Source organism: Microbacterium sp. ER1, assembly GCF_023383675.1.
Taxonomy (GTDB): domain Bacteria; phylum Actinomycetota; class Actinomycetes; order Actinomycetales; family Microbacteriaceae; genus Microbacterium.
The window spans coordinates 1-56,671 of sequence record NZ_QCXO01000136.1 but is presented as its reverse complement, the minus strand read 5'-3'; the positions used below and the strand labels follow the sequence as shown (position 1 = coordinate 56,671).

At 70.4% G+C, this 56,671-nt stretch carries 54 protein-coding genes and 1 tRNA gene (1 of these 55 cut by a window edge); 44 read left to right on the top strand and 11 right to left on the bottom strand.

Annotated elements, in window-relative coordinates:
• From BV453_RS10680 to BV453_RS10605, 16 genes are all read left to right on the top strand, one after another.
• Positions 1-814 carry the 3' portion of a tripartite tricarboxylate transporter permease gene (locus tag BV453_RS10680; RefSeq protein ID WP_085606370.1) on the top strand. The gene continues 734 nt to the left of window position 1, outside the view, so the window shows 814 of its 1,548 coding nt (coding positions 735-1,548); its start codon lies off the left edge, out of view; its stop codon occupies positions 812-814.
• A 46-nt stretch (positions 815-860) separates the two neighbouring features.
• Entirely contained in the window at positions 861-1,658 is a 798-nt protein-coding gene (locus tag BV453_RS10675; RefSeq protein ID WP_249521566.1) for a sulfite exporter TauE/SafE family protein, read from the top strand.
• Positions 1,659-1,849: 191 nt separating this feature from the next.
• The gene (locus BV453_RS10670) at positions 1,850-2,854 is read left to right on the top strand and encodes an SIS domain-containing protein (RefSeq protein ID WP_249521565.1); all 1,005 of its coding nucleotides are present in this window, start codon (positions 1,850-1,852) and stop codon (positions 2,852-2,854) included.
• 19 nt (positions 2,855-2,873) lie between these two features.
• On the top strand, positions 2,874-4,157 hold the full coding sequence (locus BV453_RS10665; RefSeq protein WP_249521564.1) for an extracellular solute-binding protein: 1,284 nt from the start codon (positions 2,874-2,876) through the stop codon (positions 4,155-4,157).
• Positions 4,158-4,222: 65 nt separating this feature from the next.
• Complete coding sequence (locus tag BV453_RS10660; protein ID WP_062765186.1) at positions 4,223-5,104, top strand: carbohydrate ABC transporter permease; 882 nt, start codon at positions 4,223-4,225, stop codon at positions 5,102-5,104.
• Between the two features lies 1 nt (position 5,105).
• Positions 5,106-5,948, top strand: coding sequence for a carbohydrate ABC transporter permease (locus BV453_RS10655; RefSeq protein ID WP_062765183.1), 843 nt, complete (start codon positions 5,106-5,108; stop codon positions 5,946-5,948).
• Positions 5,945-6,859: a PfkB family carbohydrate kinase gene (locus BV453_RS10650; protein ID WP_082758402.1), complete on the top strand. Its 915-nt coding sequence runs from the start codon at positions 5,945-5,947 to the stop codon at positions 6,857-6,859. The genes BV453_RS10655 and BV453_RS10650 overlap by 4 nt, the downstream gene beginning before the upstream one ends.
• Before the next feature lie 14 nt (positions 6,860-6,873).
• Complete coding sequence (locus tag BV453_RS10645) at positions 6,874-7,611, top strand: GntR family transcriptional regulator (protein WP_025102374.1); 738 nt, start codon at positions 6,874-6,876, stop codon at positions 7,609-7,611.
• A gap of 93 nt (positions 7,612-7,704) precedes the next feature.
• Positions 7,705-8,160, top strand: a complete 456-nt coding sequence (locus BV453_RS10640) for a MaoC family dehydratase N-terminal domain-containing protein (RefSeq protein ID WP_062765177.1) — start codon at positions 7,705-7,707, stop codon at positions 8,158-8,160.
• On the top strand, positions 8,157-8,561 hold the full coding sequence (locus BV453_RS10635) for a MaoC/PaaZ C-terminal domain-containing protein (RefSeq protein ID WP_062765173.1): 405 nt from the start codon (positions 8,157-8,159) through the stop codon (positions 8,559-8,561). The genes BV453_RS10640 and BV453_RS10635 overlap by 4 nt, the downstream gene beginning before the upstream one ends.
• A complete protein-coding gene (locus BV453_RS10630) occupies positions 8,558-9,688 on the top strand; it encodes a UDP-N-acetylmuramate dehydrogenase (RefSeq protein WP_062765170.1) in 1,131 nt (376 codons plus the stop codon). Before BV453_RS10635 ends, BV453_RS10630 begins: the two co-directional genes overlap by 4 nt.
• A complete protein-coding gene (locus BV453_RS16765; RefSeq protein WP_085606360.1) occupies positions 9,685-10,395 on the top strand; it encodes a FadR/GntR family transcriptional regulator in 711 nt (236 codons plus the stop codon). Before BV453_RS10630 ends, BV453_RS16765 begins: the two co-directional genes overlap by 4 nt.
• A gap of 135 nt (positions 10,396-10,530) precedes the next feature.
• Positions 10,531-11,958, top strand: a complete 1,428-nt coding sequence (locus BV453_RS10620; RefSeq protein WP_249521563.1) for a four-carbon acid sugar kinase family protein — start codon at positions 10,531-10,533, stop codon at positions 11,956-11,958.
• Positions 11,955-12,845, top strand: coding sequence for an NAD(P)-dependent oxidoreductase (locus tag BV453_RS10615; RefSeq protein WP_060921257.1), 891 nt, complete (start codon positions 11,955-11,957; stop codon positions 12,843-12,845). The genes BV453_RS10620 and BV453_RS10615 overlap by 4 nt, the downstream gene beginning before the upstream one ends.
• A 39-nt stretch (positions 12,846-12,884) precedes the next feature.
• Positions 12,885-14,306, top strand: a complete 1,422-nt coding sequence (locus BV453_RS10610) for a GntP family transporter (RefSeq protein ID WP_249521562.1) — start codon at positions 12,885-12,887, stop codon at positions 14,304-14,306.
• A 93-nt stretch (positions 14,307-14,399) separates the two neighbouring features.
• Positions 14,400-14,801 (top strand): VOC family protein, encoded by a 402-nt coding sequence (locus BV453_RS10605; RefSeq protein WP_249521561.1) that lies wholly within the window; start codon positions 14,400-14,402, stop codon positions 14,799-14,801.
• A 93-nt stretch (positions 14,802-14,894) separates the two neighbouring features.
• Here BV453_RS10605 and BV453_RS10600 read toward each other — a convergent pair whose 3' ends face one another.
• Both BV453_RS10600 and ald read right to left on the bottom strand, forming a co-directional pair.
• The gene (locus BV453_RS10600; RefSeq protein ID WP_249521560.1) at positions 14,895-16,097 is read right to left on the bottom strand and encodes a pyridoxal phosphate-dependent aminotransferase; all 1,203 of its coding nucleotides are present in this window, start codon (positions 16,095-16,097) and stop codon (positions 14,895-14,897) included.
• An 81-nt stretch (positions 16,098-16,178) separates the two neighbouring features.
• A complete protein-coding gene (gene ald, locus BV453_RS10595) occupies positions 16,179-17,273 on the bottom strand; it encodes an alanine dehydrogenase (protein ID WP_102208876.1) in 1,095 nt (364 codons plus the stop codon).
• Positions 17,274-17,379: 106 nt separating this feature from the next.
• On the opposite strand from ald, the gene BV453_RS10590 reads away from it, so the two are divergent.
• Entirely contained in the window at positions 17,380-17,898 is a 519-nt protein-coding gene (locus BV453_RS10590; RefSeq protein WP_029989076.1) for an Lrp/AsnC family transcriptional regulator, read from the top strand.
• A gap of 16 nt (positions 17,899-17,914) precedes the next feature.
• On the opposite strand, the gene BV453_RS10585 is transcribed toward BV453_RS10590, so the two are convergent.
• From BV453_RS10585 to aceA, 3 genes are all read right to left on the bottom strand, one after another.
• A complete protein-coding gene (locus BV453_RS10585; RefSeq protein WP_249521559.1) occupies positions 17,915-18,346 on the bottom strand; it encodes a hypothetical protein in 432 nt (143 codons plus the stop codon).
• 89 nt (positions 18,347-18,435) lie between these two features.
• Positions 18,436-20,070 (bottom strand): malate synthase A, encoded by a 1,635-nt coding sequence (gene aceB / locus BV453_RS10580; RefSeq protein ID WP_249521558.1) that lies wholly within the window; start codon positions 20,068-20,070, stop codon positions 18,436-18,438.
• A gap of 108 nt (positions 20,071-20,178) precedes the next feature.
• A complete protein-coding gene (gene aceA / locus BV453_RS10575; RefSeq protein WP_249521557.1) occupies positions 20,179-21,504 on the bottom strand; it encodes an isocitrate lyase in 1,326 nt (441 codons plus the stop codon).
• Between the two features lie 242 nt (positions 21,505-21,746).
• Between aceA and BV453_RS10570 the strand changes: the two genes are divergently transcribed.
• The 7 genes from BV453_RS10570 (at position 21,747) to BV453_RS10540 (ending at position 29,638) form a co-directional block, all read left to right on the top strand.
• Positions 21,747-23,192 carry a helix-turn-helix transcriptional regulator gene (locus tag BV453_RS10570; protein ID WP_085606343.1) on the top strand — a complete coding sequence of 482 codons (1,446 nt, stop codon included), beginning with the start codon at positions 21,747-21,749 and terminating at the stop codon, positions 23,190-23,192.
• Between the two features lie 22 nt (positions 23,193-23,214).
• Positions 23,215-24,339 carry a DUF6226 family protein gene (locus BV453_RS10565; RefSeq protein ID WP_249521556.1) on the top strand — a complete coding sequence of 375 codons (1,125 nt, stop codon included), beginning with the start codon at positions 23,215-23,217 and terminating at the stop codon, positions 24,337-24,339.
• A 190-nt stretch (positions 24,340-24,529) separates the two neighbouring features.
• Complete coding sequence (locus BV453_RS10560; RefSeq protein WP_231729496.1) at positions 24,530-25,633, top strand: ABC transporter substrate-binding protein; 1,104 nt, start codon at positions 24,530-24,532, stop codon at positions 25,631-25,633.
• Positions 25,633-26,430, top strand: coding sequence for an ABC transporter ATP-binding protein (locus BV453_RS10555; RefSeq protein ID WP_029989074.1), 798 nt, complete (start codon positions 25,633-25,635; stop codon positions 26,428-26,430). Before BV453_RS10560 ends, BV453_RS10555 begins: the two co-directional genes overlap by 1 nt.
• Positions 26,423-27,271, top strand: coding sequence for an ABC transporter permease (locus BV453_RS10550; protein ID WP_062765124.1), 849 nt, complete (start codon positions 26,423-26,425; stop codon positions 27,269-27,271). The genes BV453_RS10555 and BV453_RS10550 overlap by 8 nt, the downstream gene beginning before the upstream one ends.
• Before the next feature lie 110 nt (positions 27,272-27,381).
• Complete coding sequence (locus BV453_RS10545) at positions 27,382-28,761, top strand: NtaA/DmoA family FMN-dependent monooxygenase (RefSeq protein WP_062765121.1); 1,380 nt, start codon at positions 27,382-27,384, stop codon at positions 28,759-28,761.
• Complete coding sequence (locus tag BV453_RS10540; protein ID WP_249521555.1) at positions 28,754-29,638, top strand: ribokinase; 885 nt, start codon at positions 28,754-28,756, stop codon at positions 29,636-29,638. The genes BV453_RS10545 and BV453_RS10540 overlap by 8 nt, the downstream gene beginning before the upstream one ends.
• Positions 29,639-29,669: 31 nt before the next feature.
• On the opposite strand, the gene BV453_RS10535 is transcribed toward BV453_RS10540, so the two are convergent.
• On the bottom strand, positions 29,670-30,272 hold the full coding sequence (locus tag BV453_RS10535; RefSeq protein WP_085606337.1) for a PadR family transcriptional regulator: 603 nt from the start codon (positions 30,270-30,272) through the stop codon (positions 29,670-29,672).
• Positions 30,273-30,375: 103 nt separating this feature from the next.
• Between BV453_RS10535 and BV453_RS10530 the strand changes: the two genes are divergently transcribed.
• Both BV453_RS10530 and BV453_RS10525 read left to right on the top strand, forming a co-directional pair.
• Positions 30,376-30,885 (top strand): flavin reductase family protein, encoded by a 510-nt coding sequence (locus BV453_RS10530; protein WP_060923367.1) that lies wholly within the window; start codon positions 30,376-30,378, stop codon positions 30,883-30,885.
• Positions 30,882-31,271: a riboflavin kinase gene (locus tag BV453_RS10525; RefSeq protein ID WP_126893308.1), complete on the top strand. Its 390-nt coding sequence runs from the start codon at positions 30,882-30,884 to the stop codon at positions 31,269-31,271. The genes BV453_RS10530 and BV453_RS10525 overlap by 4 nt, the downstream gene beginning before the upstream one ends.
• 329 nt (positions 31,272-31,600) lie before the next feature.
• On the opposite strand, the gene BV453_RS10520 is transcribed toward BV453_RS10525, so the two are convergent.
• Positions 31,601-33,109 (bottom strand): PucR family transcriptional regulator, encoded by a 1,509-nt coding sequence (locus tag BV453_RS10520; protein ID WP_249521554.1) that lies wholly within the window; start codon positions 33,107-33,109, stop codon positions 31,601-31,603.
• A gap of 93 nt (positions 33,110-33,202) precedes the next feature.
• Between BV453_RS10520 and gabT the strand changes: the two genes are divergently transcribed.
• The 8 genes from gabT to poxB all read left to right on the top strand — a co-directional run bounded on the left by gabT (position 33,203) and on the right by poxB (position 43,674).
• The gene (gabT, locus tag BV453_RS10515) at positions 33,203-34,564 is read left to right on the top strand and encodes a 4-aminobutyrate--2-oxoglutarate transaminase (protein ID WP_062633027.1); all 1,362 of its coding nucleotides are present in this window, start codon (positions 33,203-33,205) and stop codon (positions 34,562-34,564) included.
• Positions 34,565-34,655: 91 nt separating this feature from the next.
• The gene (locus BV453_RS10510; RefSeq protein WP_062765104.1) at positions 34,656-36,038 is read left to right on the top strand and encodes an NAD(P)/FAD-dependent oxidoreductase; all 1,383 of its coding nucleotides are present in this window, start codon (positions 34,656-34,658) and stop codon (positions 36,036-36,038) included.
• Positions 36,038-36,922 carry a universal stress protein gene (locus tag BV453_RS10505; protein WP_062765100.1) on the top strand — a complete coding sequence of 295 codons (885 nt, stop codon included), beginning with the start codon at positions 36,038-36,040 and terminating at the stop codon, positions 36,920-36,922. Before BV453_RS10510 ends, BV453_RS10505 begins: the two co-directional genes overlap by 1 nt.
• The gene (locus tag BV453_RS10500) at positions 36,922-38,478 is read left to right on the top strand and encodes an APC family permease (RefSeq protein ID WP_062765097.1); all 1,557 of its coding nucleotides are present in this window, start codon (positions 36,922-36,924) and stop codon (positions 38,476-38,478) included. Before BV453_RS10505 ends, BV453_RS10500 begins: the two co-directional genes overlap by 1 nt.
• Before the next feature lie 14 nt (positions 38,479-38,492).
• The gene (locus BV453_RS10495; RefSeq protein ID WP_060923240.1) at positions 38,493-39,959 is read left to right on the top strand and encodes an NAD-dependent succinate-semialdehyde dehydrogenase; all 1,467 of its coding nucleotides are present in this window, start codon (positions 38,493-38,495) and stop codon (positions 39,957-39,959) included.
• A 25-nt stretch (positions 39,960-39,984) separates the two neighbouring features.
• Entirely contained in the window at positions 39,985-41,349 is a 1,365-nt protein-coding gene (locus BV453_RS10490; RefSeq protein ID WP_062765093.1) for an NAD-dependent succinate-semialdehyde dehydrogenase, read from the top strand.
• 122 nt (positions 41,350-41,471) lie between these two features.
• On the top strand, positions 41,472-41,909 hold the full coding sequence (locus BV453_RS10485) for a pyridoxamine 5'-phosphate oxidase family protein (RefSeq protein WP_062765090.1): 438 nt from the start codon (positions 41,472-41,474) through the stop codon (positions 41,907-41,909).
• 40 nt (positions 41,910-41,949) lie between these two features.
• Positions 41,950-43,674 (top strand): ubiquinone-dependent pyruvate dehydrogenase, encoded by a 1,725-nt coding sequence (poxB, locus tag BV453_RS10480; RefSeq protein ID WP_025102342.1) that lies wholly within the window; start codon positions 41,950-41,952, stop codon positions 43,672-43,674.
• Between the two features lie 63 nt (positions 43,675-43,737).
• Here the strand turns inward: poxB and BV453_RS10475 are convergent, their stop codons facing one another.
• A complete protein-coding gene (locus tag BV453_RS10475; RefSeq protein ID WP_249521553.1) occupies positions 43,738-46,530 on the bottom strand; it encodes a hypothetical protein in 2,793 nt (930 codons plus the stop codon).
• A gap of 28 nt (positions 46,531-46,558) precedes the next feature.
• Positions 46,559-48,379, bottom strand: coding sequence for an HSP90 family protein (locus BV453_RS10470; protein WP_029989071.1), 1,821 nt, complete (start codon positions 48,377-48,379; stop codon positions 46,559-46,561).
• A gap of 192 nt (positions 48,380-48,571) precedes the next feature.
• On the opposite strand from BV453_RS10470, the gene BV453_RS10465 reads away from it, so the two are divergent.
• From BV453_RS10465 to BV453_RS10425, 9 genes are all read left to right on the top strand, one after another.
• Positions 48,572-48,644, top strand: a tRNA-Trp gene (locus BV453_RS10465).
• Positions 48,645-48,683: 39 nt separating this feature from the next.
• Positions 48,684-48,956: a preprotein translocase subunit SecE gene (gene secE, locus BV453_RS10460; protein ID WP_025102339.1), complete on the top strand. Its 273-nt coding sequence runs from the start codon at positions 48,684-48,686 to the stop codon at positions 48,954-48,956.
• Between the two features lie 42 nt (positions 48,957-48,998).
• A complete protein-coding gene (gene nusG, locus BV453_RS10455; protein WP_249521552.1) occupies positions 48,999-50,033 on the top strand; it encodes a transcription termination/antitermination protein NusG in 1,035 nt (344 codons plus the stop codon).
• A gap of 262 nt (positions 50,034-50,295) precedes the next feature.
• A complete protein-coding gene (gene rplK / locus BV453_RS10450) occupies positions 50,296-50,727 on the top strand; it encodes a 50S ribosomal protein L11 (RefSeq protein ID WP_025102337.1) in 432 nt (143 codons plus the stop codon).
• Between the two features lie 11 nt (positions 50,728-50,738).
• Positions 50,739-51,428 carry a 50S ribosomal protein L1 gene (rplA, locus tag BV453_RS10445; RefSeq protein WP_025102336.1) on the top strand — a complete coding sequence of 230 codons (690 nt, stop codon included), beginning with the start codon at positions 50,739-50,741 and terminating at the stop codon, positions 51,426-51,428.
• A gap of 197 nt (positions 51,429-51,625) precedes the next feature.
• Complete coding sequence (locus BV453_RS10440) at positions 51,626-52,441, top strand: amino acid ABC transporter substrate-binding protein (protein WP_249521551.1); 816 nt, start codon at positions 51,626-51,628, stop codon at positions 52,439-52,441.
• A 3-nt stretch (positions 52,442-52,444) separates the two neighbouring features.
• Positions 52,445-53,110 (top strand): amino acid ABC transporter permease, encoded by a 666-nt coding sequence (locus BV453_RS10435; RefSeq protein ID WP_025102334.1) that lies wholly within the window; start codon positions 52,445-52,447, stop codon positions 53,108-53,110.
• Positions 53,097-53,900, top strand: a complete 804-nt coding sequence (locus BV453_RS10430) for an amino acid ABC transporter ATP-binding protein (RefSeq protein WP_308195729.1) — start codon at positions 53,097-53,099, stop codon at positions 53,898-53,900. The genes BV453_RS10435 and BV453_RS10430 overlap by 14 nt, the downstream gene beginning before the upstream one ends.
• Before the next feature lie 40 nt (positions 53,901-53,940).
• The gene (locus BV453_RS10425; protein ID WP_249521550.1) at positions 53,941-54,297 is read left to right on the top strand and encodes a DUF1801 domain-containing protein; all 357 of its coding nucleotides are present in this window, start codon (positions 53,941-53,943) and stop codon (positions 54,295-54,297) included.
• A 4-nt stretch (positions 54,298-54,301) separates the two neighbouring features.
• Here BV453_RS10425 and lysE read toward each other — a convergent pair whose 3' ends face one another.
• Positions 54,302-54,955 (bottom strand): L-lysine exporter, encoded by a 654-nt coding sequence (gene lysE, locus BV453_RS10420; RefSeq protein WP_217316485.1) that lies wholly within the window; start codon positions 54,953-54,955, stop codon positions 54,302-54,304.
• Positions 54,956-55,024: 69 nt separating this feature from the next.
• On the opposite strand from lysE, the gene BV453_RS10415 reads away from it, so the two are divergent.
• Entirely contained in the window at positions 55,025-55,909 is an 885-nt protein-coding gene (locus BV453_RS10415) for a LysR family transcriptional regulator ArgP (protein ID WP_249521679.1), read from the top strand.
• A 30-nt stretch (positions 55,910-55,939) separates the two neighbouring features.
• Here the strand turns inward: BV453_RS10415 and BV453_RS10410 are convergent, their stop codons facing one another.
• On the bottom strand, positions 55,940-56,620 hold the full coding sequence (locus BV453_RS10410) for a YqaJ viral recombinase family protein (RefSeq protein WP_249521549.1): 681 nt from the start codon (positions 56,618-56,620) through the stop codon (positions 55,940-55,942).
• Positions 56,621-56,671: the final 51 nt, after the last annotated feature.

The following is a 56,671-nucleotide window of genomic DNA, read 5'->3' as shown; positions in this document are numbered from 1 at the left end:
GAAGGACGACTGGCGCCGCTCGTGGAAGCCCTGGCTCCGCGGCACCGCCATCGGCTTCCCCATCGGCACGATCCCGGCCGGTGGCGCCGACGTGGCGACCTTCCTGTCCTACGCCACCGAGCGCAAGCTCTCGCGGCGCAAGGACGAGTTCGGCCGCGGGGCCATCGAAGGCGTCGCGGGCCCGGAGTCGGCGAACAACGCCGCGGCCGCGGGCGTGCTCGTGCCGCTGCTGACGCTGGGCCTTCCGACGACGGCGACCGCCGCGATCATCCTCACCGCGTTCCAGACGTACGGGCTGCAGCCCGGGCCGCAGTTGTTCACCGGACAGGCAGACCTCGTGTGGGCACTGGTGGCGAGCCTCTACATCGGCAACGTGATCCTGCTCGTGCTGAACCTGCCGCTGGTGGGCATGTGGGTGAAGCTCCTGCAGATCCCGCGGCCGTATCTGTACGCGGGCATCCTCCTGTTCGCCGCCTTCGGGGCGTACGCGCTGAACTTCGCGGTCGTCGACATCCTGATCCTGCTGATCATCGGCGTCCTCGGCTACTTCCTGCGGCGGTACGGGTTCCCGGTGGCGCCGCTGGTGGTGGGCATGATCCTCGGGCCGATGGGGGAGGAGCAGCTGCGGCGCGCGCTGCAGCTCAGCCAGGGCGACCTGACGACGCTCATCGCGCAGCCGTTCTCCGCGGTCGCCTACGTGATCCTCGCGCTGCTCATCGCCGGCGGACTGTGGCTGCGGCGCCGGCAGCGCCGGTACGAGCAGGCGCTCACGGAATCCATCGCGGTGCCCGTCAAAGCGGACTCGGAGGTCTGAGCCCGCACGATTCGAGGAGGGGAGAGGCCGGGAGTAGGCTGATCCGGTGAGCGATGCGACGGTCCTGAAGCGCGGACCCCGCGCCTACGGCACGTTCATCGGCATCGGCCTCCTCGCCGGCCTCCTCTCCGGTCTCTTCGGCGTCGGCGGCGGCACGGTGATCGTCCCGCTGCTGGTGCTCCTGCTCGCGTTCGACCAGCGCCTCGCGGCCGGTACCTCGCTGGCGGCGATCGTCCCGACGGCAACCGTCGGCGTCATCTCCTACGCCGCGTCGGGCTCCGTCGCCTGGATCCCGGCGCTGATCCTCGCGGCCGGAGCCGTGGTCGGCGCGCAGATCGGCACCCGCCTGCTCCCGCGGATCTCGCAGACCGCCCTCCGCTGGGGCTTCGTCGGCTTCCTCGTCGTCGTGATCGTGAGCCTCTTCCTCGTGATCCCCTCGCGCGACGCCGTCTTCGAGCTCACCTGGCTCACCGGGATCGCCCTGGTGGTCGTGGGAATCGGAACGGGCATCCTGGCCGGGCTGATCGGCGTGGGCGGCGGAGTGATCGTCGTCCCGGTGCTCATGCTCGCGTTCGGCACGAGCGACCTCGTCGCCAAGGGCACCTCGCTGCTCATGATGATCCCGACCGCTCTCTCCGGCACGGTCGGCAACCTCCGCAACCGCAACGTCGATCTCCTCGCGGCGCTGCTCATCGGCGTCTCGGCGTGCACCACGACGGCCCTCGGCGCCTGGCTGGCGACCATCGTCGACCCGACCGTCGGCAACCTCCTCTTCGCCGCGTATCTCGTCGTGATCGCGGTGCAGATGGCCCTCAAGGCCGTCCGCGGGCGCCGGCGCGGCTGACGCCGCGGCCGCCGTTCCTGCGGCGCGAGCCGACCGCTGAAGCGCGCCGGACCCGTCCCTTTCCCTGACTCCCGCGAACGATTTTCGCCGCGCCTCTTTACAGGCGGTGCTGCGCTCGCTATCGTCAGTCATCACATGACGTCATATAACGAGTCATGATGTTTGATCGAAGGTCATCAGAAGGGACCATCTTGTCTGCCACCGCTCTGTTCGTCGACTCCGCCGCTATCGAGAACCAGCTCGCTGCGGCCCGCCAGGCGATCGCGACCCGAGACACCATCTCGCGCGTCGTGCTCACCGCCTGCGGCGGCTCCTTTGCCGTCATGCAGCCCATCGAGTACCTGTTCGGCACCAAGGCGGTGTCGCTCGAGGCGACCGCACTCAATGCTGCCGAGTTCACCAGCCGCGCCTCGTCGCGCGTCGACGCCGACACCCTCGTCGTGCTCTGCTCGCACTCCGGCACCACGCCGGAGACGGTCGCCGCGGCGAAGCACGCACGCGAGCGCGGAGCGCTCACGGTCGCCTTCACGTTCGACCCGACGTCGCCGCTCGCCGAGGCATCGGAGCACGTGGTGGCGTATCAGCACGGCGAGGGGAAGAGCGAGGCCCACGTCGGCCCCGCGCTGCTGCTGCGCTTGGCGGCCGGCATCCTGGACGACCGTGAACAGGCCGGCATCGCCGGTGCGGTCGACGAGGCCGTCGCCCAGCTGCCGACCCTCGTACCGGCAGCGCGCGAAGCGCACTCCGCAGCCGCCGATGCCTGGGGATATCGCCACCGTCGCGAGCCCCTCATGTACACGATGGCGGCAGGCTCCAACTACGGCTCCGCGTACTCGTTCGCCATCTGCCTGCTGCAGGAGATGCAGTGGGTGCACTCCGCCGCCATCCACGCCGGCGAGTACTTCCACGGCCCCTTCGAGATCACCGAGGAGGATGTGCCGTTCATCGCGCTGCTCGGACTCGATGAGACTCGGTCCGTCGAGCAGCGCGCGGTGGACTTCGTCACGAAGCACTCGGATCGGGTGCTCGTCCTCGACGCCCAGGAGTTCGGCCTCGATGTCGTCGCTCCGGAGGTGCGCGGAATCTTCGCCCACCTCCTCTTCAACGTCGTGCTCCGCGCGTACGCGGATGCACTCGCCGACCACCGAGGACACCCCCTCAGCGTGCGCCGCTACATGTGGCGCATGGAGTACTAGGAACGAAAGGATCGCAACGATGCGAACATCAGCCCGGATCGGCGTGGCGGCTGCGGCCGCCGCCGCCCTCGTCCTGCCCCTGGCCTCGTGCGCCGGCGGCGAGAGCGAGGCCTCGGACGGCCAGGTGGAGATCAGCTTCTTCCACCGCTGGCCCAACGAGCCGAAGAACTCGTACTACACCGACATGGTGGCGGAGTTCGAGAAGGAGAACCCCGACATCAAGGTCTCCGTCGAGAGCGTGCTCAACGACGCCTACAAGGACAAGGTGAAGGTCGTCGCGGGCTCCACCAACGCTCCGGACGTCCTGTTCACCTGGAGTGGCTCGTTCGTGGACGAGCTCGTCTCCAACGACGCCCTGCTCGATCTCGGGCCGTGGCTCGAGGAGGACACGGACTTCCGGGACAGCTTCTACCCGAGCCAGCTGGAAGCCTTCGAGGTCGACGGCACCTCCTACGGTCTGCCGGTGGGGATGCAGTCGAAGCTGTTCTTCTACAACAAAGACGTGTTCGAGGAGCTGGGTCTCGAGCCGCCGGCGACGTGGGACGAGTTCATCGACGTCCTGGAGACGATCCAGGACGCCGGCATGACCCCGATCGAGTACGGCGCGCAGGAGCAGTGGACGATCGCGCACTACGTCGGCACGCTGAATCAGCGTGTCGTCGATCCGGAGGTGTTCGCAGCGGATCAGGATCCGGCGACCGGCGCGTTCACGGACGAGGGGTATGTGCGGGCGCTGGAGCGCTTCCAGGAACTCGCCGAGTACATGAACGACGACCTCACGGCCGTCGGGCATGAGATCGCGCGTAACGCCTGGATCGCGGGGGAGGCGCCGATCATGTACATGCAGAGCGCCGAGGTGGGGTACTTCGGCGACGCGCAGTTCGAGTACGGCACGTTCAATTTCCCTGCGGTCGAGGGGGGCAAGGGCGATCCGGCGGAGCTGACCGGAGCGCCGGAGGGCTTCGCGATCTCGAGGACCACGAAGCACCCCGAGGAGGCGCAGCGGTTCCTCGAGTTCCTGCTCAGCAAGCAGAGCGGTATCGCCTATGCGGAACGCGCGGGCGAGCTGAGCCCGGTCAAGGGGGCCGTGGAGGAGGCCGACGTGCCCGAGATCTCCCGGGAGCTCGCCCAGGGGATCGTCGACGCGTCGGCGATGACGACCTGGCTCGACAACGCCTACGATCCGCAGATCGTGCAGGCGTACCTGTCCGAGACTCAGCTGATGCTCAGCGGCCAGCAGACCCCCGAGGGGGTCATGGCCGCCGTGCAGGAAGCCGCGAAGCGCGTGCGCGACGCCTCCTGATCCGCACCGGGGCCGCCGACATCCTTGGCCGGCGGCCCCTCCCACCTTTCGGAAGAGACACCGTGATGAGAACACGCTCTCGAGCCTGGTCGAACCTGCTCTACGTGCTTCCCGCGATCATCCTGATCGGGGTGTTCGTGTACTACCCGCTGGTCGCCAATGCGGCCTTCGGCTTCTTCTCCTTCAGCGCCGGCAGCGGCGAGATGCGCTTCGTCGGCCTCGACAACTTCGCGCGGCTCTTCGGTGATCCGATCATCGCGACGGCCCTGGGCAACAACATCCTGTACGCGATCGTCTCGATCGTGTGCCAAGTGGGTGGTGCCCTCGTGATCGCCGCCTGGCTGACCCGGCTGCTGGGTCCGCGCATGGGCGCATTCCTGCGCAGCGTGTACTTCCTGCCCGCCGTGATCTCGATGACCGTGATCGCGCTGCTGTTCACGTTCGTGTACAACGCCCGCGGCGGACTCCTCAACGCTCTGCTGGAGGCGATCGGACTCGGCAGCCTGCAGACGGCGTGGCTCGCCGATGTCGACACGGCGATGGGAGCGGTCATCGGCGTCTCCCAGTGGCAGAGCATCGGCTACGTCTGCATGCTCTACGTCGTCGCACTGCAGCAGATCCCGGAGGAGTACTACGAAGCCGCGTCGCTGGACGGCGCCGGACGGGTTCGCCAGTTCTTCAGCATCACCGTCCCGCAGGCCAAGGAGATGATCTTCGTCGCGATGATCCTCACCGTCTCCGGCGCTTTCACGGTGTTCAACGAGCCTTACATCCTGACCAAAGGCGGTCCGGGAAACACCACCCAGGTCCTCGCGACCTATATGTATAACCAGGGTTTCTTCCAGAACGAGATGGGCTACGCCTCGGCCATCGCGAGCCTGATCTTCGTGATCACGCTCGTGCTGTCCGTCGTGCAGATGGTCTCGTTCCGAAGCGGGAGGCAATGACATGAGCAGTACCCGGCTTCGTCCGGCGGAGCGTATCCGCCGTGCTCCGGTCCAGGTGATCCTGGCCGTCTACGCCGTCGTGATCGCCTACCCCCTGCTCTGGATGGTGATCTCTTCGTTCAAGTCCTCGTCCGAGATCTTCGCCGATCCGTGGGGGCTGCCGTCGGTCTGGCTCGTCCAGAACTATGCCGCCGCCTGGGATCGCGGGATCTCCGACTACTTCCTCAACTCCGTCATCGTCACGGTCATCTCCACCGCCGCGACCGTCGCACTCGCGGCACTGTGCGCCTACGGCATGGTGAGGCTGTCGAGCCGCGTGGCGAACGTCGTGCTGATCGTGGCGATGGGCGGGCTGGTGGTGGCACCGCAGGTGAGCCTCATCCCGCTCTACCGCCTTCTCGACACGATGGGACTGCTGAACACGTACTGGGCGATGATCCTCCCTTATGTGGCGTTCCGTCTGCCGATGGCGATCCTGCTCATCCGTTCGGTCTTCCTCGGCATCCCCCGCGAGCTCGAGGACGCCGCGACCATCGATGGCTGCCGCTCGTTCGGCGTCTTCCGGCACGTCTACCTGCCGCTGAGCGCGTCCGTGCTGACGACCGCCGCCGTCCTCACCGGTTACTTCGCCTGGAATGAGTTCCTCTTCGCGATCGTCTACATCGACGCTGATGCGCTCCGCACCATCCCCGCGGGACTCATGTCGTTCCGCGACTCCCTCTCCACGGAGTGGGGTGTGCTCCTGGCAGGATTGACCATCGCGGCCCTGCCCATCGTGGTGGTGTTCCTCGCGCTGCAGCGGTACTTCGTCGCCGGCGTCGCGGCGGGGAGTGTGAAGGGATGACGATGGATACGGATCAGCTCCGGGATGCGCTCGCCGCGGTCCCACCGCCCTCGCTGGTCGGCGTCGGGGACAACGTGCTCGACTGCTATCTGCATGAGGACCTGGCCTACCCCGGGGGCAACGCCCTGAACGTCGCCGCGTACAGCCGGCTCTTCTTCGGCGGCACCGCCGGATTCGTCGGGATCATGGGAGACGACCGTTTCGCGGACCACGTGCGGGGCGTCCTCGACGAGGTCGGAGTGGACGGCGCCCGCATCAGACGCGTGCGCGGCGCGAACGGCATGGCTTTCGTCGCGTTGGACGAGGACGGCGACCGGCGCTTCGTCGCCTCGAACCGCGGGGGAGTCCAGGCCGAGCTGCGGCTGCGTCTGAGCGAGGCCGATCACGAGTACCTCTCCGGCTTCGACCGCGTGCACACCTCGGTCTACTCGTCGTTGGAGCCGGAGCTTCCGGCCATCGCGGAACGGGGGAGCCGCGTGTCGTACGACTATTCCGACGACGCGTCGCCGGATGTGATCCGGGCGACAGCTCCGCACGTCGACGTGGGGTTCTTCTCCGGCGGCCACCGCAGTGATTCCGAGATCGACGCCCTCGGCCGCTTCGCCGTAGCCTGCGGTATGGGGTCGGCCGTGGTGACGCGGGGTGCCCGCGGCTCTGTCGGCTTCGACGCCACTTCCGTGCGGCGTACCGGTATCCGCGAGGTCGACGCCGTCGATGCGCTCGGCGCCGGGGACGCCTTCCTCACCGGGTTCCTCGCGGCGCGGGCGGGCGGGGCCGATCTCGCCGAAAGCCTCGATATCGCCGCTGTCAGCGGAGCGCTCGCCTGCACGTTGCGCGGGGCGTTCGGATACCCTGTGCATGCGGGGGACGACGCACGCGCGCAGATGCTGCGACGATACCCGGCGCCGTAGAGGAGGACTCCGACGTGACTCAGCTGTCGTCAGCCGTCGGTTCGACCCCGCTGCACGAACAGGTGCGAAGCCTGCTGATGCGGGAGATCGACGCCGGGACCTATGCCGAAGGCGAGCGGCTTCCGTCCGAACCCGAGCTGTGCGAGCGCTTCGGTGTCAGCCGGATCACCGTGCGGCGGGCGGTGGCCGACCTCGAGGGTCTCGGCATCGTGCGTCGACAGCAGGGCCGTGGGACCTTCGTCGCTCCGCGACGCGAGGTGATCGGCGCCATGACCCTCGGTGGCTTCGCGGACACCGTGGTGGCAGACGGGGTCAAGTCCCGACGGATCATGCGCGCTGAGACGACCCCCGCCGACGAGAAGCGCGCGCGCCGCCTCGGCGTCCCCGTCGGCGACCCGGTGTTCCGGCTGGTACGCGTCTTCGCTCTCGACGGCATCCCGCTCTCCATCGACGACAGCCGGTATTCTCTGACGCGCTTCCCGGATTTCGATCGGCACATCGACCACGACACCTCCACGTATCAGGTGCTCCGCGACGTGTACGGCGTCGAGTTCTCGGAGATGTACCGCGAGATCGACGTCGGCTTCACGACCGCGCAGACCGCGGAGTGGCTGGCCCGTCCGGAGCACGATCCGCTCATCGTCGTCCGGAAGCGCGCACTCGACCGGGCTGGTGAGGTCGTTCACACGTCACGGGTGAAGGTCGTTCCGAGTCGGATGACGCTGAACATGGTGGTTCGCTCCCAGGGGTGAGGCCAGCCCGGGTCTCGCGATGCCGCATATCGTCCGGGTTTCCCCCGGCCCCGCCCGGACCGGACTGTCGGCGTGCCTCGGTAGGATCGACGGGTGGCAGTGAACCAAGAACTCGTCGGCCGGGAGTTCCCGCCGACCGCCCCCTACCTCGTCGGGCGGGAGAAGGTGCGCGAGTTCGCGCGCGCCGTCTTCGCCGACGCCCCCCAGCACACCGACGTCGAGGCGGCCCGTGCGGCGGGCTTCGCCGACGTCGTCGCGCCGCCGACCTTCGCGATGGTCCTGCAGGACCTCACGCTGCAGCAGCTGCTGGCCGAACCGGATTCCGGCATCGTCCTGGCGCGGTCCATCCACGCCGAGCAGCGGTTCCGCTACACCAGGCCGATCGTCGCGGGAGACGAGCTGACGGCGCAGCTGCGCGTCACCGGCATCCGCATGATGGGCGGCAACGCCATGATCACGAGCGAGGCCGAGATCACCGACGACGGGGGCGCGCATGTCGTCACCGCCACGAGCGTGCTGCTCGTGGGCGCCGAGGAGGAGGCCGCATGAGCGCGTTCACCGTGGGAGACGTGCTGGCCGAGCGCACCGTGCACCTGACGAGGGAGTCTCTCGTCCGCTACGCCGGCGCCTCCGGGGACTTCAACCCGATCCACTACCGTGACGACGTTGCCGCCGCGGTGGGCCTTCCCGGCGTGCTCGCGCACGGCATGCTGACCATGGGGATCGCCTCGTCCGTGGTCGTCGCCGCGCTCGACCCGCAGACCCGGATCCTCGACTACGGCGTGCGCTTCACGAAGCCCGTGGTGGTCGATCCCGAGACCGGCGCCGACGTGCACGTCGTCGCGACGGTCGGCGCGGTGGACGACGAGTCCGCGCGCATCGACCTCAAGGTCACGACGGGCGAGACCACCGTGCTCGTCAAGGCGCAGCTGCGCGTCGCCGTCCGATGAGCGACGTCGAGCCGATCCGGCTGGCCGAGCTCACCACGCTCCGCACCGGCGCCGCTCCCGCGCGCATGCGCGAGGCGACGACGACGGCGGAGCTCGTCGAGGTTCTCCGGGAGACCTGGGCGGAGGGCGACCCCTGGCTGGTGCTCGGCGGGGGCTCGAACCTCTTCGTCGGCGACGAGCCGTTCGAGGGCACCGTCATCCGCATCCGCACGAGCGGCATCGAAGAGCTCCCGTCGCCGCACGCCGGCCGCATCCGCCTGCGCGCGCAGGCCGGACACGGCTGGGACGACCTGGTGTCGTACGCGGTCGAGCGGGGCTACGCCGGGCTCGAAGCCATGAGCGGCATCCCCGGCACGGTCGGCGCCGCGCCTGTGCAGAACATCGGCGCCTACGGGCAGGAGATCCAGGAGACCCTGGTCGAGGTCGAGCTGATCGACGAGGACTCCGGCGAGATCTCCACTGTTCCGGCGACCGAGCTCGGGCTCGGATTCCGCACTTCGGTGCTCAAGCACCATCACGGGAGCGAGCCGCAGCGCCGGGCCGTGATCCTGTCCCTCACGGTCGATCTCCTCGTCGCCCGCGAACGCGTGGTCCGCGGGGAGCAGCTGCGACGCGCTCTCGGTCTGACCGACGACACCCCGGTGCCGCTGACATGGGTCCGAGAGCGCATCCTCGCCACGCGCGCATCGAAGGGCATGCTGCTCGACGCCGACGACCCGGACACGCACGGGGTCGGCTCCTTCTTCCAGAACGCGATCGTCACGGCCGCGCAGGCCCGGTCCCTCCCGCCGGAGTGCCCGCGCTGGCCGGTGGCCCCCGATCTCGACGCCGTGACCGTCATTCCCCTCGCCTCCTACGACGGACACGTGCCGCCGACGAAGACCGAGGCCCCGGACGTGAAGGTGAGCGCCGCCTGGCTGATCGAGCAGGCGGGTATCCGCAAGGGGTTCAAGCTGCCCCGCTCGCGGGCGTCCGTCTCGACCAAGCACGCGCTGGCCCTGACCAACCGGGGCGGTGCCACGGCGGCCGAGGTCGCCGAGCTCGCCCGTTTCATCCAGCACCGTGTGCACGCCGAGTTCGGTCTGGTGCTGCAGCCGGAACCCGTTCTGGTGGGCGTCGACCTGTGACGAAGCTCGAGCGGGTGTCGCGGACGCAGGCCGTCGTGGACGGACTGCTCGACGCCATCATCGCGGGTCGGCTCGAGGCCGGACAGCCGCTGCCGCCCGAGGGGGAGCTCGCGGAGCAGTTCGGGGTCTCCCGCCTCACGATGCGCGAGGGCGTCCGCCTCCTGCAGGCGCAGGGCGTGATCGTCGCGGTGCCCGGCACCCGACACCGCATCGCGCCGACCGACGAGTGGACGGGCCTCGACGCGGTCGTCCGGCACGCCCAGAGCGCAGGCGCCCGAGAGCGCTCCTCGCTGGAGATGCTCGAGATGCGCATGATGTTCGAGACCGGGGCGGCGGAGTTCGCGGCGGGTCGGCGCACCGAGGAGCACCTCGCCGAGATGGCCGCGCTCCTCGAGGAGATGCAGGCGGCGCACGAGCGGGCCGACGTGGACGCCTTCGTGGCCGCTGACCTCGCCTTCCACGACGTGATCATCCGCGCGGCGGAGAACCGCATCCTCGTAGCCTCGATGCGCCCGCTGACGACGATGCTGCAGGCGACCCGCAGCGAGACGAGCGCCATCCCGGACATCCGGGAGCACGCGCTGGAGGAGCATGCGGCGGTGCTGGACGCGATGCGGACCGGGTCCGGTGCGGCTGCCCGCCAGGCCATGCGCAGCCACATGCGCCAGACCCGCGACGACCTGCTGCACTACGTCCACGGGCGCTGAGCAGTACGCTCTCCGTCGGTTTGGAGGGACGGTGATCGTGAGGTACGCTCATCGTTATCTGATATCGGATAACGATGCAGATTCCCCTGGCCGTGGCCCCCACCACGGGCCATCTTCCGGAACGAAGGAGTTCGTGTGCACATCGACGACCTGCTGGCCCCCCTGCCTGCACCCGTCGCCGTCACCGCGGCCGACGTCCGCACCGAGGTCGACCCCGCCGACGTGCTCCTCGTCCTCGACGACGACCCGACCGGCACGCAGTCGGTCGCGAACCTCCCGGTCCTCACCCGATGGGAGCGCGCCGACCTGGACGAGGCGCTCGCGACCGGCGCCGCCGCCGTCTATGTGCTCACGAACACCCGGTCCCTCGACGAGGAGGCCGCGGCCGCCCGCAATCGCGAGATCGTCGACGTGGCCCTCGCCGCCGCCGAGGCCCAGGGGCGGCGCGTGACGTTCGTCTCCCGGGGCGACTCGACGTTGCGCGGCCACTTCCCGCTCGAGACCGATGTCCTCTCCGCGGAGATCGGATCCCGCACCGGCCACGCCCCCGCGCTGACCCTGCTCGTCCCCGCATTCCCGGACGCCGGGCGCATCACGGTCGACTCTGTGCACTACTGGGTGACCGACGGCGAGGCCACCCCGGTCGGCGAGACGCCGTTCGCGGCGGACGCGACCTTCGGCTACGCCTCTTCCGACCTGCGCGAGTGGGTCGCCGAGAAGACCGGCGGACGCATCCCGGCGTCTGCGGTCGCGGGTCTCGACATCCGCACCATCCGCGCCGGGGTGGACGCCGTGGCCGGCTTCCTCGAGGTGCTGGCCGACGGCACGGTCGTCGTGGTCGACGTGGTCGAGGAATCGGACATGCGCGTCGTCGCGCTCGCGCTGCACCGCCTGCGTGACCGGGACGTGCTCCTCCGGGTCGGTCCGCCCTACGTGCGCGCGCACATCGGACAGGAGATCGCCGAGCCGGTGCGGGCGGAGGACATCCCCTTCGCGCACGATCGCGGCGGTCTCGTGGTCGTCGGCAGCCACGTGCCGCTCACCACCGCCCAGCTCGAAGCCCTCACGGCGGCGCGGCCCCGCACCCGCACGGTCGAACTCGACGTGCGCGCCCTCGTCGGCCCCGACCGCGAGTCCCATCTCGAGACGCAGGCGCACGCCGTCGCCGAAGCGCTCGCCACGGGGACCGTGATCGTGCACACCACCCGCGAACTCATCACGGGCGCCGACGGCGACGAGAGCCTCGCGATCGCCCGCCGCATCTCCAGCGGTGTGGTCGAGCTCGTGCGTCGGGTGCTCGCCATCGCTCCGCCCCGCTTCGTCATCGCGAAGGGCGGAATCACCTCCAGCGATGTCGCGAGCGAGGCCCTCGAGATCCGCCGGGCCACCGTGCTCGGTCCGATGCTGCCCGGCCTCGTCTCGCTGTGGCAGCCGGAGACCGGCCCCGCGGTCGGCATCCCGTACGTCGTGTTCGCCGGCAACGTCGGCGACGCGGACTCCCTCGTCACGGTCGTCGCCACGCTCGCAGGCGACGATGGAAACAACACGGAAGGACACTCATGACATCCACCGTCGCTGTCATCGGACTCGGCGCCATGGGGCTGCCGATGGCCACCCGCCTCGCCGAGCGCTTCGCGGTGCGCGGCTTCGACATCGCCGCCGAGCGCGTCGCCCTCGCCGCAGAGGCGGGTGTCACGCCGGCGGCGTCCGCGGCCGACGCCGTGGACGGTGCCGACGCGGTGCTCGTCGCCGTCCGGACCGGCGCGCAGCTCGAGGCGCTGCTCTTCGGTGAGGACGGGCTCGCCCCGCACCTCGCCGACGGGGCGGTCGTGATCCTCACCAGCACGGTGGGCACGGACGGCATCGATGCGATCGCTGCCCAGCTCGCCGCGCACGGTGCGCAGCTCGTCGACGCTCCCCTGTCCGGAGGGCCGGTCCGTGCCGGGGAGGGCGACCTCCTCATCGTCGTCGGCGCCACCCCGACCGCTCTGGAGACCGCGCGGCCCGTGCTCGACCAGCTCGCCTCGACGCTGTCCATCGTCGGCGACAAGCCCGGGGACGGCCAGGCGCTGAAGACCGTCAACCAGCTCCTCTGCGGCGTGCACATCGCCGCGGCCGCGGAGGCGCTCGCGCTCGCCGACGCCCTCGGACTGGACCGCGCCCGCACGCTGGACGCGCTGACGGCCGGTGCCGCGAACTCCTTCATGCTCGGCAACCGCGGTCCGCGCGCCCTGCAGGCCTACGACGAGGACGGCGCCGAGGTGCTCAGCCGCCTCGACATCTTCGTCAAGGACCTCGGCATCGTCGGCGACGCCGCCCGCCGGGCGCACCTGTCCACGCCGGTCGCCGCCGCGGCCGAGCAGCTGTTCCTCCTCGGCGAAGCGCAGGGCCTCGGCGCCCTGGACGACTCCGCCGTCATCCGCGTCGTCGCACCCGAACGACTGTCCTGAGCGCGACGTCGCGCACTCACTGAAAGAAGAGATCCAGAGATGCTTCCTCTTCCGATCCTCATCCTGATCGGCCTGGCAGGCCTCGGCCTGCTGCTCCTGCTCATCATCCGGTTCAAGATGCAGGCGTTCTACGCCCTCATCCTCGTGTCGATCATCGTCGGCATCGCGGCAGGCCTGCCGCTGACCACGATCCCCGCCGACGGTGACACCCCCGAGCAGCTCGGTGTCATCCAGGCGATCATCGCCGGTGTCGGCGGCACCCTCGGCTCGGTGGCCGTGCTCGTCGCCCTCGGCTCGATGCTCGGCAAGATCATCGAGCTGTCCGGCGGCGCCGAGTCGCTCGCCGGACGCTTCACCAGCTGGCTGGGCCCGAAGCGCGTCGGCATCGCGCTCGTCATCGCCGCCGGCATCCTGGCGATCCCGGTGTTCTTCGACGCCGGCTTCATCATCCTCATCCCCATCGTGTTCGCCTTCTCGAAGGTGGCCGGTCTCAACCCGATCAAGTTCGGCCTGCCGGTCGCGGGCATCATGCTCGCCGTGCACGTCGCGGTGCCCCCGCACCCGGGCATCGTCGGCGGTTCGGCGATCCTCGGTGCCGACATCGGCTGGGTCACGATCTTCTCCCTCGCGATCTCCGTGCCGCTCGGCGTGCTGTCCTACCTGGTGGCGAAGTGGATCAACACCCGCGAGTTCGCGATGCTCGCGGCCACGAAGGAGATGTACGACAACTTCGGGACGGAGAAGTCGACGCTCACCGGCGGACTCGGCGAGGGCGAGAAGGCGCCGGGCGCCGGCACCGTCCTCGGCCTCATCCTCCTGCCGCTCGTGCTCATCATGCTCGGTACCGCGGTCGCGCCGCTGTTCGAGGCGGGCACGTTCTGGAACGGATTCCTCAGCATGGTCGGTCAGCCGATCTTCGCCCTCATGGTCGCGATCGCCGCCGCGATGTACCTGCTCGGCGTGCGCCGCGGCTGGTCGGCCTCCCACCTCGGCGAGGTCATGGAGTCGGCGCTGCCGGCCGCCGCCGTCATCATCCTCGTCACGGGTGCCGGTGGTGCCTTCGGCCGTATCCTCACGGAGACCGGGATCGGTGGAGCGGTCGCCGAGGTGCTCGCGTCCAGCGGCATGCCCCTGCTCCTCGCGGCCTTCCTCATCTCCCTCATCATGCGTGCCGCCCAGGGATCCGCCACCGTCGCGATCGCCACCACCGCGGGGCTCCTGCTGCCGTCGGTCTCCACGATGGGGCTCGACACCGTGCACACCGCGCTGCTCGCAGTCGCCATCGGCTACGGCGGCCTCGGTCTCAGCCACGTGAACGACTCCGGATTCTGGGTGGTCACGCGGTACCTCGGCCTCTCGGTCAAGGACGGTCTGCGCACGTGGACGCCGCTCACGACGGTGCTCGGCGTGGCCGGCTTCGCGCTGACCTGGATCCTGTACGCGGTGATCCCGGTCTCCTGACCCGTCCGCATGAACGGCCGTCGCCTCCGGGTGGCGGCCGTTCGTCGTCCCCGGCGGGTGGCCGCCGGGGCTGCCGCGGACTACGCTCGCGGGATGAGCGGACTGATCCCGTACCTGCTGTTCCCCGGCAACGCCGCAGAAGCACTCGGCCACTACCGCGACGTCTTCGGAGGCGAGCTCCAGCTGATGGACTACGCGAGCGCCGGTCGTCACGACGGTCCGGGCGATGCCGTCGCGCACGGACAGCTCAGCGGGCCGGTCGAACTCGCCGGGGCCGACGCGGGAGCCGATGACGACGGGGTCCAGATGAGCGGGATGTTCCTCTCGCTCCTCGGCACCGCCGCCCCCGGAACGCTGACCCGCTGGTACGAGGAGCTTTCCGCCGGCGGCCGCGTCATCGACCCGCTGCAACAGCGCCCGTGGGGAGATTTCGACGGCACGCTGGTGGACCGCTACGGCATCCGCTGGCTGATCGGCTTCCACCCCGAGGACTGACCGCCTCCCTCGCCGAAACCCCGCGTTCACGCCGAGACCCCCTCGAACCTGCGCAGGTACGAGGGGGTCTCGGCGGTAAAGCGGGGTCTCGGGTCAGGAGGAGAACAGACGCTGGAGGCGCTGCACGCCCTCGAGGAGCTGGTCGTCACCGAGCGCGTACGACATGCGGATGTAGCCCGACGGACCGAACGCCTCGCCGGGGACGACCGCGACCTCGGCCTGGTCGAGGATGAGGTCGGCGAGCTCCAGCGAGGTGGTCGGGGTCACGCCGCCCCACGTGCGACCGAGCAGGCCCTGCACGTCGGGGTAGACGTAGAACGCTCCGAGCGGGTTCGGGACCACGAGTCCGTCGATCTTCGACAGCTCCGACACGATGAGCTGGCGGCGGCGGTCGAAGGCCTCGCGCATCTTCTCGGCCTCGTCCTGCGGGCCGGTGAGCGCCGCGATCGCCGCCTTCTGCGCGACGTTGTTCACGTTGCTGGTGAGGTGCGACTGCAGGTTGCCGGCGATCTTGATGGCGTCGGCCGGACCCACCATCCAGCCCAAGCGCCAGCCGGTCATCGCATAGGTCTTGGCGACCCCGTTGACGAGGATCGTCTGGTTCGCGGCCTCCGGCACGGCCTCCACGATCGAGGTCGCCTTGACGCCCTCGTAGGTGAGGTTCTGGTAGATCTCGTCGCTGATGATCCAGATGCCGTGCTCCACCGCCCACTCGCCGATGGCCTTCGTCTCCTCGGCCGTGTACACCGAGCCGGTGGGGTTCGACGGCGACACGAACACGAGGACCGTCGTGCGGTCGGTCCGGGCGGCCTCGAGCTGCTCGACGGTCACCTTGTACTCCTGGTCGGCGCCGGCGAAGACCTCGACGGGCGTGCCGTCGGCGAGACGGATCGCCTCCGGGTAGGTCGTCCAGTACGGGGCCGGCAGCAGCACCTCGTCGCCGGGGTTCACGACGGCCTGGAACGCCTGGTACACCGACTGCTTGCCGCCGTTGGTGACGATGATCTGGCCGGGGGAGACCTCGAGCCCGGAGTCGCGGAGCGTCTTGGCGGCGATCGCCTCGCGCAGCGCCGGCAGCCCGGGAGCGGGGGTGTATCGGTAGCTCGCCGGGTCGGCCAGTGCCTCGGCCGCCGCATCCACGATGAACTGCGGCGTGGCGAAGTCGGGCTCGCCCGCGGCATACGAGATGACGGGCTTGCCCTCGGCCTTGAGGGCCTTGGCCTTGGCGTCGACCTTGAGGGTCGCGGACTCGGCGATGGCGGACAGCTTGCGGGAGAGAGGAGCGCGTTCGGTCACGGTTACGAGCGTACTCGGGTCGATACGGCGGGGGAGGTGTGGGATGACGCCAAGATCCGAGGTTCTTTCGGGTTCGGGAGGTCAGTCGGTCGTGAGGCCGTGCGCCTGGGCGACGGCGTCCAGGGTGATGCGTCCCCCCTGCACGTTGAGCCCCTTCGCGAGGGCAGCGTCGTCGGAGGCCGCCCGCTCCCAGCCCTTGGCCGCGATCGCCGAGACGTAGGGGAGGGTGGCGTTCGTCAGCGCCCGGGTCGCGGTCGTCGGAACGGCGCCCGGCATGTTCGCGACGCAGTAGTAGATCGAGTCGTGCACCGCGAAGGTCGGGTCGTCGTGCGTGGTCGGACGGGAGCCCTCGAAGCAGCCGCCCTGATCGATCGCGATGTCGACGAGCACGGACCCCGGCTTCATGGCCGCGACCATGTCGTCGGTCACGAGCTTGGGGGCCGCGGCGCCGGGGATCAGGACGGATCCGATGACGAGATCCGCCGTCGTCAGCTCCTCGGCGATGTCGTACCGGCTGGAGGCGCGCGTCTCCAGAGCACCGCCGTAGCGGTGCTCGAGCTCGCGCAGGCGGGGGAGCGCCACGTCGACGACGGTGACCTTGGACCCGAGCCCGAGCGCGTTCGCGGCGGCGTGCTCGCCCGCGACGCCGCCGCCGATCACGACGGTCTTGGCCCGCGGGGTGCCGGCGATGCCGCCCAGCAGCATGCCGCGGCCGCCCTGCGAACGCAGCAGCGAGTGGGACCCCATGATGACGGAGAGGCGGCCGGCGATCTCGCTCATCGGCACGAGCAGCGGCAGGGTGCGATCCGGCAGCTGCACGGTCTCGTAGGCGACGGCGGTCGTGCCGGCCGCGACGAGCGCCTCGGTCAGCGGGCGATCGGCCGCGAGGTGGAGGTAGGTGAAGAGCGTGAGGTCGGGACGGAGGAAGCCGTACTCCTCGGCCACGGGCTCCTTGACCTTGATGAGGAGGTCGGCCTCGCCCCACGCGTCGGCGGCGGTCGCGACGATCTCGGCACCGGCCGCGCGGTACGCGTCGTCATCGATGCTCGACCCGACGCCGGCTCCCGACTGCACGAGCACGCGGTGCCCTTCCCGCACGAGCCGATCGGCGCCGGCCGGGGTGAGGGCGACGCGGTTCTCGTTGTTCTTGACTTCGGTCGGGACGCCGATCTTCATCGATCCTCCAGGTGTCGGGGCGCGGGGTGCAGACAAGGATCGCAGAAACGTCGAGACATCGACAGATTCGATGAAGACTCTTCGGTGAAGGCTCGAATCCTGAATAATGCTTCGTATGACCACCGCCGCCGCGTCATCCGAGCCGAACAGCGTTCGGGCTCCCGCGCTCGACCCCACCGACGCGCGGATCGTGCAGCTCCTCACCGCCGACGGCAGGATGACGAACGCCGAGCTGGCCGGACGACTGGGAGTCGCCCCGTCGACGGCACACGCACGCCTGCGCGGGCTGATCGAGCGCGGGGTCATCACCGGGTTCCACGCGAGCGTCGACGAACGCGAGCTCGGCGCCGGACTCCAGGCGATCATCGGCGTCAGCCTGCGCCCGGCCGCCCGGCGGGAGAGCATCGTCGAGTTCGCGGATCGCGTGCGCGCGCTGCCGCAGGTGATCCAGGTGTTCTTCCTCGGCGGGGACGACGACTTCCTCCTGCACATCGCGGTCGCCGACTCGTCGGAGATGCGCGAGTTCGTGCTCGAGCACCTGTCCGCGCAGAGCAGCGTGGCATCGACCCGCACGAGCATCGTGTTCGACTACCACCGCAACTCGGTCGCCGCGTCGTTCCACTGAGTCGGCGCGCGGCGACTCAGGTCTCGAACGAGGAGGGGACGGCGCAGTAGTCGGCGAAGCGCCGGGTGGGATGGGCCGGATCGGTCACGTCGACGAGGGCGTTCGCCGCGGTGTGCGGGGGCTCGTCTCCGGCGAGCTGCCAGAGGACGTAGTTCCACATCCCGCGTGCGCTCGGCGACACGATCGCGCCCGGTCCGGACACGAGGAGCACGGCGTCGCTGTCGGTGGCGCGGAACGGCCCGACCACGTCGGTGCGGAGAGCGGCTTCCTCCCCGTCGGCGGTGTGTGCGCGCTCGACGGTCTGGCCGGCAGCGGTGAGAGCGGCGCCCAGGCCATCCGCGGCCGCGCGCGAACGCTCGGCGTCGGCCCCGGCGACCGCGACCAGCCGTCGCCCCCGCGGGTACAGGTGCAGGAACTCCTCGGCGATGCTGTCCCATACGGCGCTCATGGCTCCAGGCTACGCCCGGCAGGGAACGTGCGGGCCGGGTGGGACGCGAGGATGCCGCGGACCTCGCGGCCCGCGGCATCCCGGCATCGTCAGTCCTCGTCGATCAGGAACCGGCTGTAGGCGCCCAGGGTGAGGAAGGTCGGGAACTCCTCGCGGAGGGCGACCTCGCGGAAGATCTCGGCGGCGTCGTCGAAGCGGTCGCCTTCGCGTCGCTCGACCTCGTCCAGCACCTCGCCGATCAGCCCCTCGACGTACTCGACCGTGATGGGCGTGCCGTCCTGCGTGGTGCGGTCCTGGTGGATCCACTGCCACACCTGCGAGCGGCTGATCTCCGCGGTCGCGGCATCCTCCATGAGGTTGTCGATCGCCACGGCGCCGAGCCCGCGCAGCCAGGCCTCCAGGTAGCGGATGGCCACCGAGACGTTGTCCCGCACGCCCTGCGCCGTGATCGGCCGACCGATGTGCAGGTCGAGCAGGTCGCGCGCCTCCACGTGCACGTCGTCACGCTGACGGTCGATCTGGTTCGGGCGGTCTCCGAGCACGGCGTCGAACTCGGCCTGCGCCGCCGGGATCAGGTCCGGATGGGCGACCCAGGTGCCGTCGAAGCCGTCGCCGGCCTCGCGCTTCTTGTCGGCCGACACCTTCTCGACCGCGCGTGCCGTCACCTCGGGGTCGCGGCGGTTCGGGATGAACGCGCTCATGCCGCCGATGGCGAAGGCTCCGCGCTTGTGGCACGTCTGCACGAGCAGCTCGGTGTAGGCCCGCATGAACGGCACCGTCATCGTGACCTCGCTGCGGTCGGGGAGCACGAAGCGGGCGCCGCGGCCGCGGTAGTTCTTGATGATGGAGAAGATGTAGTCCCAGCGCCCGGCGTTCAGGCCCGCGCAGTGGTCGCGCAGCTCGTACAGGATCTCGTCCATCTCGAACGCGGCAGGCAGCGTCTCGATGAGCACGGTCGCGCGGATGGTGCCGTGCGGGATGCCGATGTACTCCTCGCTGAAGGAGAACACGTCGTCCCACAGCTTGGCCTCTTCGCTGGACTCGAGCTTCGCGATGTAGAAGTACGGTCCGCGTCCGCCCTCGATCAGCGCCTGCGCGTTGTGCAGGAAGTAGAGGCCGAAGTCGACCAGCGATCCGGAAGCCGAGGTGCGGCGGCCGGCGCGGTCGATGAAGGAGAGGTGCTTCTCCGGCAGGTGCCACCCGCGCGGGCGCATCACGATGGTGGGGGTGCGCTCGGCGGTGACGCGGTACTCCTTGCCCTCGGGAGAGGTGAAGGCGAGCTCGCCGCGGATCGCGTCGCGCAGGGACAGCTGCCCCTCGATGACGTTCTTCCAGGTGGGGCTCGTGGCGTCCTCCTGGTCGGCGAGCCAGACGCGAGCCCCGGAGTTGAGGGCGTTGATCGTCATCTTCGGGTCGGTGGGTCCGGTGATCTCGACGCGGCGGTCCTCGAGCCCGGGGCCGGCGCCGGCGACCCGCCACGTGGAGTCCTGACGGATGTGCGCGGTGTCCTCGCGGAACTGGGGGTCGTGCCCGTTGCCGATCTCGAAGCGGCGACGCATCCGGTCGGCCAGCCGGTCATGGCGGCGGGAGGCGAATCGGTGGTGGAGCTCGGTGAGGAAGGCGAGCGCCTCCGGGGTGAGGATCTCGTCGTAACGGTCGCGCATGGGCCCGGCGATCTCGATCGCGGGTCCCTGTCGGGTCGTCTGCATCGGTGCGGTGGTCATGATCGTGTCCTTTGCCTTGTGCCGAGCCCCCGGGTTGTCGTCGAGACCCCGGGCTCCCGGCGTGTGCGGGGCGGGGTCTCGACGAGAACCGGGGGTCTCAGGGGAGAATCAGTGGAACTGGGCGGTCTCGGTGGAGCCGGCCAGGGCGAGGGTCGCGCTGTCGGGGTTGAGCGCGGTGGAGATGACGTCGAAGTAGCCGGTGCCCGCCTCGCGCTGGTGCTTGGTGGCGGTGTAGCCGTCGGCCTCGGCGGCGAACTCGGCTTCCTGCAGCTCGACGTAGGCGCTCATGGCGCGCTCGGCGTAACCGCGGGCGAGGTCGAACATGGAGTGGTTCAGGGCGTGGAACCCGGCCAGGGTGATGAACTGGAACTTGTAGCCCAGGTCTGCCAGCTCCTGCTGGAACGTCGCGATCTCGGCGTCCGACAGGTGGCGCTTCCAGTTGAAGCTCGGCGAGCAGTTGTAGGCCAGGAGCTTACCGGGGAACTGTGCGTGGATCGCCGCGGCGAACTCCCGGGCCAGCGCGATGTCCGGCTCCCCGGTCTCGACCCAGAGCAGGTCGGCGTAGGGGGCGAACGCGAGGCCGCGGCTGATGACCGACTCGATGCCCGGGCGGATCCGGTAGAAGCCCTCGGACGTGCGCTCGCCGGTGGTGAACTCCCGGTCGCGCTCGTCGACGTCGCTCGTGAGCAGATCGGCGGCGAGGGCGTCGGTGCGGGCGATGATGACGGTCGGCACGCCGGCGACGTCCGCCGCGAGTCGGGCCGCGTTCAGCGTGCGGATGTGCTGCTGCGTGGGCACGAGCACCTTCCCGCCGAGGTGCCCGCACTTCTTCTCGCTCGCCAGCTGGTCCTCCCAGTGGATGGCCGCGGCGCCGGCCTGGATGAGGGACTGCGCGAGCTCGTAGGCGTTGAGCGGACCGCCGAAACCCGCCTCGGCGTCGGCGACGATCGGCGCGAGCCAGTCCTGCGTGATCTCGCCCTCGGCGTGCTCGAGCTGGTCCTGCCGGAGCAGGGCGTTGTTGATGCGGCGCACGACCGCCGGGACCGAGTTCGCGGGGTAGAGCGACTGATCGGGGTAGGTCTGTCCGGCGAGGTTGCCGTCCGCGGCGACCTGCCAGCCGGAGAGGTAGATGGCCTTCAGCCCGGCGCGCACCTGCTGCACGGCCTGGCCTCCGGTGTAGGCGCCGAGAGCCCGGATGTAGTCCTCCGTGTGCAGGAGGTTCCAGAGGTTCTCCGCGCCGCGGTGGGCGAGGGTGGCGTCCTCGCGGACCGAGCCGCGGATGCGGATGACGTCCTCCGCGGAGTAGGTGCGCTCGACGCCGTCCCATCGCGGGTCGGTGTCCCAGATCTCCTGAAGCTCCGCGGCCGTCTGGACCTGGTCGCCGGCGCGCAGGCCGGCGGGGCGCGGGGTGGGGGTCGCTGCGGTGTTCGTCATGGTGTCTCCTCGGATGGGAATCGGCGTCGGTGCCGATGGCGTGCCTCCACTCTGTGTGAAGTTCCCCTGCTCTCCCTCGCTGAATCGAGGAGAAGTTTGCGCGAATTTCTGTTTTCGTGACAGACTCGGCCCTCACGCCCCGCTCACCCGGCCTGGCGGGATCAAGAAGGATCCCGGCGCGGCCTCGCGCGGAGCATTCCCGATCCCGCACCGGCGCGGACGGCGGGCTGAGAGGAGCCGACATGGACGACACCGCGGAAGACACCGACGCCCTCACCGTCGGCCGACGCATCCGCCAGCTGCGCACAGCTCGGGGCCTGACGCTCGAGGAGCTCGCCGCCGCAGTCGATCGGGCGCCGAGCCAGCTGTCGATGATCGAGACCGGCAAGCGCGAGCCGAAGCTTACGCAGTTGCAGGCCATCGCCCGCGCGCTCGGGGTGACCATCGACGCGCTGCTTTCCGGGGAGCCGCTCGACGAGCGCAGCGCGATCGAGATCGCCCTGGAGCGCGCGATGAAGGGGCAGACGTTCCAGGCGCTGGGCATCGCGCCGTTCCGCATCGCCAAGAGCGTGCCCACGGAGGCGCTGAAGGCGCTGCTCGCCCTGCAGGGTGAGATCGACCGGCTGAAGGACGAGCGCGCCGCGACGCCCGAGGAGGCCCGGCGTGCCAACGTGGAGCTCCGACACTTGATGCGCCGCCAGGACAACCACTTCGCCGACCTCGAGGCGAAGGCGGCCGACATCCTCGCGGCCGTCGGCCATCCCGGGGGACCGCTGACCCAGCGCACCGCGTCCGAGATCGCGGCGCACCTCGGCTTCACCCTCCACTACGCCGCCGACCTGCCGCAGACCACCCGCAGCGTCGCCGACCTCGCGAACGGCCGGCTGTACCTGTCGAGCAGCGTGCCGGCGAAGGGTGATGCTCGCACCGCCGTGCTGCAGGCGCTGTCGAGTCGGATCCTGGGGCACGCCGAGCCGCGCAGCTACGCCGAGTTCCTCCGGCAGCGCGTCGAGACGAACTACCTCACCGGCGCCCTGCTGATGCCTGAGGCCGACGTCGTCCCCGCCCTGAAGGACGCGAAGCAGCGGCGCGCGATCTCCATCGAAGACCTCCGGGATGCGTACTCGGTATCGTACGAGACGGCGGCGCACCGGTTCACGAACCTCGCCACGCGGCACCTCGACATCCCCGTCCACTTCCTCAAGGTGCACGAGTCGGGCACGATCACCAAGGCGTACGAGAACGACGACGTGAACTTCCCGACCGACCGCCTCGGCGCCATCGAGGGGCAGATGTGCTGTCGCCGGTGGACCTCCCGGGTGGTCTTCGACGAGGATGACCGCTTCAACCCGTACTACCAGTACACCGACACCGGCAACGGCACCTACTGGTGCACCGCCCGCGTCGAGGCGTCGAGCGAGGGCCTGCACTCGGTGAGCGTGGGGGTACGGTTCGACGACACGAGGTGGTTCGTGGGCAGGGACACCCCGCACCGCGGCGTCTCGAAGCACTCGGTCGAGGTGTGCTGCCGTCGGGCTCCCGCCGAGCTGGAGGAGCGGTGGCGCGAGAACTCCTGGCCCAACGTGAAGACCCCGCGCACGCTGCTGGCGACTCTGCCCACGGGAGCCTTCCCCGGCGTCGACACCACCGACGTGTACGAGTTCCTGGAGTCTCACGCGCCCCGGTGATCCCGCTCGGTACGCTCGGTCGATGAGCAGTGACGTCTTTTCCGGTCCCTTCGGCGCGATGCCCGAGGCGGGTGCCGCCGCGATCCTGTGGATGCCCCCGCAGGCGGATGCTCCGGGGCCGGTCCGCTTCGTCGACGGCTTCGAGCCCTTCGCCGAGTTCGCGTGGGGCCAGGGGGCCGACCCCGCAGTGCTCGCCGTCGACCTCGGGGCGACGTGGGACTTCGTCGCCGGTCATCCAGAGGCGCTGGAAAGCGAGAGGCTGGCCACGGCGGCGGCGCGGTTCGTGGGGAACGTCATCGCGGTCGTGCACCCGGCCGCGACATGGAGGATGACGGGCGAGCCGGAGATCGGGACCAACACCCTCTCGATCCCGGTCGCGGGGCTCGTGCAGGGGATGGTCCAGCAGCCCGAGCAGCGGGACGCGTTCCTGCAGATGCTCGCGTCGTGGGAGCAGGACGACCTCGATGACCAGGAGATGAGGGCGCTGTCCGCGGAGGACTCCGCTCCTGCGGTCGTCGTCCCGGCGCGCGCGTACGTCCGGCCTGCTCTCCCGCTGCTGGACTTCCATGACGAGAGCGGCGAGGTCATCCGCTACGGACACCGCTGGCCCGACGGCATCGCGCCGGAGGAGTCGTACTCCCGCGAGTCCCACCCGGAGCGCTTCGCACCGCTCTCCCTCGTGGTCGACGCGCTCGTCGAGCACCTCTCCCGCGAGTACGCGGTCGAGGTGCGGCGAGAGGCGGGGGAGGGCGCGACGGAGCGCATCGTGCTCGCACCGGCGCGCGGTGCGCAGATCACGATCACGCCGGCCGTTCCCTCCGTCTGCGTCGAGGCCGGCGCCCTGTTCCACGCGATCGTGCCGTCGTGCATCTGCGATGCGTGCGATGAGACCGCCGAGACCGCGGCGGACGAGCTGGAGCGGATCGTGCTGTCGATCGCCGCTGGCGGCTTCCGGGAGAAGTACCCCGTCGGTCACCGTGCGTGGCTGTACACGGAGGTCCGGTCAGCGGACGGCGAGCGGCGGGAGAGCAGCTCAGGCCCCGCCCCGGAGGCGCCCGCGGAGGCGCGAGAGCGCGCGGCCGTCCTGCTGCGCGGGCTCGACGACGGCTGGTGGCCCGCCTGGCCCCTCCGCTCGACCCCCGCCTGACCCCGCGCCACCCCGGCCCACCTCCGCCCCGCCTGCACGACGGTGTTCCGCGTGCACGACCCGAGGGGCGGGTGAATCGTGCATCCGTCGCCGGATCGTGCAGGGGAAGTTAGTTTGATCTTGCTTAGTCAAGATTGACTATGTTACTTTCATCGAGCCATCAATGACGAACGGCCGAGAAGGGACCCTCATGGCTACTTCCTCTGCGGAAACCCGATTCCGCACCACTGCCACCCTGACGTGCGTTCTCGCCGCCACGCTGACGCTCGGAGCATGCTCCTCGCCGGCGCCCGGCGGCGATACCGCCCCCACGAGCGCGGGCGGCAGCGACGCCTGCCAGCGCAACCAGGATGCCGGCACCATCACCTACATCTCCGGCTACGGCTACTCCGCCAGCGCCGGGCAGCTCGACGTGTTCCTGGCGAAGGAGCTGGGCTACTTCGACGACCTCTGCCTCGACGTGGAGATCAACGCCTCCGGCGCGAACGGGCAGCAGCTCGTCGCCTCGGGGCAGGCGCAGTTCACCGCGCTCGGCTCCGCCTCCGACGTGATGCTCGCCGCGGCGAACAGCAAGAACCTCACCGCGGTCGCGACGTACGGCACGACCCCGCCGTTCTCGATCTTCGGCAATGAGAAGCTCACCGACCTCACCGACCTCGAAGGCGGCTCGCTGGGGTACTTCATCAACCTCACGCCCATCGCCTCGGCCATGCTCGACGAGGCCGGCGTCGACGTCTCGAAGGTCGAGATGGTGAAGATGACCAACTACGACCCGACCGTCGTCGTGCGCGAGCAGGTCGACGCGATCGTCGGCTACGCCTCCAACCAGCCGCAGACCCTCAAGGCGCAGGACCTCCCGTTCAGCGAGTTCCTGCCCGCCGACCTCGGCGTCGAGGGCACGTACAACGTCATGGAGGTGAACTCGCGCTTCCTCGACGAGCACCGCGAGGTCGCGGCCGACTTCATGCGCGCGAGCCTCAAGGCCCTGCAGTTCTGCCTCGACGAGGCGGACGAGTGCATCGACATGCTGGCGGCCCTCGCGGAGGAGAACGGTCAGGGCGCGGCGTTCCCGCGCGATCAGCTCGCCCGCACGTGGGAGGTCGAGTCGGCCTGGGTGCGCGAGAGCGCGGGCGGCAACCCCGGCGTGCAGACGGCAGACATGTGGCAGCCGGAGTACGAGATCGTGCAGGAGTACGGCGATGTCAAGGACCTCCCCGCCATCGCCGACATGATGGACCCGGATCTCGTGGCCGACCTGTACGACGGCGACACCCTCATCTGGGCGGAGAAGTGATGACCGCGGCACAGGGGGCGGGCGTCGAGGTCAGGAACGTCTCGAAGGCCTTCGGCGTCGACGGAGCCCAGGTGACCGTGCTCGACGACGTGAGCCTCACGATCGGCATGGGCGAGTTCGTGTCGGTGATCGGCCCCAGCGGATGCGGCAAGTCCACGCTGCTCAAGGTGGTCGCCGGACTCCTCGACGCCGACTCCGGCACCGTCACGATCGACGGCGAGAGCGTCACGGCGGCCTCCCGCGACAAGAAGATCGGTCTCGTCCCGCAGTCCCCGGCGCTGCTGCCGTGGAAGACGGTCCGCGAGAACGTCGAGCTCCCCGTGCGGATCAACCGCGGGGCCAACGGCGACCGCGCCCTCCGTGACCCGGCCGAGCTGCTGTCGACGTTCGGTCTCGGCCATGCGTTGAAGAAGTACCCCGGGCAGCTCTCCGGCGGCATGCAGCAGCGCGCCGCGATCGCCAGGGCCTTCGTGTTCGATCCGGCCATCATGCTGATGGACGAGCCGTTCTCGGCCCTCGACGAGATGAACCGCGACCTGCAGCGCATCGCCCTGCTGGACTTCTGGCAGTCGAACCGCAAGGCCGTGATGTTCGTGACGCACTCGGTGCCGGAGGCGATCATGCTGTCCGACCGCATCGTGGTCATGGCCGCCCACCCCGGACGCATCGCCGAGGTGATCGATGTGAACCTCCCGCGGCCGCGGACCGAGGAGGCGTACGCGACGGACGAGTTCCGCGACCTGGAGGCAGTCGTGCGCGGTGCGCTGCGCGCGCAGACGGAGAAGGCCCATGTCTGAGCTGACGATGAGAGACACCACCGCGACCCTCGCCACCGCCCGGCTGAAGGCGCAGCCCCGACGCGGCATCCCCGGGTGGCTCCGCTGGGGTTCCTGGGTCCCGACCCTGATCACGTTCGTGATCGCGGCCCTGCTCTGGCAGATCGTGGCGTGGACCAACCCGTACGTCCTCCCGACGCTGGAGGCCATCGGCGCCAGCCTCGTCGAGGACGCCGGCATGTACTGGTCCAACTTCCTCGTGACGCTGCTCGAGGTCGTCGTCGGAGCCTCCGCCGGCATCCTCGCGGGCTTCCTCCTGGCGGTCGTGATGGCCGAGTTCCAGATCATCGAGCGCGCCGTCATGCCGTTGGTCATCATCGTGATGGTGACGCCGATCGTCGCGATCGCTCCGGCGCTCGTCGTCGCCTTCGGGTTCGGCATGGTGCCGAAGTTCATCGTCACCGGCCTCGTGGTGTTCTTCCCGATGCTCGTGAACTCGCTCGCGGGCCTCCGCGACGTGGACCAGAAGGCGCTCGACGTGTTCACGACGCTGCACGCCTCGCGGTGGGAGATCTTCCGCGAGCTGCGGTTCCCCGGCAGCATGCCGTACGTGTTCGCCGGTCTGCGGATCGCTCTGCCCCTCGCCGTGGTCGGCGCGGCCGTGGCCGAGTTCGTCGCGGCAGGGCAGCAGGCCGGTCTCGGCTCCCTCGTCACCACCTCGGCTGCGCAGGCGAACCTGCCCGTGACCTGGGCGAGCATCGCCCTGCTCTGTCTGCTCGGGGTGCTCCTCATCGTGCTTCTCGCGGTCGTGCGCCGGCGCGTCCTGTGGTGGAGCGACGGCGAGGTCACCGCGAAGGGCTGAGCTCACCACCCCCCCGGTCCCGGGGGCGCGACCCCTGCGCCCCCGGGTTCCCCCGGCGTGCCCGGAAACTCCGAACGACACCATCCCCCACTCCCAGGAAGGCATCCGCCATGACCGCTCAGCACCCCGTGAAGACCCTGCGGCTCGGACTCTTCGAGAACGCCCAGGCCAACGACTCCGGCACCGCGACCTGGCGCCACCCCGACAACCGGCGCTACCTGTTCGACAAGCTCGACTACTGGCGCGACACCGCGCGCCTGGTCGAGGACGCGGGCTTCGACTTCCTCTTCCTCGCCGATGCGTGGGGCTGGGCCGACGTCGCCGGCGAGCGCCCGGACATCTGCTCGGTCGAGGGCCTGGACCTGCCGCGGCTCGACCCGGCGATCATCCTCGCCGCGCTCATCCCGGAGACCACCCGCCTCGGCCTCGTCGCCACCGGGTCGACCCTGCTCGAGCCTCCCTACTCCTTCGCCCGGCGCCTGGCCACCCTCGACATCCTGTCCGGCGGCCGGATCGGCTGGAACGTCGTCACCACCGGCACCGCCGACACCGCGGTGCAGGGCTTCGGTGTGCCGATGGTCGGGCACGACGAGCGCTACCTGATGGCGGACGACTTCATGCAGGTCGTCTACAAGCTGTGGGAGGAGGCCTGGGAGGAGGGGGCGCTGGAGCGCGACAAGGCGGGCCGTTTCGCCGACCCGGCCAAGGTGCACCGCATCGCGCACGACGGGCCCTACTTCCGCTCGCACGGCTACGGCAACACGCAGCGCTCGCCGCAGGGCACGCCGGTGCTGTTCCAGGCCGGGGCGTCGCCCGCCGGCCGCGAGTTCGGCGGCAGGCACGGCGAGGCGATCTTCGTGGGGAGCGGCTCGGTCGAGCAGCTCCGTGCGCACTCCTCGGCGATCCGTGAGGAGGCGGTGAAGAACGGCCGTGGCGCGCACGAGGTGAAGATCATGTCGGCGTTCGCCGCGGTCGTCGGAAGCACCGAGGAGGAGGCGCGCCGCACGTACGCGGAGGTCGCCGACGCGCAGAACCCCCAGGTCACCGTGGCGTCCTACGCCTGGTTCACCGGGCTCGACCTGTCGTCGTACGACCCGAGCACCCCGATGTCCGAGCTCAGCACCGAGCTCTCGCAGACGCAGGTCGCCCGCTTCGCCGACAAGACGGTGGGCGACGTGCTGGGCGACTGGCACGCGCACGGGGTCGGCGCCCGGCCCATCGTGGGCACGCCGGAGCAGGTGGCGGACCGGATGATGGAGCTCGCCGACGGCGCCGATCTCGACGGCTTCCTCTTCGCCCCGGTGATCCCGCCGGCCTCGACCGCCGACTTCATCGAGCACGTGCTGCCGATCCTCAAAGAGCGCGGGGCGATCAGCGACCCCGCCGCCGAGCCGGAGTCGCTGCGGGAACGGCTGATGGGCACCCCGACGCCCGCGCTCGCCGAGTCCCACGTGGGTTCGTCGTTCCGGCGGACGATGGCCCGTGTCTGAGACCTTCGCCGGCGTCGCCGTCGTGGGGAGCGCGAACCTCGATCTCGTGGTCGAGGTCTCGCGCCCACCCCGCGTCGGAGAGACGCTGCTCGGTCGTGCCGTGGGACGCTTCCCCGGTGGCAAGGGCCTCAATCAGGCCGTCGCGGCGGCGCGCACGGGAGCCTCGACGCGGTTCTGCGGTGTCGTCGGCGCGGACGAGGCGGGGGCCGTGCTGGAGGCGGCGCTAACGGAGGCGGGCGTGGACGCCGTGCTCCGCCGCTCCGCGTCCGCGCCGACCGGGGTCGCGCATGTGCTGGCCTTCGACGACGGCGACAACAGCATCCTCGTGGCGGCGGGGGCGAACGGCGAGCTCACTCCGGAGGACGCCGTGGCCGGGATCGCCGGAGCGGCTGTGGTGCTCGCTCAACTCGAGGTGCCGTTCGCCGCGGTCGCCGCCGCCCTCGTGGCCGCCCGGGGTGCGGGGGCGCGCACGATCCTCAACGCCGCCCCCGCGCACGAGGCGGCGGTCGCGCTGCTGCCGGAGGTGGACGTGCTGGTCGTGAACGAGACCGAGTGCGCGGAGCTCGGCGGCGTCGAGCGGCTCCTCAGGGCGGGTGCCGGAGCTGTCGTGCTCACGGAGGGGGCCGCGGGGGTGACGCTGCATCGGCTGGGACGGCCCGGTGCGCACGTAGCGGCCTTCCGCATCGACGCCGTCGATACGACGGGGGCCGGGGACGCCTTCTGCGGTGCCCTCGCCGCCGGCCTCGCCCAGGGCCAGGACATCGAGCACGCTCTCGTGCGCGCCTGTGCCGCGGGGGCGATCGTCGCCCGGCACCGCGGGGCGACCACTCCGGCGCTGTCCGTGGCGGCCCTGGAGGCTCTGGTGGCCGGGCGCTGAGTCGCGTGCGCCCTGCGTGCGCCTTCCGGGGTCAGCGCGGGGGAGCGGGTTCCGCCTCCGTCGTCTCCGCCGTCTCGCCGGCGAACGTGTACGCCCCGGCGCGCAGCCGCTCCAGCAGTGCCAGGAGCCACTGCTTCTCGGCCGTGAGCCGGGCGGTGGAGAGGTCGAAGATCTCGCGGACGTACTCCGGGGTCGTCTCCGAGCGCAGCGTGTCCTGCACGTCGAAGCCGTTCTGCGTGATGATGGCATCGCTCTTGATGAGGCGGTGCTCGAGGCCGGCGATGACCTCCTGCCGGCTGAGCACGAACATGAACGAGGCCACGGTCATGATCGCCTGCGTGTCGAATGCCGCGACGTTCCACAGGTTCTCGCGCAGCATGCGCTGCAGCTCCACCTCGCCGGCCGGGGTGATGCGGTAGGTGGTGCGCGCCGGGCGCTTGCCCTCGGTCTCGGTGCCGCTCTCCGCCACGTAGCCGTCGACCTCGAGTGCGCGGAGGGCGTTGTAGATCGAACCGGGCTGGATGTGCGCCCATTCGTCGACGTGCCAGGTCATGAGCTCGCGGCGGAGGAAGTAGCCGTGAACGGGCTGGAACTGCTTGACAGCGCCGAGGACGACGAGGCGGGTGGTCGACATGCGCTTCATGCTAACGGCTCGGTGTCGCGAAACCTGTTGTTTGCATGGTCAAAAATGCATATGATTCAAACTAGTCAAAGTTGACTAACGAAAGGACTTCGTGATGACCACTGCCGTGACCGACGCCCTGCCGCGGGACCGCGCTCTCCGTCGCGCCTTCTCCGTCTATCCGACCGGTGTGGTCGCGCTCGCCGCGCACGTCGACGATCGAGCCGTCGGCATGGCGGTCAACTCCTTCACCTCGATCTCACTGGAACCCGCCCTCGTCGCGGTGAGTGCCGCCCGCACCTCGAAGACCTGGCCGGTGCTCCGAGCCGTCCCGGAGCTGGGGATGAGCGTCCTCGCGGCGCACCACGAGCCGCTCAGCCGCTCGCTGTCCGCGCGCGAAGGGGACCGGTTCGGCGGCCATGCCTGGCATCGCTCGGAGGGCGGGGCCGTGTTGATCGACGACGCCGCGCTCTGGCTCACCTGCCGCCTGCACAGCACGTTCGACGGCGGCGACCACGAGATCGCGCTCTACGAGATCCAGGACGTGACGCTCTTCGACGACGTCGAGCCGCTCGTGTTCCACCAGAGCCGCTACCGCGCGATCTCGCCCGCCGCAGACGTGTGACCGGACCGGCGCTCCCGGTGCTCTCCGGCCTCGTCGTCCCCGGCGACGGCCGCGGGCGACTGCTCGGCTTCCCGACCGCGAACCTCGCCCTGCCCGAGCGGCTGCTGCCCGACGACGGCATCTACGCGGCCTGGGCGCGGCTGCCCGATGACGACCGGCGGTGGGAGGCGACGGCGAGCGTCGGGGCCAACCCGACGTTCTGCGGCGACCGGGCGCGGCGACTCGAGGTGCACCTGCACGACGTCGACCGCGACCTCTACGGACAGCGGCTGTCGGTTGAGCTCGTCGCGCTGCTCCGGCCGACCCTCCGTTTCGATGGGGTCGAGGAGCTCGTCGCTCGCACCGCCGCGGATGTCGCCGCCTCCCGGCGGCTCCTCGCCCGCTGAGCCCCGTCGACTCCGGTTTCGTGGTTCGAGTTCCGCGTTCCGGCGGCACGATTCCGGTCCGGCTGCACGACTCATCGGGGCGATCCGTCGTGCATACGTGGTGAGGTCGTGCAGGTGTCGCGGGAGAGGTGGGCACGGATGGGGCCGGGTCGGTCGCGGCGGATTCTGCCGGCTGAGACGACCCCGGACCCGCTCCCAGGCCGACCGGTTCCGGCGGCACGATCCCGGTCCGGGTGCACGACTCATCGGGGCGATCCGTCGTGCATACGTGGCGAGGTCGTGCAAGCGTCGCGGGGGAGAGGGGAGAGGCCGGGACGGAAGGGGCCGGGTCAGTCGCGGGCGGTCTGCAGCAGTGCCCACACCTCGGCCCGGGCGGGGAAGGTCGTCAGGTCGACCCCGAGGAGGGCGCCGGCATGGGAGACCCGGGAGCGGAGGGTGTGCCTGTGGATGCCCAGGGCGGCTGCGGCCTGCTCGGCCCGCGCGTCGTGGTCGAGCCAGGTGCGCAGCGCGTGTTCGAGCGCGGTGCCGTGGGCGGCGTCGTGTTCCCGGAGCGGGGCGAGCCGCGACTCCGCGACGAGCCGGGCCTCATCTGTCGCCAGTGCCGTGAGCAGACTGGATCCGACCGTGTCGGCGTACCGGACGGCGCCGCTCGTGCCGGGCTGACGGAGCGCGACGAGCGCCTGCGCGTGCGCCCGGGAGAAGGCGTCGTACCCCTCCGGAGCGGAGACGCCGACGCGGGCGGTGAAGCGGGCGGCCACATCGTCGAGAAGCGGCTCGTCGGTCGCGGAGATGCAGATGACGACGCCGTCCTCGGAATCGGCGAGGAACGCGGGAGTGCCGTGGTCGAGGCGCCGGCGCTCCCACCAGTCGAGGAGCGGCTCCGCCGGGGCGTCTCCCGTCACGGCGACCACCACGGGGGCGGGCGGGAGGCTCCCGAGCACCCGGCGCGCGAGGCCGGGGTCGTCGCCCAGGAGCGAGCGCAGCAGCTGCGTGTGCAGGCGGCGACGGCCGCGGGTGAGCTGCTCGCTCTGCTCCCGCGCGAGTCCGGCCATCGCGATGACCGACGTGACGACGGCTCTGGCCTCCTGGTCGAGGGCGTCGGCCTCCACGGCGAGGACGCCGCGCAGGTGCCCGCCCCGCCCCACCGTGAAGAGCATGAAGGTGTGCGCCTCGAGGGTGAGGGACTGCCCCGCCTCGAGTCCGCGGTCGAGGATCTCCTGGACCCGCGTCCCGAGCTCTTCCCGGACAGTCGTCGAGAACGCATCGCGGGGGTGGGCGACGAGCAGGTCGCCCGCCGCGTCGAACATGCCGGCCCAGGCGCCGAGACGACGGCCGAGCTCGGTGACGATGGCGTCCAGCCCGCGCGGTCGGAGCGCGGCGAGGGCCAGGGCGCGCTGGGTGTCGAGCGCCCAGGTGCGCCGGGCGTAGGCCTGCGCCGCGATCGCCTCGGAGTGCGCGCGGGCCACCGCGATGAACGGCGTGCGGTATGGCACCTCGAACAGCGGAATGCCCTGGTCGGCGCACGCAGCGATCAACTCCCCCGGCGTTCCCGAGCGATGCACGTCGGTGCCGAACCCGAGCCCCAGCACTCCGCGCTCGGCGAGGCGCACGACGTAGGGCGGAATGGCGTCCGCGTCGTCGAACTGGGTACCCGTGGTCAGGAGCACCAGGTCTTCCGCGAGGAAGGGCGTCGGGTCCGCGAGATCCGAGCTGTGCACCCAGCGCAGCGGCCGGTCGAGTGCGCCGTCCGGCAGGTCGGTGGCGGCGGAGACGAGGCGCAGGTCCAGATCACGGCGCCGCAGCAGGGCGGACAGCGTGGGCGGATCGGTGGGGGCCATGCGATCTCCGGTTGTACGAGACGGCGAAATCAATTCTCCGATTGTACGACCCGGCGAATGCGTGCGTCTCCGCTGCCGCCGTACGCTCGCGACATGGCTCTCCTCGACACCGCAGCACCCGCAGTCCCCCTCGGCGGCCCCGACCTCCCGCAGGAGCGTCGCCTCGTCACGGAACTCCCCGGCCCGCGGTCGGCCGAGGTCCTCGCCCGCAAGGCGGACGCGGTCGCCGCCGGCGTCGGACACACCGTGCCCGTCGCCGCCGTCGCGGCCGGGGGAGGGGTGGTCGTCGACGCCGACGGCAACTCGCTCATCGACCTCGGCTCCGGCATCGCGGTGACCACGGTGGGCAACGCGCACCCCAAGGTCGCCGCGGCCGTCGCCGCGCAGGCCGCGCAGTTCACGCACACCTGCTTCATGATCTCGCCGTACGAGTCGTACGTCGGCGTCGCCGAGGCGCTCAACCGCGTCACCCCCGGAGACTTCGCCAAGAAGAGCGCCCTGTTCAACTCCGGCGCCGAGGCCGTCGAGAACGCGATCAAGATCGCCCGCAAGCACACCGGACGCCAGGCCGTCGTCGCGTTCGACCACGGCTACCACGGCCGGACGAACCTCACCATGGCGCTGACCGCGAAGTCGATGCCCTACAAGAGCGGCTTCGGCCCGTTCGCCCCCGAGGTCTACCGCGCGCCGATGTCCTACCCGTTCCGCGACGGACTCGAGGGCGGCGAGGCCGCGGCCCGCGTGATCCTCCAGCTCGAGAAGCAGATCGGCGCGGACAACCTCGCGGCCGTCATCATCGAGCCCATCCAGGGCGAGGGCGGCTTCATCGTCCCCGCCGACGGCTTCCTCCCCGCGATCGTCGACTGGTGCCGCGCGAACGGCGTCGTCTTCATCGCCGACGAGGTGCAGACCGGCTTCGCCCGCACCGGGCACATGTTCGCCAGCGAGATCTTCGGCATCGAGCCCGACCTCATCACCACCGCCAAGGGCATCGCGGGCGGGCTGCCCCTCGCGGCCGTGACCGGTCGCGCCGAGATCATGGACGCCTCGCACTCCGGCGGCCTCGGCGGCACCTACGGCGGCAACCCGATCGCCTGTGCCGCGGCGCTGGCTGCGATCGACGTGTTCGAGAACGACGGCGTCATCGAGCGGGCCCGCGAGATCGGCGAGATCCTCATCGGCCGCCTCACCGCTCTCCAGGCCGAGGACGCCCGCATCGGCGACGTCCGCGGTCACGGCGCGATGGTCGCGGCCGAGTTTGTGGACCCGGAGACCAAGGCTCCGGACGCCGCGCTCACGGCCGCCGTGGCCAAGGCGTGCATCGCTCAGGGCGTCATCGTTCTCACCTGTGGCACGTACGGCAACGTCATCCGCTTCCTCCCGCCGCTGTCCATCGGCGACGAGCTGCTGAACGAGGGCCTCGACGTCGTGGCCGAGGCGCTCGCCGGCGCCTGACACACTGTCCGGTCGCGTCCCCGGATCGGGGGATTTCGGGACGCGACCGGTACTTCTTCCCCCGCATCCCCCGACGACGAAGGAGTTGCAGATGGCTGAGATCACCCGCGACGTGCTGATCGTGGGCGCCGGAGCCGCAGGGCTCACGGCGGCCAACGACCTGCGGAAGGCCGGACTGTCGGTCGCCGTGCTGGAGGCCCGCGACCGCGTGGGTGGCCGGCTGTGGACCGACGTGATCGACGGCGCCATGCTGGAGATCGGCGGCCAGTGGGTCTCGCCCGACCAGGACGCCCTCAAGGACACGATCGAGGAGCTGGGGCTCGAGACCTACAGCCGGTACCGCGAGGGTGACAGCGTCTACGTCGGCCCGGACGGGAAGGCCCATCGCTTCACGGGCGAGATGTTCCCGGTGTCGGCGGAGACCGAGGCCGTGATCGCCCGTATCACCGGCATCCTCGACGCCCTCGTCGCCGAGATCGACCCGGACCGGCCGTGGGAGCACCCGAACGCGGCCGAGTGGGACTCCATCTCCTGGGACGCCTGGCTGCGCTCGCAGACCGACGACGACGAGGCCGTGCGCAACCTCGCCTTCGCGACCGGCTCGGCGATGCTGACCAAGCCGACTCACGCGTTCTCGCTGCTGCAGTCGCTGCTCATGGCGGCGTCCGCCGGCTCGTACTCGAACCTCGTCGACGCCGACTTCATCCTCGACAAGCGCGTCGTCGGCGGTCTGCAGCAGGTGCCGCTGCGCCTCGCCGAGCGCCTGGGCGACGACGTGCTGCTGAACCAGCCCGTCCGCAGCCTGGAGTGGTCGGATGACGGGGTCGTGGCGACCACCGACGACCTCACGGTCCGGGCGCGGTACGCGATCCTCGCGCACGCCCCCATCCTCTACAACCGCATCTCCTTCGTCCCGCCGCTGCCGCGTCGCCAGCACCAGCTGCACCAGCACCTGTCGATGGGCTTCGTCATCAAGGTGCACGCGGTCTACGACCGCCCGTTCTGGCGCGAGCAGGGCCTGAGCGGTACGGCGTTCAGCCCGTACGAGCTCTCGCACGAGGCGTACGACAACACCAACCACGGCGACGAGCGCGGCACCCTGGTCGGCTTCGTGTCCGACGCGAACGCCGACGGCGTGTTCGAGCTGTCGGCCGAGGAGCGCAAGGAGCGCATCCTCGAGTCGCTCTCGCACTACTACGGTCCCGAGGCCAAGAACCCCATCGTCTACTACGAGAGCGACTGGGGCAGCGAGGAGTGGACCCGCGGCGCGTACGCCGCGAGCTTCGACCTCGGCGGACTGCACCGCTACGGCGCCGACCTGCGCACGCCGGTCGGACCGATCCACTTCGCCTGCAGCGACATGGCCGGAGCGGGGTACCAGCACGTCGACGGGGCGATCCGCATGGGCCACCTCGTCGCGGCGAACATCGTCGACGCCCGTCGCGAGACCGGCGCTCCCGAGAGCATCGGCTGATGACCGGCTCGGTCGTCGTCGGCTACACGGCGACGGATGCGGGGGCCGACGCGGCGGCGCTGGGCGCGCGACTGGCGCGCAGCATCGGGGCGACCCTGCACCTCGTGATCGTGCTGCCGACCGAGGGCACCCGGAGCGCCGCCGTACCGCCGGAGCGCGCCTACGAGGACGTCATCCGGAAGCAGGCCCGGAGCTGGCTGCAGGACGCGGTCGTGCGCCTGCCGCAGGAGCTCGTGCGCAGCGGCCACGTGCGCTTTTCGGAGTCGTTCGCCGAGGGCCTCATCGCCGCCGGTGAGGAGTTCGACGCCAGCGTCATCGTGATCGGCACGGCCGGCGGGGGCCTCTTCGGTCGGCACCGCCTGGGCAGCGTGGCATCGGAGCTGCTGCACTCCTCGCCGATCCCGGTGGCTCTCGCGCCGTCCGGTCTCGCGCAGCAGGACGACCACGTGCTCCCGCGCGTCACCGTCGCCGTCGGCACCCGTCCCGGCGCGGAGGGCGTGCTCGACCAGGCCGTCGCCCTCGCCGGCGCCGCCGAGGTGAGCCTGCGCCTGGTGTCCCTCGTTCCGTTCGACGTGCCGCCGGGGCTCGACACGGGCGCCATCCGCCTCGCCGGCAGCGAGCACGCGCACAAGGTGCTGGCCGTGGCCGCCGAGCGGCTGCCGGACGGTCTCGGTGCCGTCGTCGAGGAGGCCCCCGGCGAGACGGTGGAGGACGCCGTCGCCGGGCTCTCCTGGCTCCCGGGCGAGGTCGTGCTCGTCGGCTCCAGCCGGCTGGCGCAGCCGCGCCGACTCTTCCTGGGCTCCACGGCGGCGAAGATGCTGCACGAGCTGCCCGTCCCCATGATCGTCGTCCCGCGTACCCGCGATGAAGCAGGAGACCGCTGATGAGCAGCACCAACCGGGCGACGGAGCCCGCATCCGGCGTCACGACCGGAATCTCGACGAAGGGCCTGAGCGCCGGCACCGTCGGCCTGATCGGCGCCGTCGTGATCGGCATCTCGTGCATCGCCCCCGCCTACACCTTCACGGCCGCCGTCGGCCCCACCGCGTCCGAGGTCGGCGCGCAGATCCCGGCGATCATCCTCGTCGGCTTCATCCCGATGCTCCTCGTGGCCTTCGGCTACCGCGAGCTCAACAACCGCATGCCCGACTCCGGCACCTCCTTCACCTGGGCTGCCAGGGCGTTCGGGCCGTGGGTGGGCTGGATGGCCGGCTGGGGCCTCGTGGTCGCCACGATCCTCGTGCTCTCCAACCTCGCCGGCGTCGCGGTCGACTTCCTGTTCCTGCTGCTGTCGCAGATCACGGGCAATCCGGAGATCGCTGATCTCGCCGGCGTGACCTGGATCAACATCGGCGTCTGCCTGCTCTTCATGCTCGGCGCGACGTGGGTGTCGTACCGCGACATGCAGACCACGCAGAAGCTGCAGTACTGGCTGGTCGGATTCCAGATCCTCGTGCTCGTGTTCTTCGCGGTCGCCGCGATCGTGCAGGCCGTGGGCGGCAATGGCTTCGACTACCAGCCGTTCGACCTCAACTGGTTCAACCCGTTCGCGATCTCGTCGTTCAGCGCCGTCGCCGCCGGCCTGTCGCTGTCGATCTTCATCTTCTGGGGCTGGGACGTCACCCTCACCATGAACGAGGAGACGAAGGACCCGGAGAAGACCCCGGGTCGCGCGGCGACCGTCACCGTGCTCACGATCGTCTCGCTGTACTTGCTCCTCGCCGTCGCGATGATCATGTTCGCGGGCGTCGGCACGGGGGAGCTCGGCCTCGGCAACGGCGACATCCAGGAGAACGTGTTCTTCCACCTCTCCGGACCGATCCTCGGTCCGCTCGCGTTCCTCGTCTCCCTCGCGGTGCTCACGAGCTCGGCGTCGTCGCTGCAGTCGACGTTCGTCGGTCCGGCCCGTACCCTGCTCGCGATGGGCCACTACGGTGCGCTCCCGAAGTCGTTCGCGAAGGTGAGCCCGCGGTTCTTCACCCCGGGCTACGCCACGATCGTGTCGGCCATCGTGGCCTCCGCGTTCTACGCCGTGATGCGCGTGGTCAGCGAGGATACGCTGTGGGACACGATCCTCACGCTCGGCATGATGATCTGCTTCTACTACGGGATCACCGCGTTCGCCTGTGTCTGGTACTTCCGCAAGCAGTGGTTCGACTCGGCGCGGAACGTCTTCTTCACCTTCCTGTTCCCGCTGGTGGGCGGCATCATCCTGGCGATCCTGTTCTTCACCACGCTGATCGACTCCATGGACCCGGCTTACGGCTCCGGGTCGGAGATCGGCGGCATCGGGATCGTCTTCATCCTCGGCATCCTCATCATCGTCGTCGGCATCGCGGTGATGATCTGGAACGCCATCCGCCGCCCCGCCTTCTTCCGCGGTGAGACGCTGGGTATGGACGCTCCGCCCAGCCGCCGCCGTCGTCCCACGTCCGTCTGAAAGAGAGAGAATCCATGAGCACTCAGAACGAGCAGGCGCTGCTCGACAGCATCCCCACCGGCCTCTTCATCGGCGGGGAGTGGATCGAGGGGGAGACCGGCGCGACCTTCGACGTCAAGGACCCCTCGACCAACCAGGTGATCCGCACGATCGCCGACGCCACCCCCGCGGACGGCATCCGGGCGCTCGACGCCGCCGTCGCCGCGCAGGACGAGTGGGCCGCCACCGCGCCGCGCGTGCGCGGCGAGATCCTGCGCCGGGCGTTCGACCTCGTGCAGGAGCGCAAGGAGGACCTCGCGCTGCTGATGACGCTCGAGATGGGCAAGCCCCTCGCCGAGGCCCGCGGCGAGGTCGCGTACGGCGGCGAGTTCCTCCGCTGGTTCAGCGAGGAGGCCGTGCGCATCAGCGGCCGCTACGGCCTCAACCCCGAGGGCACCGGTCACATGATCGTGTCGCAGCGCCCCGTCGGCCCGTCGTTCTTCGTGACGCCGTGGAACTTCCCGTTCGCGATGGCCACGCGCAAGATCGCCCCGGCCCTCGCCGCCGGCTGCACCGTCGTGATCAAGCCCCCGGCACTCACGCCGCTGACGACCATCTTCTTCACGACGCTGCTCGAGGAGGCGGGTCTGCCGAAGGGCGTCGTCAACGTCGTGCAGACCTCGAAGTCGAGCGCCCTGTCCGCGCCGATCATCGCCGACCCGCGCCTGCGTAAGCTGTCCTTCACCGGGTCGACCGAGGTCGGCCGCAAGCTCATCGCCCAGGCGGCGGAGGGCGTGCTGCGGGTCTCGATGGAGCTCGGCGGCAACGCGCCGTTCGTCGTGTTCGACGACGCGGACCTCGACAAGGCCGTGGACGGCGCGCTGGCCGCGAAGTTCCGCAACATCGGTCAGGCCTGCACGGCGGCGAACCGCTTCATCGTGCACAAGGACGTCGCGGGGGAGTTCGCCAAGCGCGTCACCGAGCGTGTCAACGGCATGAAGATCGGCCGCGGCACGGAGGAGGGCGTGGCGATCGGCCCGCTCATCGACGAGGACGCGGTGGCCAAGGCCGGCGAGCTCGTGGACGACGCCGTCGAGCGCGGCGCGACCCTGCTCGCGGGCGGCAAGGCGCTCGAGGGCACCGGCACGTTCTACGAGCCCACGGTCCTCACCGACGTCGTCCCTGGATCCGCGATCCTCCGCGAGGAGATCTTCGGCCCGGTGCTCGCGATCGCGACCTTCGAGACCGAGGACGAGGCCGTGCGCCTCGCCAACGACACCGAGTACGGCCTGGTCTCCTACGTCTTCACCGAGAACCTGCAGCGCGGTCAGCGGATGATCGACGCGCTGGAGACCGGCATGATGGGTCTGAACGTGGGTGTCGTCTCCAACGCGGCGGCTCCTTTCGGTGGCGTCAAGCAGTCCGGCGTCGGTCGCGAGGGCGGCTTCGAAGGCATCCACGAGTACCTGTCCACCAAGTACACGCTGATCCCGGTCTCCTGACCGGCACGGCAAGAGGAGGAGACACATGACCGACTATGCCGTCGTCAACCCCGCCACCGGCGAGACCCTGGCGTCGTACGACACGTTCACCGACGCCCAGATCGAGGAGGCCGTCGCGGCCGCCGACGAGGCGCACCGCGAGTGGTCGCGCTCCACGACGGTCGCCGACCGTGCCGCGCTGCTGCGTCGCGCGGCCGAGCTCCACCGGGAGCGCCGCGAGGAGCTGGCCGACATCTTCGTGCGCGAGATGGGCAAGCCGCGGGAGGCCGCACTCGGCGAGGTCGACTTCGCCGCCGACATCGCGGAGTACTACGCGGACCAGGCCGAGGACATCATGGCCGACCAGCCCATCAAGATCCTCGGGGAGGGTTCGGCGATCATCCGCCGCTCCTCGCTGGGACCGCTCGTGGGCATCATGCCGTGGAACTTCCCGGCGTACCAGATCGTGCGCTTCGCCGCGCCGAACCTGATCGTCGGCAACACGATCCTCCTCAAGCCCGCGCCGCAGTGCCCGGAGTCGTCGAGCGCGATCGAGGCGATCTACCACGACGCGGGCTTCCCGAAGGGCGCGTACCAGAACGTGCTCGCCACGAACGACCAGATCGCGGCGATGATCGCGGACTGGCGGGTGCAGGGCGTGTCGCTGACCGGCTCCGAGCGCGCCGGCGCCGCGGTCGCCGAGGTCGCTGGGCGCAACCTCAAGAAGGTCGCGCTGGAGCTCGGCGGGTCCGACCCGTTCATCGTGCTCTCCACCGACGACCTCGACGCCACCGTGCAGGCGGGTGTGGATGCGCGCCTCGACAACAACGGCCAGGCCTGCAACGGCGCCAAGCGCTTCATCATCGTCGACGAGCTCTACGACGCGTTCGTGGAGAAGTTCACTGCGGCGATGGCGGCCGTCGAGGCGACCGATCCCACGCTGGACGACACGGTCCTCGGTCCGGTCTCGTCGGAGGCGGCGGCGGAGAACCTGCAGAAGCAGATCGACACCGCCGTGGCCCAGGGCGCGACCCTCCTCACGGGCGGCACGCGCGACGGGGCGTTCTTCGCACCGACCGTGCTCGCCGACGTGACCCCGGAGATGGACGTCTACCGCGAGGAGCTGTTCGGCCCCGCAGCCGTCGTGTACCGCGTCGCGGACGAGGACGCGGCGGTCGCGCTGGCCAACGACACCACGTTCGGTCTCGGCTCCTACGTCTTCACGACGGACGAGGCGCAGGCGGAGCGGGTGGCCGACCGGATCGAGGCCGGCATGGTCTACGTGAACCTCGTGCTCGCCGACAGCCCCGAGCTCCCGTTCGGCGGCATCAAGCGCAGCGGCACGGCCCGCGAGCTCGGCCACCTGGCCGCCGACGAGTTCGTCAACAAGAAGCTGATCCGCATCGGCTGACCGTCGACCCACCCCCTTGCGGCCGAGCGGCCCCCTTGCGTGCGCACGCAAGGGGGCCGCTCGCACGAGAGGGGCCGGGTCGACAGGGTGCGCGTCGAAGACGGACGAGGCACAATGGCGGCATGAGTGCGCACACGGATCCGGTCCAGTCCCTCACCGCGGAGCAGAGCTGGGAGCACCTGCGCAGCCAGGAGCTCGGGCGGCTCGTCACCAGGGTCGGCGAGACCATCGACATCTTCCCCGTGAACTACGCCGTCGACCGCGAAGCGCTCCTGTTCCGCACGGCCCCCGGGAGCAAGCTGTTCGAGCTGACGGTCAACGCCGACGTGCTCTTCGAGGTCGACGACCACACCGACACTGCGGCGTGGAGCGTCATCGTGCGCGGGCGTGCCGAGGCGCTGGAGACCGACGCCGACATCGAGCGGGCGGAGGCGGCGGGTCTGCGCCCGTGGATCCCGACCGACAAGCGGGTGTACGTGCGCATCGCCCCGGCATCGGTGTCCGGCCGCGCGTTCCAGCGCGATCCCGAGCCCGACCGGGACGGCCCGCAGGAGTACTGAGCCCGGCCCGGGGAGGCCTCGGCGGGCGTAGGGTCGGGGTATGGCCAACGTCGCTGAGAACATCGTCAAGACTCTGAACGCCAACGGAGTCGACCGGGTCTACGGCATCCCGGGCGACTCCCTGAACGGTCTCACGGACGCCCTCCGCAAGGACGGCCGGATCCGCTGGGTGCACGTGCGCCACGAGGAGTCCGCCGCCTTCGCCGCCGCGGCCGACGCCGGCACCACCGGAGACCTCGCCGTCGTGGCGGGCTCGTGCGGCCCCGGCAACCTGCACCTCATCAACGGCCTGTACGACGCGCAGCGCTCTCGCGTGCCGGTGCTCGCCATCGCCGCGCACATCCCGACCGTCGAGATCGGTACCGGGTACTTCCAGGAGACGCACCCGCAGGAGCTGTTCCGCGAGTGCAGCGTGTACGTCGAATACGTCGCTGACCCGTCGCAGATGCCGCGGCTGATGGAGATCGCGATGCGCGCGGCCATCGAGCAGCGCGGCGTCGCCGTCCTCGTGATCCCCGGCGACGTGGCGCTGTCCGAGATCGCGGACGACCGCGCCGTGGTGATCGAGCGCACCCGCCCGCTGATCCAGCCCAGCGGCCCGGAGCTGGAGAAGGCAGCGACCATGCTGAACGCGGCCAAGAAGGTCACCATCCTCGCCGGGGCCGGCGTCGAGGGGGCGCACGACGAGGTGATCGCGCTCGCCGACGCACTCGGTGCCCCCATCGTCCACGCGCTGCGCGGCAAGGAGTTCATCGAGTACGACAACCCGTTCGACGTCGGCATGACGGGACTGCTCGGCTTCGCGTCCGGCTACCGCGCCATGGAGGCGGCCGACACGCTCCTCGTCCTCGGCAGCGACTTCCCGTACGAGCAGTTCTACCCGGATCACGCGACCACCATCCAGGTCGACATCCGCGGGTCCCAGCTCGGCAAGCGCCACCCGCTCGACCTCGGTCTCGTCGGTGACGTGAAGGCCACCGCCGAAGCGCTGCTGCCTCGCCTCGCGCGGAAGGACGACCGCGGCCACCTCGACGACGCCGTCGCCCACTACCGGAAGACGCGGAAGAAGCTCGACGAGCTCGCGGTGCCGGCCAAGGGCACGCGCCCCATCCACCCGCAGTACCTCGCCCGACTGCTCGACGAGTACGCCGCCGACGATGCGATCTTCACCGCCGACGTGGGGTCGCCGACCGTCTGGGCCGCGCGCTACCTGTCCATGACCGAGGGGCGCCGGCTGATCGGATCGTTCACGCACGGCTCGATGGCGAACGCCCTGATGCACGGGATCGGCGCGCAGGTCGCGCATCCGGACCGTCAGGTCGTGGCGCTCGCCGGCGACGGCGGTCTCGCGATGATGCTCGGCGAGCTGCTCACGCTCACCCAGAATGGGCTCCCGGTCAAGACGATCGTGGTGAACAACTCGTCGCTGAACTTCGTGGAGCTGGAGATGAAGGCCGCCGGCTTCGTCACCTACGGCACCGGGCTGGACAACCCCAGCTTCGCCGCGATCGCCGAGGCCATGGGGATCTTCGCCCGTCGTGTGGAGCGCAGCGAAGATCTGCCGGAGGCGGTCCGCGAGGTCCTCGCGCACGACGGTCCCGCGCTGCTCGACGTCGTGACCGAGCGGCAGGAGCTGTCCATGCCGCCCGCGATCGAGGCCGCGCAGGTCAAGGGCTTCGCGCTCTACGCGATCCGCACGGTCATGTCGGGTCGCGGAGACGAACTGCTCGACCTCGCACGGGCGAACTGGCGTCAGCTCTTCTGACGCGGCCCTCCGCCGCATCCGCATCGGCGCGGGATCCCCTCCGGATCCCGCGCCGGTGTCGCGTCAGCTCTCGACGAGAGCCCTGACCTCGGCGGCCTCGGCGTGCCGCCCCAGCGCCTCCAGCACGTCGCCGAGCTCCAGCGCCGCGACCTGACGCAGCGGCGGGAAGCCCTCGGCATGCTCCAGGGCGCTCCGGTACACCGGCACGGCATCGGCCGGGCGGTCGTTCCCCGCGAGCACCCGGCCCGCGAACAGTTCCGAGCTGCCGGCGGCGCCCTGATCGCCCAGCGCGGCGAAGCCGTCCGCCGCGGTGAGGGCGGCGGCGACGGCCTCATCGATCCGGCCCAGCTGGGCCAGCGCGCGGCCGCGGGAGTCGGTCACGTCGGCGAGCAGCCAGCCGGCTTCGTGCTCCTGGGCGAGTGCCGCGACCTCGTCGAAGAGGGGGAAGGCGCGCTCGTCACCCCGGCCTGCATAGGCCTGGCCGAGGCTGTGCAGCACCTCGGACAGCGCGCCGACGGCCTCGGGGGCACGCCGCACGATGTCTGCAGCGCCCTCCAGCAGCCGCACCGCGTCGTCGTGTTCCTCGAAGCGGGCGAGGATCTTCGCCTGCTCCGTCATGGCCATGGCCTGGTCGGCGTGGGCCTCCGCCTGTCCGAACAGCTCGGCCGCGTAGCCGTGCGCGCCGACCGCCTGTCCGTACTCTCCGGACTCGGCGAGCGACCGGGCCAGGAGGGAGGCGGTCATAGCGCGCGAACCCGCAGGGGTCTCGGCGTTCTCCTCGCGCTGGAGCACGTCGCCGAAGAGCTCGGCTGCCTCCTCGGCGTCTCCCGCGCGGAGCATCGCCCTGGCCAGCCGGAAGTCGACGCCGGTGCGATCGCCGTCGTCCTGCAGCCGAGCGGCCAGACGGTAGCGGGCGACGGCCTTCTCGGGCTCCTCGGCGTCCTCCCAGAGCGCGCCCGCGAGCACATGGGCCTCGGCGAGAGCGCGGGTGGCGCCGAGTTCGGCGAGCAGTCGGCACACCTCGTCGGCGTCGACGGCCCCGTCCTGGTACGCACCCGTGCCGCCGCGCACGCGGGCCCGGGTCTGCAGCGCGTGGGCCCGGTGTCCGGCGGACACGTCCTCCTGGGAGAGGAAGCGGTCGAGGAGCGTGCGACCGGCGTCGAGGTCGCCCTTGCTCAGCACGGCGCCGATCGCCACGAGGGTCGTGGTGTTGGACAGCCGGGTGTCCTCGGCCTCCGCGAACGAGCGGGCGGCGAGCTCCGCGAGGTCCAGCGCCGCGTCCGGCTCCTCCGCCCGGAGGTGCAGCGACGCGCGGCTGATCGCCAGGTCGCCGCGCGACCACGCGGGAAGGCGGTCGGCCTCGGCCAGTTCCTCTTCGAGCGCCGCCATGGTCTCGTCGGTGTGCAGGCCGAAGGTCGCCAGTCCGAGCCGCTCCTCGAGGTCGGCCTGCGCGTCGTTCCCGGCGGCCCGAAGCGCGGCGATCCGCTCGGGGAGGAGGCGCTCGGCCTCGTCCACGCGATCGAGTGCAACGAGGATGCCGAGGTGCATCGACAGGAGCTGCGCGCGCTTGGCGGCGTCGTCGACTTCCAGGGCGTGCGGGAGCGCGGCGAGGGTCTCCTGCTCGGCGCCGAACTGCGCGAGCTGCATCGCCCGCTCGAACCAGCCGTCCGGGTCGGTCGGGGTCGTGGCCGGCGCGGGGGCGACGAACGCGTCGGAGCGGATCGCGACGTCGTAGCTCTCGTCGGCGAGAGCGCGCATCCGGGCGAGGCTGCGGGCGTGGCCGTCGGTGCCGTCCCGCTCGTCGAACTGTGCGCCGATGCGCTCGGCCGTCGACCAGGCGGTCGCGGCGAGCTCGGCGGCGCTCCACGGGCGGTCGTGCGTGCCCAGCAGCGGCACGAGCGCCGGGGCGTCGGCGCCGCGGACCGGGGTATCGCCGTGTCCGGCAGCGGTGACGCGGTCGAGAGCGACCGCGAAGGCGGTGAGGGCGGCGAAGTGCGCGTCGACGTTGAGGCCATCGTGGGCCAGCCACGCGATGTGCTTCTCGATCAGGGCCAGCGCCCGCGCCTCGTTGCCGGTGATCGCCGCGAACACGATGTTGTTGGCCACGATCCGCAGGTTGTCCGGGTTGTCCTTCGCCAGGCGGTAGCTGCGCAGGTGCGCGGTCTTCGCGTCCTCCGTGCGGCCGGCGCGGAGGTACGGGAGGAGGACGCGGGAGAGCGCATGCTCCGGCTCCTCGCCGCAGGAGAAGCCGCCCTCGAGCATCTCCTCGACGAGGCGGATGGCGTCGGCGTCGCGGTCGGTCTCCGCGAAGAAGCCCGCGAACTGGCTGCGGCTGCAGGCGTCGCAGTGGCTGTGCTCGTCGCGCGGCGTGGCCTCGAGCTGCACGCGCAGGGCTTCGGCGGCGTCGAACCGGCCCGCGTCCCAGGCGTCCTCGAAACGGGCGGTCAGCACGCCGCTGAGGCCGAGACCTGCGGCGCGGTAGTGCGCCTCCATGTCGTCGAGCACCGCGGCGATCTGCTCCTGCGAGAAGGCAGGGGAGGAGCGCAGGGACGACGCCATCCACTTGAACTGCCACATGAGGTCGGCGCCGCCGTTGTCGAGGTCGGCGGGGAACCGCTGCGGGTCGGCGTCGTGGTGCGCGAGGCACCACGCGAAGGAGTTGAGCATGACGTCGGTGGCCCCGACCATGTTCGCCGACGCGGTCTGCCGCATCCGGGCCTCGTACTCCAGCCGTTCGTCGCCGATCTCGACGGCCAGCGCCACCGCCTCCGCCACGAGGGCCTGCTCCGCCGGGCCCCACGGGGTGCGGTCGATCTCCTCGATGAGCTGCTGGAAGCGCTTCTTCGGACGTGCCATGGAGGGCCCTTTCGGGTAGTCGGGGGTGTCAGCGCGCGTCGAAGGGGAGCGTGTCCCCCTCGATGCCGGCGGAGAGCGAGACGAGGTCGGAGAGGGCGCTGGTCATGAGTGCCCGGTCGGCGTCCGAGAGGGGGTGGTGTCCTGCGAGGAGCGCCTGGATGTAGAGGAGCTGGACCGTACGCGCGAACACGGCGTCGTCATCGACACGGACGAGGGCGCGGACGACGCGGTTCGACCAGTTCAGGCACAGTCGCGCCGTGAGGTCGTCGTCCCGTGCGGAGGAGAGCGTCTGATCGATCCGGTCGAGCACCCCGCCCCAGAGCGTGCTCGCGATGCCCCTGGTGCGCCCGCGGTCGATCGTGCGCAGCACCTCGGGATCCGCGACGTAGAGTCCGGTCAGCTCGGGGCGATCGATCGCCCTGACGACGACGGCGCAGTCGGAGGCGGCGAGCACGGCGCCGGCGCGGGACTCCAGCGCCATCGCGATGTCCCGGTCGTCGAGCGGCGGCGGGTCGAGGCGATCGAGCTCCCCGGTCACGTCGACCTTCTCCACCGTGACCTGCGGGTACAGGTCGGGGAGCAGGCGGATCAGATCCGCGTCATAGAGGTAGCCGCCGTTGGCGAGCACCTCGTCCGAGGGGGAGATGCCCGCCACCTGGCGGAACTCGTCGACCGTCTGGGCGTAGCGCACGTGAGGGTACCGTTCCACGAGCTCGCCGATCCGCAGCGTGCCGTGCGTGGTCTCCACGGTGAGCCAGCGCGTGATGAAGCGCGCGAGCTCCTCGTCATGACGCACCAGCGACTTGAGGCCGACCTCGTGCACGGCGACGAACTGGGCGAGGCGATGCGGTTCGCGCAGCCCGAGCTCGAGCACCCAGCGGCGGATCCCGGCGCCGAGCTGCTCCCGGACGTGCTCCAGGGCCGTGTCCTCGACGAGGGACTCGCGGCTCGCGGTCGGCGCGAGGCCGGTGGAGTCGACGACGGCGCGCACGAAGAAGGCCCAGTCGGGCAGCACGTCGTCGACGCGCTCGGACAGCAGCATGCGCCCGAGGTACATGCGGGTCGCCTGGCGGGCGCCGGGCGGAGGAGCGAAGGGCAGGACGTACGCCAGGCCCTGCGTCCCGGTCGCCGGCTCGCTCAGCGGGATCACGTCCAGCGGGGCGGCCCCGAGCAGGTCGCGACCGTACTGCACGGCCGCCTCGACATCGGCGGCGGGGTCGAGGAAGGGAGGCTCGCGCGTCACGTCGATGTCCCCACCGGGCGCGTCAATGGTCACCCGCACCGGCAGGAACTCCCCGAAGGTGGTCGCGAGCTCGTGCACAGCCGCCGGCCGCAGCAGCTCGTCGGCGTCGAAGCGCGGCACGAGGTGCACGCTGGTGCCGATGGGGAGGTCGTCGTCGATCTCCGTGACGCGGAAGGTGCCGTCCGCGCTGCCCGTCCACTCCACCGCGGAGCCGCCTCTGGCGCTGCGGGAGCGGATGACGATGGTGTCGGCGACCATGAAGCAGCTCAGCAGCCCGATGCCGAACTGGCCGAGGAAGTCGCTCCGGGGGAGGTCGAAGATGTCCCGCTTGGAGCTGCGCCCGACGGTCGCGAGCAGATCGGCGACCTCGGCGGCGGTCAATCCCACGCCGTCGTCGCGGAGCACGAACTCGCCCGACTGCGCGGTCAGCGGCGTGATCCGGATGCGGCTGCCGCCGCCGTCGACCTCACGGCGCGCGGCGATCGCGTCCCTCGCGTTCTGGAGCAGTTCCCGCAGATAGACCCGGGGACTGGAGTAGATGTGCCGGCTGAGCAGATCGACGACTCCGCGCAGGTCCACCTGGAACTGCTGCACATCCCCACTCACATGCGTCCCTTCCTGCTTCGTCCGCCCGCCGAGCCTAGCAACAACGCCGGTTCCGCTTCCTGTTCGGCACCACCGGATCGATGCCGTATGCTTGGTGAGCAGTTGTTCTCTGCATTCTTTCGCCGTGCCTGGCGTCTACGACATCGGCCGGTGGCAGGGTGGGGAGGGCATCCCCGAGACCTCCGGGTCTCTAGGGCGGTAGCTCAATTGGCAGAGCAGCGGTCTCCAAAACCGCAGGTTGCAGGTTCGATTCCTGTCCGCCCTGCGCGTCAGCGCACGCTGACACACGAAAGGTACATTCAGGATGGATCAGGACGAACCGCGCGGCGACGTCGTCGCGGCCGGCGCCACGCGCCAGAAGAAGGGCAACCCCTTCTCCCGGTTCTTCGGGGGCATCGCCCTGTTCATCCGCCAGGTCATCGCCGAACTGCGCAAGGTCGTCACCCCGACCCGCAAGGAGCTTTTCAAGTTCACGGGTGTGGTGCTCGTCTTCGTCCTGATCGTCATGGGCATCGTCTACGGTCTCGACTACGTCTTCGGGCTCCTGACGCACTACGTGTTCGGAATCCCTGGCTGATGACCCCCGCGGCGACCGCCGCAGCTATGGAGAAGAAGCAACGTGTCTGAACGATATTCCGACGACGCCGACTGGGCGACCGCCGCAGAGCAGTCCAGCGAGGAGGACGAGGCCCAGGAGGGCAACGTGCTCGCCGCGGAGGAGCTCTCGGTCACCTCTGCCGAGCACGTCGCGGTCCACGTCGAGGACGAGGACAGCGAGCAGGAGACGGAAGACATCGACATCGACATCGACGACCCGGAGGCGGACGCCATCGTGAACGACGCTCTGAACCTGGACGAGGCCGCGGAGTCCGAAGCCGCCGCCGAGGTCCTCAACGATTCCGTGGCCGAAGAGGTCGCGGAGCAGGAGGCCGAGGCGGCCGACGAGGTCACCCCGTACGAGGGGCCCGACGTGAACGGCGAGGACGACCGTCCCGCCGCCGAGTCCGACGAGGACGAGTCGGCGTCCGAGGAAGACCCGTACGAGGCCTTCCGCATGGACCTGCGCATGCTCCCGGGCAAGTGGTACGTCATCCACTCGTACGCCGGCTTCGAGCGCAAGGTCAAGGCGAACATCGAGCAGCGCAAGTCGACGCTCGAGGTCGAGGACGAGATCTACCAGGTCGAGGTCCCGATGGAGGACGTCGTCGAGATCAAGAACGGCCAGCGCAAGATGGTCACCCGCGTGCGCATCCCCGGCTACGTGCTGGTGCGCATGGAGCTGACGGAAGACACCTGGTCGGTCGTGCGGCACACCCCCGGCGTCACCGGCTTCGTGGGCAACGCCCACAACCCGACGCCGCTGCGCTTCGAAGAGGCCTTCAACATGCTGAAGTCCCTCGTCGAGGTCAAGGACGTGCCGACCGCCAAGAACATCGCGGCCAAGGGTGGCGTCGCCGTCGCCCGTCCGCTTCCCGCCGAGGTCGACTTCGAGGTCGGCGAGACCATCACGATCAAGGAGGGCTCGTTCGCGGGTCTTCCCGGTTCGATCAGCGAGATCAAGCCGGAGAGCGGCAAGCTCACGGTCCTCGTCTCGCTCTTCGAGCGCGAGACCCCGGTCGAGCTGTCGTTCGACCAGGTCACCAAGATGATCTGACAGTGCACGAGAACGGCCGCCCTCTTCGGGGGCGGCCGTTTTCTTTCCCCGACCCACCCCCTTTCGTGTCTCCCGGCCCGTTGCGGACGCACGCAGAGGGCCGGCTCGCACACAAGGGGCCGGCTCGCGAGTGGGGGAGTGATCGGGTAGACTTACGTGGTTTGTGTGCCGCTTCGGCGTGCACAGAGACGACCACGGGCCGGAGAGGCCGGAGCCGTGGGAGAAGCGGATGCTCGCATCCGCCTCGAGGAAAGGAAAGAGAATGGCACCGAAGAAGAAGGTGACCGGCCTGATCAAGCTTCAGATCAACGCCGGTGCCGCCAACCCGGCGCCGCCGATCGGCCCCGCGCTCGGTCAGCATGGCGTCAACATCATGGAGTTCTGCAAGGCGTACAACGCCGCGACCGAGTCGCAGCGCGGCAACGTCATCCCCGTCGAGATCACCGTCTACGAGGACCGCAGCTTCACCTTCGTCCTGAAGACCCCGCCCGCGGCGGAGCTCATCAAGAAGGCCGCCGGCGTGCAGAAGGCTTCGGCCACCCCGCACACCGTCAAGGTCGGCAAGATCACCAAGGACCAGGTCCGTCAGATCGCCGAGCAGAAGCAGGCCGACCTGAACGCGAACGACATCGAGGCCGCCTCGAAGATCATCGCCGGCACCGCCCGTTCCATGGGCATCACGGTCGAGGGCTGAGGAGAATAATCATGGCTACCAAGTCCAAGGCTTACAAGGCTGCCGCCGAGAAGATCGAGGCAGACCGTTTCTACACGCCGTCCGAGGCCGTCGCGCTCGCGAAGGAGACCGGTTCGGCGAAGTTCGACTCGACCGTCGAGGTCGCGCTGAAGCTCGCTGTCGACCCCCGCAAGGCGGACCAGATGGTGCGCGGCACCGTCATCCTGCCCCACGGCACCGGTAAGACCGCCCGCGTCATCGTGTTCGCCACCGGCCCCGCGGCCGAGGCGGCGATCGCGGCCGGCGCCGATGAGGTCGGCGGCGCCGAGCTCATCCAGAAGGTCGCCGACGGCTGGACCAACTTCGACTCCGCGGTCTCGACCCCGGAGCTCATGGGCCAGGTCGGCCGTCTCGGCAAGGTGCTCGGTCCCCGTGGCCTGATGCCGAACCCGAAGACCGGCACCGTGACTCCGAACCCGGCCAAGGCCGTCGAGGAGATCAAGGGCGGAAAGATCGAGTTCCGCGTCGACAAGCACGCCAACGTGCACTTCGTCATCGGCAAGGCCTCCTTCTCGGCCGAGCAGCTGAACGAGAACATCGACGCCGCGCTCGAGGAGATCGTCCGCCTCAAGCCGTCCAGCGCCAAGGGTCGTTACATCCAGAAGGGTGCGGTGTCGACCACGTTCGGCCCCGGCATCCCGCTGGACGTCAACGCCATCTGACGCGTCGACGGGTCTCGCACCTGTCGCACCGAACGCCCCCGGGTCCGCCCGGGGGCGTTCTGCGTTCCCGGGGCGGTTCGGCCCGCGACATCCGGCGTCATCCGATGCGCGGACGTCGGAGGCGCCGCGTACTGTAGGGGAGTTCCCGCGGTCGTCGCGTAAACTCGCACCCGCGCTTTCTCACCCCAGGAGGGTCCATGTCCCGTCGTCTCATCGCCGTCACCGCACTCGTCGTCGCCGCCGCCGCGCTGACCGCCTGCAGCGGGTCCAGCACGCCCGCGAGCACGGACGGCGAGGGCGCCGCGGGCTCCGACTTCGGCCTGGTGAAGGATGGCACGCTGACGGTCGCGACCGAGGGCACCTACCGCCCGTTCAGCTTCCACGACGACGGCGGTTCCGGTGACCTCACCGGCTACGACGTCGAGATCATCCAGGCCGTCGCCGACGAGCTCGGCCTGAAGGTCGAGTTCCAGGAGACGCAGTGGGACGCGATCTTCGCGGGTCTCGACGCGGGCCGCTTCGACGTGATCGCGAACCAGGTGTCGATCAACGAGGAGCGCGAGGCGAAGTACCTCTTCAGCACCCCGTACACGGTGTCGCCCGGCGTGATCGTGGTGAAGGAGGACGACGACTCCATCTCGTCCTTCGACGACCTCGAGGGCAAGACGACGGCGCAGTCCCTCACGAGCAACTGGTACGAGCTGGCCACCGAGTCCGGCGCCAAGGTCGAGGGCGTCGAGGGGTGGGCGCAGGCCGTGGAGCTCCTCCGCCAGGGCCGGGTGGACGCGACCGTCAACGACAAGCTGACGTTCCTCGACTACGAGACGACCAACAGCCCGACGGGCCTGAAGATCGCGGCGGAGACCGATGACGCCGGTGAGCAGGCCTTCGTGTTCACGAAGGACAAGAAGGCGCTCGTCGATGCGGTCGACGAAGCGCTCGACACGCTCCGTGCCGACGGCACCCTGGCCGAGATCAGCGAGAAGTACTTCGGCGAAGACGTCTCGCAGTAGGCGATGCAGAATCCCTGGGAGCTCTTCTTCTCCTCGCTCGGGCCGATCGCCTGGGCGGGGCTGACGGCGACGATCCCGCTCGCCCTGGTGTCGTTCGCGCTGGGGCTCGTGATCGCGATCGGCATGGCGCTGATGCGGATCTCGGTGCATCCGGTGGTGTCCGGCATCGCGCGGTTCTACATCTCGGTGATCCGCGGCACGCCGATGCTCGTGCAGCTCTTCGTGATCTTCTACGGCCTGCCGTCCGTCGGGGTGACCCTCGATCCGTGGCCGAGCGCCATCATCGCGCTCTCGCTCAACGTCGGCGGCTACGGCGCCGAGGTCGTGCGGGCGGCGATCCTCTCGGTGCCGAAGGGGCAGTGGGAGGCCGCGTACACGGTCGGCATGAACCGCACCCGCACGCTGACCCGCATCATCCTGCCGCAGGCCGCCCGGGTGTCGGTGCCGCCGCTGTCCAACACGTTCATCTCGCTCGTGAAGGACACCTCCCTCACCTCGCTGATCCTCGTGACGGAGCTGTTCAAGGTGGCGCAGCAGATCGCCTCCACCACGCTCGAGTTCATGGTGGTGTATCTGGCCGCGGCGCTGGTCTACTGGGTGATCTGCCTGGTGCTCTCCTTCGGGCAGAGCGCCCTGGAGAGGAGGCTCGACAGTCGTGTCGCGCACTGACCCCACGACCGGACCGCTGCTCACCGCACGGGGCCTGCACAAGAGCTTCGGCGCCACCGAGGTGCTCCGCGGCTTCGACCTCACCCTGCACCGCGGCGAGGTCGTGGTGCTCATCGGGCCGAGCGGCTCCGGGAAGACGACCGTCCTGCGGGCTCTGAACGGCCTGGAGACGCCGGACGCCGGCACCATCGCGATGGCCGGGGGCCCGGAGATCGACTTCGCACCGGAGGTCCGCCCGAAGCCCCGCGTCGCGAAGCAGCAGCGGCTCGCGCTCCGCGATCGGTCGGCGATGGTGTTCCAGCACCACAACCTCTTCCCGCATCTGACGGTGCTGGAGAACGTGATCGAGGGGCCGTGGCGGGTGCAGGGGCGTCCGAAGGCGGAGGTCGTCGCCGAAGCGCAGACCCTGCTCGCCCGGGTGGGCCTCGCCGACAAGGCCGACGCGAGGCCGCATCAGCTCTCCGGCGGGCAGCAGCAGCGCGTCGGCATCGTGCGCGCCCTGGCTCTGCAGCCGGACCTGCTGCTGTTCGACGAGCCGACGAGCGCGCTCGACCCTGAGCTCGTGGGAGAGGTGCTGCTCGTCATCAAGGAGCTCGCCGATGAGGGCTGGACGATGGCCGTCGTCACCCACGAGCTGAGCTTCGCGCGGGAGGCGGCCGATCATGTGCTCTTCCTGGACGGCGGCGTCGTCGTGGAGCAGGGGCCACCCGCCGAGCTGTTCAGCGCTCCGCAGCACGAGCGCACGCAGCGGTTCCTCACCCGCATCCTCCGGCCCCTCGACGGCGCGTGAGTCCTCGACCCCGCGGGCGATCGGTGGCAGGATGCGGTGCGTGGGCACCATCGACGACCACCTGACCGATCTCGACGCCGCAGACCGTGCGGTGATCGATGGCGTGTACGCGATCGCCACGGAGGAGGTGCCGGAGGCGGAACAGGGCAAGGGCTACGGGATGCCGGCCCTCGTCTACTACGGCAAGCCGCTGCTCTCGGTGATGCGTGCGAAGAAGCACATCGGCGTCTACCCGTTCAGCCCCGCGGCGGTCGCTGCCATAGCGGGTTTCCTCGACGGTCACCCCGGGGTCAGCCTCGACAAGGGGACGATCCGGTTCCAGCCGGAGCACCCCCTGCCGGTCGAGGCGGTCCGCGCGCTCATCCGGGCGCGGGTGTCGCAGATCGAGGCCGGGTGAACGCCTAGCCGCCGAGCACCGGGAGCACGAGGCTCACCGCGAGCGTGATCATCACGACCGCGATCACCGCGTCGAGGATGCGCCAGGAGCGCGGGGTGCGGAGCCACCGTCCGAGGTAGCGGGCGCCGAAGCCGAGGGCGGTGAACCAGAGGATGCTCGCCGCGACCGCCCCGGCCGCGAACAGCCACCGCTCGTCCCCGTGCGTCGCCGCGATCGACCCGAGCATCAGCACCGTGTCGAGGTACACATGCGGGTTCAGCCACGTCAACGCCAGCGTCGTGAGGATCACCGGGGCGAGGCGGGTGCGGGTGAGCGTGCCGGTGCCCCCGGACGCCTCGAAGACCGGGGCGTCGCCCCCGTCGACCACCAGCTCCTCGCCGCCCCGCCAGGCCCGCCGCGCCGCAAGCAGTCCGTATCCGAGGAGGAACAGCGCCCCTGCCCAGCGAGCCACGACGACGAGCCAGGGTGCGGCGGACAGCACGAACCCGAGCCCCGCGACACCGGCGATGATCAGCACGGCGTCGGAGAGGGCGCAGACGATCACGACGGCGAGGACGTGCTCGCGCCGGATGCCCTGACGCAGCACGAACACGTTCTGTGCGCCGATCGCGACGATGAGGGAGAGACCGAGGCCGAGACCGGCGAGGACGGTGAGCATGTGTCGAGCCTATGAGGGCGGAGCATCAGGCGCAGCGAAGATTCCTACCGCACCATTAGCATGACTGATGTGAGGATCGACCCGGAGCTCGCCGCCACGCTCGCCGCCGTCGCCGACGAGGGCACTCTCGATGCCGCGTCGCGTCGGCTGCAGGTCACCCCGTCCGCGGTCAGCCAGCGTCTCAAGGCGCTGGAGCAGCAGCTCGGGCGGATCCTCCTCGTGCGTAGCAAGCCGGTCCGCCTCACCGAGGCGGGGGAGTCCATCGTGCGGCTCGCGCGGCAGATCGCCCTCCTCGAAGAGGATGCTCTCGCGGGAGTCGGGATCGAGGGGAGCGCCGAGGGGCGGCGGATCAGCGTGCCGCTCGCCGTCAACGCGGATTCGATGGCGACCTGGTTCCTGGCACCGATGGCCCGGCTCTCCGCCGCGCACGACATCGATGTCGACCTGCACCGCGACGATCAGAACTTCACCGCCCGCCTGCTCGAATCGGGGACCGTCATGGCGGCGGTCACGAGCGAGGCCATGGCGGTCGCGGGGTGCGTGGTCGCGCCCCTCGGCGTGCTCGAGTACCGCGCCATGGCCGAACCCGCCTACGCCCGCCGATGGTTCCCGGACGGCGTGACCCCCGATGCTCTGGCGCACGCGCCGTTCGTCGACTTCGACCGCCGGGACACCCTGCAGCACGAGTGGCTGGCCGCGCGGGGCGTGCCGGCGGCCGGCGTTCCCCGGCACTACGTCCCGGCGTCGCACGACTATGCGCTCGCCGTCGGCCTCGGCCTCGGCTGGGGGATGGTGCCGCGGCTGCAGGAGGTGCCGGGACTCGTGGCGCTGGGCGGTCCGATCCTGCGCGTGGCGCTGTACTGGCAGCAGTGGAACCTGCGCTCCGCACTCCTCGACACGATCGCTTCCGAGGTCGCGGGGGAGGCGCGTCGGGTGCTCGCTCGCGAACCCTGACGCCGCCGGGACGGCATCGCCGCCGCGCGGTCAGTCGGCGAGGGCGAGGGCGCGGAAGGCGTCGCGCTCGCGGAGCTGCTCCCGACGGCTGTCCGCCGGGGATGCGGAGCGGGCCGGGACCGTGCGTCCCGTCGTGCGGCGGTACAGCTCGTCGATGAGATCGGTGGCGAGCCCCACGAGCTTCGCGATCTCGCGGTCGTCGCGGTCGATCCACACGCAGCGGGGCTCGTCGTGGACGGGGGAGAAGTCGACGTGCTCCTCCCAGACGAACAGGGTGCGCTCGGCGCCCAGCACGTGCTGCTGCCACCACACCTGGCGCAGGTAGGTGCGGGGGATCCCCCGGAAGGCCTTGTTGGTGGTCTTGATCTCCGCGAGGCTGACACGGCCGTCCGCGTGCACCGAGATGCCATCGGGCGTAGCCAAGTGGCGGTGCTCGACCTCGGCGCGGAACAGCGCTGAGGAGGGGAAGATGCCGTGCGTCGCGGCGACCCAGGCGGCGATCTCCGGCTCGCGCCGCCGGCCGTGGTCGGTGTAGGCGTTGCCGCCGAACCGCGGCCCGCCGCCGAGCTTGGCGTCGGCAGCACGGGCGATCGAGCGCTCGCTCGTGAGCCCGGCGACGTCGGTGGCCGTGATGCCGCGCGATCGTGCCCTCATCCATGCCACGCGGTCGCGTGAGTCCGCGACGATGCGAGCTTGGAGTTCCGGGGTCACCAGAAGACTCTAACTCTCCCCCACCCCCCGTTCCCGTCGTACACGCCGCCC

What these genes read in the sequence shown, in the direction of transcription:
- BV453_RS10665 (WP_249521564.1), top strand. Translation starts at nt 2,874, where the DNA reads ATGCGAACATCAGCCCGGATCGGCGTGGCGGCTGCGGCCGCCGCCGCC.
- BV453_RS10660 (WP_062765186.1), top strand. Translation starts at nt 4,223, where the DNA reads ATGAGAACACGCTCTCGAGCCTGGTCGAACCTGCTCTACGTGCTTCCC.
- BV453_RS10655 (WP_062765183.1), top strand. Translation starts at nt 5,106, where the DNA reads ATGAGCAGTACCCGGCTTCGTCCGGCGGAGCGTATCCGCCGTGCTCCG.
- BV453_RS10650 (WP_082758402.1), top strand. Translation starts at nt 5,945, where the DNA reads ATGACGATGGATACGGATCAGCTCCGGGATGCGCTCGCCGCGGTCCCA.
- BV453_RS10635 (WP_062765173.1), top strand. Translation starts at nt 8,157, where the DNA reads ATGAGCGCGTTCACCGTGGGAGACGTGCTGGCCGAGCGCACCGTGCAC.
- BV453_RS10630 (WP_062765170.1), top strand. Translation starts at nt 8,558, where the DNA reads ATGAGCGACGTCGAGCCGATCCGGCTGGCCGAGCTCACCACGCTCCGC.
- BV453_RS10615 (WP_060921257.1), top strand. Translation starts at nt 11,955, where the DNA reads ATGACATCCACCGTCGCTGTCATCGGACTCGGCGCCATGGGGCTGCCG.
- BV453_RS10610 (WP_249521562.1), top strand. Translation starts at nt 12,885, where the DNA reads ATGCTTCCTCTTCCGATCCTCATCCTGATCGGCCTGGCAGGCCTCGGC.
- BV453_RS10605 (WP_249521561.1), top strand. Translation starts at nt 14,400, where the DNA reads ATGAGCGGACTGATCCCGTACCTGCTGTTCCCCGGCAACGCCGCAGAA.
- ald (WP_102208876.1), bottom strand. Translation starts at nt 17,273, where the DNA reads ATGAAGATCGGCGTCCCGACCGAAGTCAAGAACAACGAGAACCGCGTC.
- BV453_RS10590 (WP_029989076.1), top strand. Translation starts at nt 17,380, where the DNA reads ATGCTTCGTATGACCACCGCCGCCGCGTCATCCGAGCCGAACAGCGTT.
- BV453_RS10585 (WP_249521559.1), bottom strand. Translation starts at nt 18,346, where the DNA reads ATGAGCGCCGTATGGGACAGCATCGCCGAGGAGTTCCTGCACCTGTAC.
- aceB (WP_249521558.1), bottom strand. Translation starts at nt 20,070, where the DNA reads ATGACCACCGCACCGATGCAGACGACCCGACAGGGACCCGCGATCGAG.
- aceA (WP_249521557.1), bottom strand. Translation starts at nt 21,504, where the DNA reads ATGACGAACACCGCAGCGACCCCCACCCCGCGCCCCGCCGGCCTGCGC.
- BV453_RS10570 (WP_085606343.1), top strand. Translation starts at nt 21,747, where the DNA reads ATGGACGACACCGCGGAAGACACCGACGCCCTCACCGTCGGCCGACGC.
- BV453_RS10565 (WP_249521556.1), top strand. Translation starts at nt 23,215, where the DNA reads ATGAGCAGTGACGTCTTTTCCGGTCCCTTCGGCGCGATGCCCGAGGCG.
- BV453_RS10560 (WP_231729496.1), top strand. Translation starts at nt 24,530, where the DNA reads ATGGCTACTTCCTCTGCGGAAACCCGATTCCGCACCACTGCCACCCTG.
- BV453_RS10555 (WP_029989074.1), top strand. Translation starts at nt 25,633, where the DNA reads ATGACCGCGGCACAGGGGGCGGGCGTCGAGGTCAGGAACGTCTCGAAG.
- BV453_RS10550 (WP_062765124.1), top strand. Translation starts at nt 26,423, where the DNA reads ATGTCTGAGCTGACGATGAGAGACACCACCGCGACCCTCGCCACCGCC.
- BV453_RS10545 (WP_062765121.1), top strand. Translation starts at nt 27,382, where the DNA reads ATGACCGCTCAGCACCCCGTGAAGACCCTGCGGCTCGGACTCTTCGAG.
- BV453_RS10535 (WP_085606337.1), bottom strand. Translation starts at nt 30,272, where the DNA reads ATGTCGACCACCCGCCTCGTCGTCCTCGGCGCTGTCAAGCAGTTCCAG.
- BV453_RS10530 (WP_060923367.1), top strand. Translation starts at nt 30,376, where the DNA reads ATGACCACTGCCGTGACCGACGCCCTGCCGCGGGACCGCGCTCTCCGT.
- BV453_RS10520 (WP_249521554.1), bottom strand. Translation starts at nt 33,109, where the DNA reads ATGGCCCCCACCGATCCGCCCACGCTGTCCGCCCTGCTGCGGCGCCGT.
- gabT (WP_062633027.1), top strand. Translation starts at nt 33,203, where the DNA reads ATGGCTCTCCTCGACACCGCAGCACCCGCAGTCCCCCTCGGCGGCCCC.
- BV453_RS10510 (WP_062765104.1), top strand. Translation starts at nt 34,656, where the DNA reads ATGGCTGAGATCACCCGCGACGTGCTGATCGTGGGCGCCGGAGCCGCA.
- BV453_RS10505 (WP_062765100.1), top strand. Translation starts at nt 36,038, where the DNA reads ATGACCGGCTCGGTCGTCGTCGGCTACACGGCGACGGATGCGGGGGCC.
- BV453_RS10500 (WP_062765097.1), top strand. Translation starts at nt 36,922, where the DNA reads ATGAGCAGCACCAACCGGGCGACGGAGCCCGCATCCGGCGTCACGACC.
- BV453_RS10495 (WP_060923240.1), top strand. Translation starts at nt 38,493, where the DNA reads ATGAGCACTCAGAACGAGCAGGCGCTGCTCGACAGCATCCCCACCGGC.
- BV453_RS10490 (WP_062765093.1), top strand. Translation starts at nt 39,985, where the DNA reads ATGACCGACTATGCCGTCGTCAACCCCGCCACCGGCGAGACCCTGGCG.
- BV453_RS10485 (WP_062765090.1), top strand. Translation starts at nt 41,472, where the DNA reads ATGAGTGCGCACACGGATCCGGTCCAGTCCCTCACCGCGGAGCAGAGC.
- poxB (WP_025102342.1), top strand. Translation starts at nt 41,950, where the DNA reads ATGGCCAACGTCGCTGAGAACATCGTCAAGACTCTGAACGCCAACGGA.
- BV453_RS10475 (WP_249521553.1), bottom strand. Translation starts at nt 46,530, where the DNA reads ATGGCACGTCCGAAGAAGCGCTTCCAGCAGCTCATCGAGGAGATCGAC.
- secE (WP_025102339.1), top strand. Translation starts at nt 48,684, where the DNA reads ATGGATCAGGACGAACCGCGCGGCGACGTCGTCGCGGCCGGCGCCACG.
- rplK (WP_025102337.1), top strand. Translation starts at nt 50,296, where the DNA reads ATGGCACCGAAGAAGAAGGTGACCGGCCTGATCAAGCTTCAGATCAAC.
- rplA (WP_025102336.1), top strand. Translation starts at nt 50,739, where the DNA reads ATGGCTACCAAGTCCAAGGCTTACAAGGCTGCCGCCGAGAAGATCGAG.
- BV453_RS10440 (WP_249521551.1), top strand. Translation starts at nt 51,626, where the DNA reads ATGTCCCGTCGTCTCATCGCCGTCACCGCACTCGTCGTCGCCGCCGCC.
- BV453_RS10435 (WP_025102334.1), top strand. Translation starts at nt 52,445, where the DNA reads ATGCAGAATCCCTGGGAGCTCTTCTTCTCCTCGCTCGGGCCGATCGCC.
- lysE (WP_217316485.1), bottom strand. Translation starts at nt 54,955, where the DNA reads ATGCTCACCGTCCTCGCCGGTCTCGGCCTCGGTCTCTCCCTCATCGTC.